The following is a 57339-nucleotide window of genomic DNA, read 5'->3' as shown; positions in this document are numbered from 1 at the left end:
CGGCACGCGGCCCGTGCCGGAGGTCGCGGCGGAGGTCACCCAGTGGCATGCCAACCTCGGGTCACGGCTGACAGGCATCTATCTCGACGAGGGACCGGTGTCCTGCAGTTCGGCAGTAGCTGCCAACTACCACGCCTACGCCCACCACGTGCGCAGCTTGGGCCTGCGCGTCTATCCGCTCGCCCCGCAATGGCCCGACGACGCCGTCGATGCTGCCGGAACGCCCGACCCGTGGATGCGCCGGCTCGATCCCGACTTGCTGCAGTTGTGGGAGGAAGGCGTGGACGCCTACCTCAACCGGTACGGCGCCCTGGACTTCTGCGACACCCAGAATCTGCTGCCTCCGCCACCGTGGTGGACCGCATTGTGGGGCTGGCAGCCGGGTGTACGCGTGTTCGCCCATAGCGCGCGGCGGGTGCACACCATCAATGACTGCGTCGATGCCCCGACGATGCGTCAGGTCATCGGGCTGGCGATGCAACGAGGAGCGCGCACCGTGTGGGTCACCCGCGCCCGTCAGGACCCGGTGCTCGGCTCGGTCTACGACGAACTTCCGCCGTACTGGGATGAGATGGTGGCCTTCATTCAGACGCAGTAGCCGACGGTGGCCCCCAGCTGGTCTCAACGGTGTCGCGCCCTGGTCCGCGGCGGTTTCGACGTTGGCCTGTGGGTTGGAGGCCGAGTAGGTATCAAGGCACGGTGTCGGACCGCGCCGGGGTAGCAGCAGGGTGCCTTGCCGCTGGGGTAGGTGGTTGCGCGACGGGGGGCCCAGTCTCGTGCACCTTCGACCGAGGTATGCGGACGCGTCCCTGGTCGCCGTCCAGATCGGCGCCGGCCGTGTTCGGTGACTGCGCCGGTCGCTGACGCCGGTGGATGCCCCCCCTCCCGCGTCAGCGGCCGGGATGGTCGCAACACATCCGACCAGTGACGAGGCCGGTCAGGACGGCGGGGCGGAGACTCCGCGGGCGTAGCCGGGCTCGCTGCGCGGCCAGCGGCCAAAGGCCAGCGGCCAGCGGCCAGCGGCCAGCGGCCAGCGGAAGGTGCCACGTCAATCGACGGACGTCACACCGAGTGGACTCCGTCTCGTCATCTGCGGTCCTGACGAACACCGAGCATGGGGTCCCGCGGCCGAGCCGCCGTAGCACCCCCGGCGCTTCGTGCCTAGCGGTCCGGTTTGGTCCAGACGACTGAGTAGCGCCACAGGAGGTGCCGCCGAAAGCGGCGACCGGGCAGGAGTGCCGCGGTCAGGCGCCGCATTCCCGCGTAGGTCTCAGGTGGCGGCCAGACGGTCGGCGACGGATGCTCCCAGGTCGGTCGGAGGAGGCCGTGCACCTTGTGCACGATGGCGGCAGCTAAGTCATGCGGCAGATCAACAGGATAACGACTGCGGGCTAGACCGACGACGGCCAGCACTCCCCCGGGTCGAAGCAGATCGGACAAACGAGCGAGACCAACGCCCGCATCCACGTGGTGGAGCGCCGCCACACTCGCTACGAAGTCGAACGTTTCAGGGCGAAAGGGTAGAGCCCGGAGGTCCCCTACGAGATAGCTGATTCCCGGTTCCTGGGCGCGCGCCAGATGAACGCTCGCTGCGTCCGAGTCGACACCGACGACGTGTTCGACCACATTGCGCATCTCGCGTGTAAGCAAACCCTCACCACAGCCCACATCTATCGCGCGCGCGCATCCGTCAGGAACAGCCGTGAGGACGACGGGGTGGTAGGCGATGTTGTGGTTCCAACGCCGACTGCTGCTGAACATGCGATGCACTGCCGCCTTCATCAGGAGACCGGACTGTCGGACGCCCACGCACAGGCGGTCCGGAGTGAGCACCGACCGCATCAGGAACGTCCGCCGGGCGCTCCCAGCAGTCGGAGTGGGAGCACCCCGGTCAGGCGGACGCCGCCTTCCGCGTCACCTCGCGCAAGCGCTATGCGTACGCCGCCCGGCCGGGCCTGGCGAAGCCGGCTGTGCCGGCGCCGCGGGCTGTGCCGGCGCCCCTCATGCAACCACGGGCGCTCCGGCGGAAGGCCGCGCACGCCGATCCGGCCCCCGTGGCGCCGATGTGCAGCGTCGCGTCGTGGTCCGGTGCTGCGTCTGGGCCCGCGGGGAGCCGCCGACGTCGGCCCGTCCCGTCATCGGCATCCCCGTCGCTAGGTCGCCTGCACCACCAGGCCGTTCAATCCCACCCGATCGGGCCGATGGCGCTCCCGCGCAAGCCGATCCGGGCACCATGCCGTCCCGGGCACCAGCACGCTGCTGCATCACGCGGTAGTCACTCCCGAGCGAGGATGACGGCCTGCTCCGGTGCCATCGCCAGCCAACCGGCCAGCGCGCCGGTCGAGTGCCGCGTCGAGGTGTCGAACTCCAACCGCCAGCGGGATCCGTCCGGCAGGGGAAGGTCTGCGGTTTCCGGCCCGAGGTTCGCGGCCACGAGGCAATCCCCACGCCGGTAGGCGAGGACACAGCCAGGCGTTTCCAACCAGGTGACCCGGCCGTGCCGCAGGGAAGTGCAGCGGTGGCGCACCGCCAGGAGCGTTCGGTAGCGCGCCAGCATGGAATGCGGGTCGGTGAGCTGCACCTGCACGGTGTCCGCGGTCGATCGCTCGCCCAACGGCAGCCAGGGCGTCGACGCATGCGTGAAGCCCAGGCCCGGCCGTGGAGCCCACGGCATCGGGCTGCGCGCCGCATCGCGGGTGTAGGTCTCGCCGGTGCCGTTGAGTGCCGCCGGATCCCGGACCTGATCCGCCGGAATGGTCACGTCCTCCAGCCCGAGTTCGTCTCCTTGGTACAGGAAGGGCAGCGCGGACAGACCGATGGTGAGCGTGGCCAGGACGAGGGCCCGGCGTCGACCGGCGGCGCCCCCTCCGTATCGAGTGACCGCACGGGGACGATCGTGGCTGCTGAGCACCCATGCCAGGTCCGGCAGGCTTGCAGCGGCTTCGCGGATGAGCTCGTCGAAGTCGTCCGGAGCCCACTCTCGCCGAATCAGTCCGAACCAGAAGGCAAGGTGCAGCCGCTCCTGGGTGGTGTGACGGGCCAATCGGGTGGGGTCGACGATGTTGATCTCCCCGAGCAGGAGGCCACCGTGCTGGTCGACGCGCCGACGCCAGTGCTCGTAGATCCCCTCGAGGGCGGGCTGGTCGAGGTCGAAGCGATGCTCGAAGCGATCCCAGTCGCGGATCCCTCGGACGTCGCCCTGCACCTCTTCCTCAGGCAGCCGCGGGTTGTCCGGCAGGTCTGGATGTTTGGCCATCACATGCGGAACATCAACTCGGAAGCCCGCGAATCCGCGGTCGAGCCAGAAGTCCATGATGGTGTCGAACTCGGCGGCCACCTGAGCATTGGACCAGTTCAGATCGGGCTGGGACTCGTCGAAGAGGTGCAAGTAGTACTGACCCGTCGATTCATCGAGAGTCCATGCTGGGCCTCCTAAGGCGCTGACCCAGTTGTTCGGCGGACCGCCGTTGGGGCTGGGATCCCGCCACCAGTAGTAGTCCCGATGGCGACTTCCTCTGGCGGTGCGGGCATCGCGGAACCATCGGTGCGCGACGGACGTGTGGTTGGGCACCAGGTCGAGCAGGATCCGGAGCCCGCGGTCGTCCGCCGCTGCGATGAGGCGATCGACGTCCTTCAGGTGGCCGAAGCGTGGATTGACGGACAAGTAGTCGGCGACGTCGTAGCCGCCGTCCGCGAACGGTGAGGGATGGATGGGCGACAGCCAGAGGAGGTCAACACCCAAGTCGACGAGGTAGTCGAGCCGGGAGAGGATACCGGGCAGATCACCCCACCCGTCATCGTTGCTGTCCTGAAAGGACGGGACGTAGATCTCGTAGCCGACACTGTCCCTCCACCACTGGTCGGAAGCGGGGCGCACTGGTCGATTCTAGGGTGGCCGGTCCCTTCGATGCCACGGTGCGGCAGCGCTCAGCCGGCCGCGGCGAACGCCGCTCATGCCGGCGGGTCCGGGATGAGCAAAGGCCCGGGTGCACGTGGCGATCGCCCGGCGCCGGCCGGTCCGTGCGGCGCTGCTCACGGGCGAAGACGGTGTGCCGGTGGCTGCGCCCGTCCTCACGACGCCGCAGGGCCGGGCCACAGGCTGCGGCCGGGTTACCCGGGCGCTGGCGGCGGCTGGCGTCCTGGCCACCACCGGCTCGCACCCGACCAGCCGAGAGCCTGAGTCCGCACGCCCCGCGCTTGCTGCGCCACGGGCACGAGGGCCGAGGGACGGGTAGGGACGGGATGACTGCGGGCACGCAATGTCGGTCGGGCGTGCTGGCTAACGTGGAGCGGTGCGGGTCTTCATCTCCTCGGTCACCTATGCCCTCGGCGATGAGCGGGGGGCGTTGGCGGCGTTGCTGAGAGTGGTTCCGCCGTACGAGCCGAGTCGCTTCGAGGACTTCACCGCTCTGGGGCGGACGCCGCGGGAGGCCTGCCTGGCCGGCGTCGAGGCCTGCGACGTGTACGTCCTGCTCCTCGGGCCGCGTTACGGGCAACCGTTTCCCGACAGTGGTGTGGCACCGACGGAGGAGGAGTTCATCCTGGCCCGCCGGCTGGGCAAGGAGGTCTTGGTCTTCGTGAAGGAGACCAACGAACCGGACGAACCGCGGCAGGCGGCGTTCAAGGAGCAGGTGCAGCACTACGTCGGTGGTCGCTTTCGTGCCTCGTTCACCGACCCGTTGTCGTTGAACGAGGCGGTGATGGCTGCGCTGGCCGAGGTACGCGCCCGTCCTCGCTCGCTGACCTGGAGGCCGATCGCGACGGCACCAGCTCTGGCCCGGCGGGGGGACCAGCCTGCGTTGCAGGACAGGGGGCTGTCTGCTCCGGTGCTGGATGTGTATCTCGTCCCGGTCGCGACGCCGTCGTTGCTGGCCTCGCGCCTGCAGGCGCTACCCACTGCGCTGGCGCGTCGGAGCCGCGAGCAGGGATTCTTCCGCGAAGAGGATGCTCTGCACGTTGGAGCGAGCGGAGAGCTGGCATGGGCGTGGGCGCCGGACAGCCGACGCCCCGGCACCGATCTGTTCGACCGGCAGGAGCACACCTACCGCGGCGTGGCGGTGTACCGCACGGGGCAGGTCGACGCCTTCGAGGCACTGCCGACCGACTTCATGGGCGCACTGGTCGATGATGACGACCTCCGCCGCCGCAGCGCCGGCCTGCTGCGCCTGGCCGGAGCGTTCCTGAGTGACCAGGTGGAGACGGTGGCCGTGGCCGCCTCCTTGGGGCCGTTGGACCGAGTGTTCGAGGGCGATCCGCGCAACGTGACCGGGCGTCAGCGCGGGCAGGGGATGCGCTCCCGGCAGGGGGCGCGGGCGGTCATGGAGCCGCAGCAGGGCGTGCAAGCGGCTGCGATTGGGCAGCATGCGGACGAGATCGCAGCAGAGATCGCCGCAGAACTGATGGCGATGGTGCGGACGGCACCGCGCTGACACCGGCGTCCTCCGCCGCGCTGCTGCGGACGGCGCATCGAGGATCTCGCCGGCCTGGGAGGCCGGCGTTGCCTGCGTTCTGCGCCCCCGACGTCCGCAGCCGCGGACCGCAGACAAGCGTGAGATGTCCCGGTCGCGCCGGGCCCGTGCCGCGCACGAATCCCGTGCTCGCCGGACGACGAGGACGTCTCCGACTCGCGGCGCTTCCGCTTCCTGCTGGGGCCCGTCCCTGCTGGGGCCCGTCCCTGGCTCACGTCCCAACCTGCCGGAGCACCGCGGCACGGAGCGGCCGTCGCAGCCGTACGGCGGGATCTGTCGGTAGGTCGGATTAGGAAGCGCCCATGACCAGTCTTGCCGCATTTCTCCTGGCGCGCATCGACGAGCTCGAGGAGCTCGCCAGCGAGCGAGACACCGTGTACGAGCGGAAGGCCTTTCCGTTCTACGAGTGGATCACCAGCGGCCAGCGGCACGACCAGCTGTACGGCCGCACTCAGCAGCACCGCTTCGAGCCGCACGAGGAGCAGCTGATCCGACAGTTCAACCCTGCCGCGGTGCGTGAGGAATGTGCGCGTCGGCGCCGCATCGTTCACGACTGCGAGGCCGCGTTGACCTTCGGGACTGCGCCGGGCATGGAGGGGGCGCGAGTGCTGGCGCAGCGGGTTCTCGAGCAGTTGGCCCTGGCCTACGCCGACCATGCGGACATGCCGGGCACGGGGGACGCGACGCGACCTTGAGGATGGACGCCGGGGTTGCACGAAGCAGCACACCGCCCGTGCCGGGCGGGGTGGTTCGCTCGTGCTGCCGGCACACCGTCACCTCTTGATGGGTCCGACCACGCCGCCCTCCCCCGCGACCGCGCCCACCGGCGGGCTTCTTCGATCATCAGCGTGGCCGTTTCCGGCAACGCCTGCTGCCCGACCACGGTCATCGCCGGCGGTGCTCGAGCGCCGGCGATGATCGGCTGGATCGCCGCGGCGCGGCACGGTGACGGTCAGCGACTGGTCGCGGTCGAGGACGCCCGCTCGCGGGCGACCCCGCGGGCGGGTGACACCCGATGTCGGCGGGTAGGCCTCACCCGGCCGGAGGAGGGCCCACCAGCGCTCCGCCGCCGCAGCGGCCGGATCACCGACCATGATCGCCGTGGTGACCTACCAGGCCCGGACCGCGTTGCCCTACGCCCACCACGAGCGCGCGGCGGCTGGGCTGCGGGCGCAGCTGAGGCTGCGGCTACCACCGGCCGGGACGGCCGACTGGTCCACCTTCACTGTCACCGGTCCCGTCGAGACCAGCGACGCGCGCGGCAATGTCTGGCACGAGTACACCGCCGAGGTCACTGCCTGCTGAGCCCGACAGCGCGGGCTCATCGCGATGTGCGCGAGTCCGCACCAACTCCACAGGCGCAACGCGAGCGGGCACTTGCGAGCTCACGGGAGCCGGCACCGGCCCACGGGCGCCGAGGCGCCGAGACGCCGAGGCGCCGAGGCGCCGAGGCGAGTCGTCACCACACGACCAGGCATCCGCCGAGTTTTCGTCGAGGAACCATTGCGTCTTCGGCAGCCGGGCCGCCTCGAGCGCCCGGCGGATCCTGTCCTGGATGGCGCGGTGGCATCGCGGCAGGCGACCAACCGGGCGACTTCCGGCATGACTGCGCTGCGGGCGCAGCGCGAGGTCCGCCGGAGGTCCGACCCGAGAAGGTGAGCGGAGTCGCCGGCGCCGTGGCCGAGGCCGTGCGGAGGGCGGGCCGGTCTACGGGTGGTCCTCGGTGTCGGTCTGCGCGTGCCGCCACCGTCCGGGGCGCCCACGGCGTCGTCCGGGTCGTCGCGGCCACCCGCATGCCTCCCCCGGTGGCAGCGCCACCGGCGCCGTGGCCACCCATGGGCGGTCCGGCCGCGGGACGGGGCGTCCTCTTCCGGTGGCGGTCCGGGACGGGAGGGACGGGACTCACCGGTCGGAGCACGCGCTGCAGCGCACGGGCAGCGGTCACCCCGGGTCCTGCACACACCGCCACGCTCCCCCGTCAACCCGGTATGCGCGCTTGCTCTGCACCGTCGTGCGGTGTGCCCGCCCCGGCACCGAGCCGACCCGTCAACCTCGGCTGCGCGGGAGCGCCGCGGCCGGTGGATCGTCCGTCCTCGAGGGCCGAGCGGGCTGCACCCCATCCCCGGGCTCCGTGGCGCGGACGAAGGCCACCCGGTGTCGGCGAGGTCCGCTGCTGCGGCAGGACGGGGTGGCGCCCTCCACCGAGGTCACCGTCCCACACCACGGTCGGCGTGCCGGTGGCTCTGGCGTGACGGGCGACCGCGGCGTGGCCCGTCTGAGGACCGGCGGGGCGGGGTCAAGCGGCGGAGAGCCGGCGGCCGAGTCGGGCACAGCTTGCGCGCTCCGGTCGCTGCCACCGCTGGTCGGCCGGAATGCTGAGCGGATGGAGTCGCACGTCTCGCTCGCGCTCGCCCTCGACGCGGGCCCGGGCACGTTGGCCGCGCTCATCGGTGCGGGCGCCTCTGCGTCGGCCGGACTGGCGACCGCCTGGGACGTGCGCCAGGAACTGATTCGCCGAGTGGCGCGGGCCAGCGGTGCGCCGACGCCGCCGGACCCCGAGGCGTGGTGGAGGCAGCGCAGCGGCAGCGCCGGCTATGACGACCTGCTCGCCGAGCTCGCACCGACACCGGCGGGGCGCCGTGACCTGCTGCGGGGGTTCTTCGAGCCCACCGCCGAGGAGCGCGAGCGCGGGGAGAAGCAGCCTGGTGCGGCCCACCACGCCCTGGCGCGGCTGGTGGTCGCCGGTGCGGTGCGCGTGGTGCTCACCACCAACTTCGACCCGCTGCTGGAGACCGCGATCCGGCAGGCCGGGATCGAACCCGTCGTCGTCGACTCCCCGGCCGCGGTGGCCGGGATGGAGCCGCTGCAGCACCAGCGCGCCGTCGTGGTGCATCTGCACGGGCACTACCTGTCTCCGGAGACGCTCAACACCCCGGAGGAGCTCGGTGCCTATCCGCCGCAGGTGACCGAGCTGCTGGACGAGGTGTTCGACCGCTACGGGCTGCTGGTGGTCGGCTGGTCGGCGGCGTGGGACGTCGCGCTGCGCCAGCGGTTGCAGGCCGCCCGCAGTCCCCGCTACGGCACCTGGTGGATCGACCGGTCCCCGTTGCGCGAGCACGCCCTCGCCCTGGCCGCCGGCCGTGGTGCGCGCGTGGTCGTCGACGATGCCGGGGCGTTCCTGTCCCGCGCCGGCGACGCCGTCGACGCCGTCCGTGAGGCGCGACTGCAGGACCCGGTGGGTGCGGCGGCCGCGGTGGCCTACGCCAAGCGGGTTCTGTCGGGGCGCACGGTGGCGATCGGCCTGCACGACACGTTGCGCCGTGAGGCCGACCGCGTCGCCGCCCTGCAGCCGCTCGGCAGCCGACAGCTCGACGGCCTGCCCGCGCACGTCGCAGCCGAGCATGCGGGCCGGCTCGAGCAGCTGCTCGTCGGCACCGAGGTCTTCGCCGCGCTGGTGGCCACCTGCGCCTACTGGGGCAGCGCACGCACCGACAGTTGGTGGCTGCCGAGCATCGCCCGCCTGGTGCCGCGCCGGATCGTCGGCGGCAGCCTGGACCTGATCAATCTGCGGCTGGGTCCGGCGGCGCTGCTGACCCATGCGGCCGGCATCGCGGCGGCCGCGGCGGGTCGCGACGAGCTCATCGCCCGCCTCCTCACCGGGCAGGCCATCCAGTGGCAGGGCGAGGTCCGCACCGCCGGGGCGGTGCTCACCCCCGCCGTGTTGTGGGCCCATGACCGAGATCCCGACCTGCGGCTGCGCGAGCACCTGCGCCCGCTGCTGCAAGACCACCTGGCTGTAGGCGCCGCCACGTATGCCGACGCCTGGGACCGCTGGGCGCTGCTGTGCTACCTCGAGCGCCGCCGCACCCGGGTGAACCACCCCCGCGCCCCGCTGTTGCTCGTGGACGGCCATGCGCCGGCCTACGCGCCTGCGGTCGTCGCGCTCCGTGAGCACCTGAGCAACGCGGACGCCGCCGAAGGATTGCTGGCGCACGGCCACCTCGGCGGCACGCCCGACGCCGCCGAGCAGGCTCTGCATGACTTCGAGCGGTGGCTGGCCGCGTGGGCGGACCGCGAGGACTGGAACGCTCTGCCACCCGGGGGCGGTGTCCTGGACACCGGTCCCCGTTTTCCCGGTCGACCGCAGCTCACCGACCGCTGAGTACGCCCTCCGCCGGTCAGCCGGCTCTCGTCGGAGGGGCACCACCGGGGAGGGCCTGCATCCGTGCCGCCGTGCGCGTGGCCGCACGGCGGGCCGCCCGGGGTGGTCAGCCGGGCGGTCGGCGTGGCGGCGCAGCGCGGCGGCGGTCGTCGGCTCCGGTGGCGTCCGCGGCTGGGGTGCTGGCACCGTGTGCGTGCTCGTGGAGGAAGGCGACGCCGTCGGCCCCGTCGCGCACGAGACGCCACCACGCCGGGGCGCCGGTGTCGGCGAGGCCGCGACCAGCCGCCGGAGGACTCCGCCGCAGCGCGTCCTCGACCTCGCGCCGGCACCGCCAGCACACCGCAGCAAAAGGCGACGTCGCCACCGCGAAGGGCACGGCGTTGCCTCGGTCGTGGTCGGCCACCCGCACGATCCAGTGCCGACCGCCGTCGGAGGTGAACTCGCCGGCCAGCGCGAGCAGCAGATCGAGGATGTCCGGCTCCGGAATCATCACCGGCCCCGGCAGTCCCGCGGTCCCGGCAGTCCCGCGGTCACGCCAGTCCCGCGGTCACGGCACTTCCGTGGTCACGTCGCCGAGGCGGTCGCGGGCGATCGTGCGCCGGCAGACGGTCACCGCCGACCACGGGGCGGGGAGCCGGTGAGTGTGCGCACCCGGCCCGCCGGTCAGCGGCGGGATCTCCCCGTCCCGGACGAGCACGGTCACGCTGCGGGCGCGGTTGCGGAGCCGGGTGCTGCAGCGCGCAGCGTTCCGGGTGACGACGTGCAGGTCGCCGAGGGCGGCGATCGGCGTGAAGTCGTGATCGCCGCTGACCAGCAGGAACCGGGTCACGCCGCGCCGGCGGCGCAGCGCCCTGGCCTGGCGGAGGAGCACCTCGTCGGTGCCCCGCGGCAGCCGGCTGCCGCACAGCACCCGCCAGCCGCATCCGGCCAGCCCGTCCCGGTGGTTCCGGTAGGCGCGCCAGTGTGCCGCGGCGATCCGCGGGGCGTCGGACGGCACCAGCGCGGTCAGCGCCTGCGCCAGCGACGGCAGCCGGCCCACCGCCGCAGTGACGTTGTCGAGGTCCCACAGCAGCGCGACCGCCGTCCGCCCGCCGGCGCGCGGGTCACCGAGGCACCTGTCGCCGGGGCACCTGTCACCGCCCGGCGGGTCACCGACGGACGTGTCACCGACGCCTGGGGCAGCGGTGCTCGCGTTCCCGGTGCTCGCGTTCCCGGTGCTCGCGTTCCCGGTGCTCGCCCTCCCGGTGCTCGCCCTCCGATCTTCTGCTGTCACGACTCCTCCTGTCCGCTCTCTCCACGGCCGCCGGTCCGAACCGCGGCACCACCGGTGCGGCCGTCTGCGCACTTGCCGCACGGACCGACAGCCAGCATACTTCGCTGACAGCGAAGTAGGAGGAGGCATGACGACGGTGGCCGACCTGATGCCGCGCGCCCTGGCGGCGATCTCTGACAAGAGTCGTCCGACCTACGCCACCGGCCTGCGCCTGCTCGAGCAACGGCTCGGCGGCTACGACCTGCACGCGGTGACCCTCGCCGACCTCGAACTGCTGCGCGACGACGTGCGGACCACGGTGGGACGCCGCACGGTGCAGCGGGCCCGGTCCACCGGCCGCCGGTTGCGCTCCTACGACCCCGACGTCCACGGTCGCGGTGCGGCGGAGAACTTCGTCCGCGCGGTGCGGTTCTTCTTCGGCTACGCGACCAAGGCCGGACTGCTGGCCACCTCGCCGGCCGCCGGGCTGCGACCGCCGCGCCGGCCGCGGGCGCCCGAGCGGCCACTGCTGCCGGAGGAACTGGCCGACATCTGGCAGGTGGCCACCACCACCGGTGCTGATCCGCTGCTCGACGAGCTGCTGTTGACGTTCCTGCGGCACACCGCGGCCCGCCGCGAGGGCTGCCTGAACCTCACCCTCGACCACCTCGACGCCGAGCACGGCCGGGTCACACTCTCGGAGAAGGGAGGCGAGGTCCGCGTGCTGCCGCTGTCGTGCGCGCTGCTCACCGCCCTGTCCGAGTTCGCGGTCTCCCGCGGCGCCCGCGGCCCGGGCGATCCGGTCTTCCGCTACCGCAGCGGTCGTCCGATCACCCGGCGGCACTTCAATGCACTCTTCGACCGGATCGACCGTCACCTGCCCTGGACGGAGGCACTGGACGTGGCCACCCACTGGATCCGGCACACCACCCTGGCCGACGTCGCCGCCGTCTCCGACGTGCGGGTCGCCACGGCCTACGCCGGCCACCGCGCTGAGGCGATCGGCGTGATCGGCCGCTACACCCAGGTCACCTTCGACGACCTGGTCAGCGCCTACGAGCAGCTGTTCGGTCCCCGTGGCTGAGCCCGGGTCGCTGCACGCGGCGGTGACCGCCTGGCTGGCCGAACCCGATGTCCTCGCCGATCCCGAGCAGCGCGACGGAGAACGGGTCTGGACCCGCGCCGAGGACATCCTGCCCGGTGCGACCATCCGTGACGGGCAGCCCGCGGTCGCCGCCTGGGGCGAGGTCACCTGGCGGGCCCGCCCCCGCTGGGATCCCGATGAGCTGACAACCCTGTGGCTGACTCCGGTGGGCAGCCCGGCTACACCACCCCAGCTCGACGTGGCCGACACTGCCCGCCAGCTGACCCAGCTGCTCATGGCGCTGCTGGCCCCGCACACCGACGGCGCCGGCCCGGTTGCCCCCGCACCGACGACCACCGGACCCACGCTCACCGCCCCCGACGGCGCGCCGCCCTCGGCCAGGCCCGGGCACCTGCACGCGGTCGGCCGCCACGAGCGGACCATGCTCGACGACCGCCTCCACCACGCGCTGACCATCCACCTGCTCGACGACCACGCCGCCGCACTGGCCGCCCTGGTCAGCGAGATCAGCCAGACACGCGCCCTGGCCCGCGACGCGCTCAGCGCCCTGGCCCGGCTCTCGCCGGCTGCCGCCCGGGCGCTGGCGCACACGCCCGCCGGACGCGACCTGCACCGGTGGGCGCGCCTGCCGCCCACGGTCACCTGAGGCGGCCGGGCGGGCCGTAGCCTCAGCGGGTGCCCGCAGCCGACGACGAGCGCCTGGAGATGGCGCGGGCCGTGCTCGGTGCCCGGCTGCGGCAGCTGCGCCTGCAACAGGGACGGCACCTGGCCGAGGTCGCCGCCGCCGCCGGCCTGGCCACCAGCTACCTGTCGGAACTCGAGCGCGGCCACAAGGTCCCCACCCTGCCGGTGCTGCTGGCCCTCGCCGACGCCTACGACGTGCTCGTCACCGAGGTGCTCACCGACCTCTATCCCTTCGGCAGCCGTCACCGGCCACGGCGGCCGCCCACTATTTCCGACGGGCGACGCGCACGCTGACCTGGGCCGACGTCGGTACTTGACAAGAGGTCTGCGACTGTGGTATAGCGCTGCGCCGGTCCGGGGGGCAGGATCGGACACCATGTCCGGTACGCCCGTCCCGCCGCTGCCCCCCGAGCTGCGTCCGGAGCTGCCACCTGAGCTGCCACTCGAGCCGCCACCCGAGCCGCCACCTGAGCCGCCACCGCTCGGCCTGACCGCCGAGGAGGTGGCGCCCCTCGGACGGGCGGCTGAGGCCCCCGACGCCGGTGACCAGGCGCCGCATGATCAGGTGCACGGCGTCGTCGTCGACGGACTGCGGTTCCGGTTGCCGCGGGCCTTCACCGACGTCCACCGGCTGCACGTGGTGAGCATCGGCGACGGCTGGTGCGCGCTCAGCGAGCTGACGCCCGCCCGGCCGCTGCCGTTCGGCACGGTCGAGGTCGGTGCGCGGCGCCGCTTCCGGCTGCCCGACCAGCCCGCCTACCGCCACCGCTGGGGCTGCACCGAGGACGAGCCGGTGCTGGTGCTGGGCCGCCGGGATCCGCGCACCAGCGCCCACCACGTACTGCTGCTGGCGGTGCGGCGCCTGGTGCACCAGCTCGGCGCGCTGCGCCCCGACCGGCTGTATCCGGGTCCCGAGGCGACCGGCACCCGCCCCGAGGACGACACCTCACCGCCCGGTGGCGGCCCCAGCGACGGTGAAGCCCACCGTGAAGTCCACCGTGGAGCCGACCGTGGAGCTTGACCGCATCGCTGTCGCCCTGGACCTGGCGACGTCGCTGGGGCTGACCCCCGAGGACCTCCGGCAGCTCGCCGTGCTGCGCGAGGCCGGCCTGCCCACGCTGCGCCAGGCGCTGCACCAGCTGGAGGACCGCGGCTTCGCCCCGGCCGCCGCCCGCTATCCCGACGGCCGGCGCCGGGTGCTCGACGGCGACGCCGGTCTCGGCGGCGGCACCGCGCTGACCGCCTACGGCGACCTGCCCTACACCGAGCTGACCCAGGCGCGGCTGGAGAAGGACACCGCGATCCTGCACCGGCTGGTCGGCGACCACGAGGTGGCCCGCGCCGCCGCCCGCGGTCGGCCGCTGGCGGTGGGCGACCCCCGACTCGCCGGCCACGGCGCGGCCGAGCAGTACGTGCGGGCCGCCCGGGCGATCGACCGCGACCTGGTGCGCGGCAACTTCCGCAGCGGCCCGCAGCTGGACCGGCTGCGCGCACCGGACCGTCCCGGCCCCGGCCGCGAGAAGGCTCTGGAGGACGACGAGCTGCGCCAGTACCTGCACGTGGTGCTGACCGCCAGCCGCGATCCGGAGCTGGACGCGCTGCTGTGGGTGGTCGCCCGGGTGGCCGCGTTGCGCCTCACCGAGCTGCTCGTGCTGTCCCGGACCGGGACCAAGCTGGCCCGGCCGTCGGTGACCGTCGCCGGCAAGGGCAGCAGGGCGCGGGAGATGCCGGTGCACACCCCGGTGCTGCGTGCGGTCCTGGCGCTGTCCGATGCCCGACCCGGCGGACAACGACCCAGTGGACATCGATCCGGCGGAGAACGACCCGGCCGATCCGGTGATGCGCTGTTTCGCACCGTGGCCGGCGTGCCCGTCACCACCGGGCGCTTCGAGGACTGGTCGGCCCGGCTGCACCGCGCGTGTGAGTGGGCCCGCGGGCACGAGATCCGGGTGCACGCCCTGCGGCACAGCACCGCCGTCGCCGTCGCCGCGCGCGGTGGCGCCCACAGCGACGGCGCCGCCCTCTACCTGGGCCATGCACCGGGCACGCACCTGGGCACGGTGGCCCACTACCTCGGGCTGGACACACCGCACCTGTGGCTGATCCGCACCACGCTGGCCGCCCGCACCTTCGGCCCGCTCGACCGCTGGCCCGACCTGCCGGAGAACGACGTGCTCACCGACTTCCTGGAGATGACCTGAGATGCGCTCCTGGCTCCGCCGACGCCTGCGGCGGCGAACGACGTGGCAGGCGATCGCCCAGGACCGCGACTGGCGCCGGGGCCAGTGCCTGTCGGCGGCCACCGCGGTGCTCGACCAGCTGGCGGTGGTGCAGCGACACCTGGAGCACGCCGCGGGCCGACTGGGCGACCGGCCCCTCAGCGATCATCCCGCCTGGACCCACGAGCTGGTCAGCGTCAGTCCGACCGAGGGTGTCGAGGAGGTGATCGACCCGATGACGCGGCACCTGCTGCTGGACGCCCTGGACGGAGTGAACGAGGCGTATCCGGAGTTGGAGCGCCGCGCCGCGGTCCTCCCGATGATCGGGTCGGACGCGGTCAACCACTTCTGCGACGGGCTGCTCGACGCCGTCGTCGAGGTCTGGATGCAGGCCGACCGGGGCGCAGCCCGCGCGGCGGTCGACGCGGAGCTGGACTGGCTGCGCTTTCAGCGGGAGTCCTTCGTCCGCGCTGTCCGCGCCGACCTGGGCCTGCCGGCGTTGTCGGAGCCGGACCGCCGCTGCCCGCACGCCCCCACGCACCCGCACCCGCACCCGCACCCGCACCCGCACCCGCAGGAGGACGACCATGGCTGACCGTGTCCACCGCACCCCCACCGCGCCGGGGCAGCTGCCCCACCACCGGGGTTCAAGTCCCCCCTCGGACACAACACCGCCCCGGTGTCTCTGCAGGTCAGAGGCCCGGGGCGCTTCCCTGCCCGGCCCCGATGACCCCCGGAGTACTGCTGTGGTAGCGCGCGGTCAAGGTGCGCCGCGAGTAGCGCGGCGAAGCGGTCGGCGGCTTGCCTGCCCATGTCGGGGTGCACGTGCTGGTGGACGATCAGCGTGATGGTGGCGCTCGTGTGCTTCAGGGCGCTCGGAGACGACCTTCACCGGTTCCTGCCCCGAGGCCGGGGACTCCGGCGAACGCGGGAGCCAGCTGGTCGACCCAGGATCCGCCCCCACCTCTGCGGTGATGCCGGTGAGTCGCTGGCCGGTACCTGGACCCTAACGAGCCTCCTCCCCGTCCGCGCCATCGAGGACTGACGTGCTCGACGTGGCGACGCGGCCGACGAAGGACTGCGAGCCCATGGGACGACTCCTCCGGAGCGGCGGCGGACCCGAACAGGGAGCCGTTCGCGCTGGCGGCCACGGGGTCGGCCACCTCGCACACATCGAACGACGTCACCCACAGCGATCGGCCAGCCGCTGCTCTCCGATCGTGGAGGCCGCTGACGCCTCGCAGCGGGCGGTGCTGCGTCGCCTACACCATCCGTGACGAGGCGACCTTCGTCGAGCTCGTGCTATCTCCCAGAGCGCTGGCATCTACGGGTGGCCATCCCCTCGGGACCGGAGGGCTGCCGGGATCGTCCCGAGCTCAGGCGAGTTCAGGATCCGGCCTCGGCGACGTTGTGGTTGTACCGCAGCATGTTGTCCGGGTCATAGCGCGCCTTGAGTTCGCGCAGGCGCGCGAAACCGGAGCCGTAGGCCTCCCGGATGCGGTTCTCCTCCCCTCGGTCGACGACGTTGGAGTAGACGCGACCGCTGCCGAAGGGGGCCAGGCCATCCCAGACCTGCCGCACCCAGGCGGTGTGCATGTCGTCCTCGCTGGGGTCCATCCACATCGCACTGACGATGAGGTCGAACTGCGGCTCACGATGGGGGAAAGCAGTCGCTCCTTCCGGGACGCGATTGGGCGCGCCGCCGTACCACTCCAGGACGATGGCGGAGAACGGCGAGGTTCGTGACGCCGCGGCCTCGACCATTTCCTCGACCACACCGTCCGACACCTCCTGCAGGAACGAAGATCTCCAGCGGTACCGAGCTCCTGCCGGGAACGCTGCGTCGAGCAGGGATTGCATCTCGACGTAGGGGCGCTGCTGGAACATGTCCGCGATGGGCCTCCCGAAGGAGCGCACCGGCGCGAGGACCGCCTCGGCTTCCTCGAGCGCTCCGTGGTAACAGCCGATGAGTGCGACGACTGGCGTGCCGTCAGGGGCGGAGAGGAGCCCGCAGTAGAGGCCCAACTCTTCAGGAGCAGTGGGGATGAATTCGCGGTAGAAGCGCAGCACGTCCGTCGCGTACTCGGCCGCATGCAGGATCATGCCGCCGACGATCGTGGGGCCGACGGGATGCAGCCGGAACTCCAGGGACGTCGCGATCCCCAGGTTCGCGCCGCCTCCGCGCATACCCCAGAACAGCTCCGGATGGTCATCCGCGCTGGCCGTGCGCAGCACGCCGTCCGGGGTGACCACGTCAACCGACACGAGGTTGTCACAGGAATGGCCGTACTTGCGTGCCAGCCAGCCGACGCCGCCACCGAGGGTGAGCCCGGCAATTCCGGTCGTACTGACGATTCCACCCGTGGTGGCCAAGCCGAAGGTTTGCGTCTCCCGGTCCAGGTCTCCCCAGAGCACTCCGCCCTCCGCGCGAGCGGTCCTGTTCTGCGGGTCCACCCGGATGGCCCTCATCGCCGAGAGATCCGCGACGACTCCGCCGTCACACATGGCCAGCCCGGCAACGTTGTGCCCACCCCCGCGGACAGCGAGCGGTAGCCCGGCGTCACGTGCCAGTGCAACGGTTCGCAGCACATCCGCCACGCCTGCGCACCGTGCGATGAGCGCAGGCCGCTTGTCCACCATCCCGTTCCACAAGGCCCGTCGCGCATCGAACCCGTCGTCGGATGGCGTGAAACACTCACCGCGATGCTCTGCCCGGAAGACTTCGAGCATGTCCCCCGACAGGCCACTAGCCAGCATCGACCCGGTCATGTGAGCACCTCCAGAGCTGGAGATCGGGTAGGGCCTCCAATGGCTCATGGCCCAGAGATCCCGCCCCCGGCGGACGCGCCCGGACGAGAGCGCCCGTACGGATTCTGGCGAGAGGCGTAGCACGCAGCCACCGTCGGCCGACCCTGTCTGCAGCGGGCGAGGACGTGGTAGGCATCCGGGCCGTCGGAGCACCGTGCCATTGGCTCGGGATGGCGCGATGTGTGCTGGCATCCGTCCCGGAACGAGGGCCCGCTCGGGGCGGGGGCCAAGCTTCACGCGCCGAGGGCTCCACCGCGGCGTTCGGGCCCTCACGACTACGAGTTCCTCGTCAGTGCGGACGTATTCTCGCCGCGCTGCGTCTACGGTCGATTTCCGCTTGTCCGGTAGAATCATGGACCGGTCAGAGCCGTGTGCGTATGTAGCGTGTCGCCCCTCGGACACAGCATCGCCCCGGTGTTACTGCAGGTCAGGAGCTCGGGGCGCTTCCGTGTCCGGGCCTCGAGGGTCCTCGTGATACCGCTTTGATACTTCACGGCTGGATCAGCCGTCGAGCAACGCGGCGAAGCGCTCGGCGGCTTCGCGACCCATGCCGGGGTGGACGTGCTGGTACACGGTGAGCGTGGTGGTCGCGTTGGCGTGGCCGAGCCGCTCCGAGACCACCTTCACCGGCTCGCCGACGGCCAGCAGCAGGGTGGCGTGGGTGTGCCGTAGGTCGTGCAGCCGGATCTCCGGCAGCCGGTCCTCCCCCAGCCCCCTACGCGCCTGCACGACCTGCTCGACGAACCGGCGGGAGTACCGCTCGGGGTGGCGATGCGCGCCGTCGAGGGTGCCCAGCACGAGCGCGGCGTCCCGCACAGGCTCGGGTGCGAGCGGGGCGCGGGTGGCCCGGTAGGCGCGCAGGGCGGCGACCGTGTCGTCATCAATGTCCACGACCCGCGCCTGGCCGGTCTTCGTGGGTCCCTCGACGAGCTGCTGGCCGTCCCCCTTGGCCTTGACGACGCCCACGCTGCGCCGCAGCTGGAGGCAGCCGGCCTCGAGGTCCACGTCCCGCCAGCGGAGGGCCAGCGCCTCGCCCCGGCGCACCCTGGTCGCGGCCAGCAGCCGCCAGCCCATCGTCAGGTCGGGATCGCGCCTCTCGGCCCAGGCCAGGAAACGTCCGAGCTCACGAGCGGTCCAGGCCTGCATCTCCGGCGGCCTGGCCTCCGACGGGCTCGGCGGCGTGGAGCGGTCGGTGGGGTTCACGGCCAGCCGGCCGTGCTTGACGGCGTCCCCCAGCGCAGACCGCAGGATCGTGTAGACGTGGCGCACCGTGCGGGCCGACAGCCCTCCTCGGCCGTCCGCACGTCCCGAGGTCTCCAGTGTGCGCATCCACGCGTCCACCGCCGTCCCGGTGAGCCGGGACAGCGGCGTTCCACCGAGGTAGGGGTCGATGTGCAGCCGGACCTCGAGTCGCTCGAGGAGACCATCGAGATCCTCGCCGATACCGACGCCATGCGGCCTGCACGCCTCCGAGGCCGAGGGCCGCGACGACCTGAGGGCGACGATGGCCCGCCGGCGCCGTCAGCCGCGGTGACCGACCAGGACGCCTACCTCCTGGCCACCACCCCCACCGCCCGCCGCCAGCTCACCGACCACCTGCCCGAGCCCGTCGCCGCGGCCGCCTACGAGTTCGTCGTCGGCCCGCTGCTGGACAATCCCCACCCCGTCGGCAAGCGGCTCCGCCCACCCCTCGACGACCGGCACGGCGCCCGCCGCGGCACCTGCCGGGTCGGCCACCGCATCGACGGCGACACGCGCACCGTCACCGTTCTCGACCTCGCCCACCGCCGCGACGCCTACCGAACCGTCCGCTGAGCACGCCGTCCGGGGCGGGCGGTCAGGCCTCCGGCGCACCGATCGTGGTGCTCAGCTGTGTGGGCGGGCGAGGGCATTCGTCGCCTCATCGCCGAACGCCGCATCGACTGGCGTCGAGCTCGGCGAGCGACTGCGCGTGCAGCGGTCGGTCCCGGACGCTGTCCTCGAAGCCGGCCGGGTCGCCCGGGTGCCGGGTCACCCGCTGACCGGCTCAGGGCTACGCCGCTGCGCGGCCCTCCTCGTGGGCACGCGTCCGGCGACGATGCCTGAGGGGCGTCGGCTCGACGAGCCCCTGCGCTGCCGATGCGTCGTCCTCTGCCGATGCGTCGTCCACTGCCGATGCGTCGTCCACTGCCGATGCGTCGTCCTGCCCACGCCGGAGGTCGAGGCTCACCGCGACCGCGCCGGCGACGAGGAGCCCGGCAAGGGCGACCACGGTGAGCCAGAACAAGCCCGGCACCGCAGTCCCGACGACCGCGGCGCACAGACAGCCGACCAGGACCACGGACACGAGTCGCAACATGAGGCACTCCGGATGGATTCGCAGGCGACGGCACCCGATCAGGGCGTGGGCCACCTGAGGGCAGAGTCGAGCCGGATCACCGCCGGGCTCCGGTGCGGTGCAGCAGGTCCCCGGCGCGAGGTCGGCGCTGGGTGACAGAACTGCCCCGACCCTGGCTCGACGGACGTGACGTGCCCGCGGTCATCGCTCACCCCTCCATCGGCGGCTGATCGCTCGGGCGGACACCTACGAGGGTCCTCGCCGGAGATGACGTTCCACCGGCCTGCGACCTTGCGATCTCATGACAACGGCCGAGACGGGACGCTCGGTCCTTGCCTCGACGAGCGGTCGCCCGGGCGTCTGCGATCCGCCTCCCCAGCCGGGCAGGGACGCCTCACACGACCGGTCGCCCGCGCTGCCCGCCACCCGGCCGACCGAGACGGTCCTGGCACGACCGACCCTCGCCCGGGCGGAGGTGTCCCACGTGGCGGCTCCTCCCGCACGGTGACTCCACCCGCGGGGGTCGAAGTGACGTTCAGCGACCTCTCAGCGACCGTCCAGTGAGGGACCAGTTCTCCGGCGCACCGTGGAATCGTCGCGGCGGACGGCCGCGTACACAGAGGACGCGTCGATCGAGGACTGGAGAGCAGTGACTTCCCACCGACCCCCGAACGCCACCGGTGGCCACCCGGGGCCGGCCGCATCCGACCTCCGCTGGGGGACTCCGCCCCACCCGCTCTGGCACCCCGCACCCGGACTCCCCGCGGCGAACACCCCGCCTGCGGCATGGGTTGCGGCGCCGGCCGGAGCGTCCCCCTACCCCACATCCGCCCGGTCGGCCGGACGCGTGCGGGCCGGCATCGCCGGCCTGCTCGCCGGCGCGCTCATCGGCGCGGGCACCGGTGCCGGGGTGGCCGTCCTCGCGGATGGTGCGAACGGGTCGCCACCGGCCGCGAACAGCGCGCAGAGCGTGGCGATCGACCCCCAGGCCGCCGGCGCGGTGAGTGCGGCTGCCGCCACGGCCACACCGAGCGTGGTCACCGTCTACGTCACCACGCCGGCGGGTGCCGGCAGCGGCTCGGGCGTCGTCCTCACCGAGGACGGCTACGTGCTGACCAACAACCACGTGGTCAGCCTCGACGGCAGCGGCTCCGCCGACGTCCAGGTGCGCACCGCGGACGGGACGCTGTACGACGCCACCGTCGTCGGCACCGAGGCGTCCATGGATCTCGCCGTCCTGCGGCTGTCCGGAGCGAGTGACCTGACCCCGGCCACGTTCGCCGACTCCACGGAGGTGCAGGTGGGCGACCTCGCCGTGGCCATCGGCGCACCGCTGGGACTGTCCGACACGGTCACCAACGGGATCATCAGCGCCACCCACCGGCCGGTGACCGCCGGGGAGGGCGGGAGCGAGGCGACCGTGATCGACGCCCTGCAGACCGACGCCGCGATCAACCCCGGCAACTCCGGTGGCGCTCTGGTCGACGCCGCCGGCGCGGTGATCGGCATCAACACCGCCATCGCGACCGTGCCCACCGGCCCGGGCGGACAGGTCTCCGGCGGCAACATCGGCGTGGGCTTCGCCATCCCGGGCAGCACCGCCCAGCGCATCGCCGAGGAGATCATCGCCACCGGCTCGGCCAGCACGGCGCTGCTCGGAGTCGACGTCCAGACGGCGCCCGCGGAGGACAACCCGGCGATCGGCACCGGCGCTCAGGTGGTGCAGGTCCAGCCGGGCAGCGCCGGTGCCGCGGCCGGGCTGCGGACGGGGGACGTGATCACCGCCATCGAGGACCGCCCCGTCACCACCTCCACCGAGCTGACCGCCGCGGTGCGCGGCAGGGCCCCGGGCAGCGAGGTCACCCTCTCCGTCCAGCGCGGCGGCGAGACCGAGGAGGTCGCGGTGACCCTCGGCAGCACGGCGACCTGACCCACTCGACTCCTCGACAGCGGGGCCGGTGCTCGATGCACCGGCCCCGCACTCACGTCTTCCACATCGCCGCAGCCAGCATTGACGGGTCGACGCGCCATCAGTCGCACGGGTGCCAGCACCCACCCGACGGGGGCGTTGCGCCTACTGGCCCGTGGGCAGAGGGACCCAGCGGCATTCGGATCACCTCGCCTCGTGCCACGGTCCGAGGCGGGCCCAGTCAGTCGACACGGGCCAGTTGCCGGGGACCGGCCACCGCGAGGGCGCGCAGCCGCTCGTCGAGGAGCCGGTCGGCCTGCTGCAGCCGGGCCTCGACGGTGATGACGAGGCGGGCCTCGAGCTCGGCGAGCTCCGCCTGACGGCGCCTGACCTCGGTCAGTTCCAGCACAGCGTCCCGCCGGACGGCGTGACAACGGTGCAGGTCGGCGTCGATCGAGGCGATGGGGCGGGGGCGAGGCTCCGACAGCATGACGCTCTCCGTCTCGTGGTGGCGGCCAGGGGGAGGACGGCGGCGAGGCTGGGACCACGGGTCCGCCGACCGCGCTCTGCCTCGTTCGGTCCCCCGTCCCGGTGCCGTCACTGAGCTCCGCCCACCTCCTGACATGAAGACGCAAAGCCGCTGCAACACGACATCGCGGAGGCGGGCGGATCGCCGGGGCGGCGAGAAGGTGATCACTCCCCCGGGGCATGCTCATCGGGGATGCCTGGTGAGCGGTCGCCTGCCAGCGCTGGCCGGCCGTGCAGGTCGGGCCGCCTGAGGGCCGGAGACCGAGCCGATGTGCGCACGGCCGGCGAGACCGCCCCGGCGGCGGCACATCCGGATCCCGACCGCCGCTGCACGAGCGTCCCACCCCTGCGCGGCAGGTCACTCGAACACCATCCGGACCGGGGCTGCGTGACGAGTCCGTAGCTCTCCCTCCGCTGACCGGTCGGTGCACCGGAAGCCGGACATGGCGTGGGGACGGTGACGCAGCCTCTCGAGGTCCAGCCGGTCGGCTGGATCCTGTCCGCGCCTTCTCGGCCGAGGTCCTCGCCGAGCGACCACGCCGAGGAGTATCGACGGCGGCGCGCGGTCGACCACGTCCAACCGGCGCCGCCGGGGCGCCGCCCCGCACATCTCCCGCACCGGCACCAGCGGAGAGGACGTGAGGATGCCACCGGCGACGCACCGGGTCCTGGCGGTGGCCGCCGACCTGGCGGGCCGGCCGCTGCACGGCTGGTCCGGCGCCGACCTGACGGGACGGCGCCCGGGTCGGTGACCAGCGCCCGACCACGGACGGTGCGACCAGAGACCGCGGGCTCCGCTGTCACATGAGCGTCACAGCTCCCGGCCGGGGATGACGATCCGCCGTCGACCGCGAACCCGGCGGTGGTCACCCGCCCCGTGCCGGGCACGGGCCCCGGCACAGCCCGGTGCCGCCCCGGTGCCCCGTGTCGGCTCGGACGGCACCGGACCCGCACCCGTCCGCCCGTCGGAGGTGCCCGACCGACCTGGAGACGACGATGAGCTGCGCCGCCGCTCCCATCTGTCCACTGCCCCGCTCTGGCGGCGTCAGGCCGGTCGAGGCACCCGGGCGACTGCGATGACCCACGCACCCGCGGACCCGCCCGCTGCCCAGCGCGACACCGAACACCCGGACCCGGGGACCGCCCGCCACACGGCAGGACGCGCCACCGCAGCAGGCGCCGACACGACAGCGCCCCCGCGAGTACGGACGGCCGTGCCCTCGTGGACGCTCGGGATCCTGGCCCGCAGCGGCGCGGTGCTCGCCCTCGCCGCCACCGGCTGGCTGGCCTTCTGGTTCCTGCTCCTGGTCCCGCTGGTGACCGTGTCCATCGCAGTGGCGCTGCTCCTGACCGCGCTGTTGCAGCCGACCGCACGGTGGCTGCGCCGGGCACTACCGCCAGGGCTCGCGGCACTGGTCTCACTCCTGCTGTTCCTCGCCGTCCTCACCGGCGTGGGCGCCCTCGTCGGGTTCCGCGCGGCCGCCCGACTGCGCGACCTCACCCGGCCGTTGACAGCCGGGATCGACCGGATCCGGGTGTGGCTGGTGGAGGGCCCGCTCGGCCTGGATCCGCAGCAGGCCGCCGGCATCCGCAACACGCTGGTGACCCGGCTCTACGAGCTGGCACCCGAGCCCACGGCCGCAGCCCGGATGGCCCTCTACCTCCTGGCAGCGGCGGTCCTCGTGGCCTTCCTCGTGTTCTTCCTCCTCAAGGACGGTCCTCGGATGTGGGGATGGGTGCTGGAGAGGACGCCGCATCGGCGACGTGCACAGGTCGACGGGGCCGGGCGCTGCGCCTGGAGCGTCCTGTCCTCCTACGTCCGGGGCGTGGTCCTGGTGGCCCTCATCGACGCCGTCGGCATGGGCGCGGCACTGCTCGTCCTCGGCGTGCCCCTCTGGCTGTCGCTGACCCTGCTGACCTTCCTCGGCGCGTTCGTCCCCCTCTTCGGCGCCACCGTCAGCGGCGCGGTCGCCGTCCTCGTCACCCTGGTCACCAACGGCGTCACCGACGCGGTGATCGTCCTGGTCGTCGTCCTGGTGGTGCAGCAGGTCGAGGGGAACCTGCTGCACCCGCTCATCGTCGGGCGCTCCCTGCGCCTGCACCCAGCGGCAATCCTCGTCACCGTCACCCTCGGCACGCTCCTGTGGGGGCTCGCCGGTGCCCTGTTGGCCGTGCCGCTCATGGCCGTCACCTACCGGGTCGCCGACCACCTGCGGCAGCACGGGTCCGCACCCGCCACGGGCTCTGGTCTGCGGCCCCCGTCGCCCGGAGGGCCGGTCCCGGCATCCGCTCCCCGTGTCGGGGCCGGGAGCTCCGGCTCGCCCGCCGGGGACGGCGTGGGCCCACGAGGCCCCTCTGTCGCGCCCGACGGGCGGGGCCGCAGCCGGGGCTGAGCGGCACGCCTCCCCGGGAACCGGCCTGCGGTCACACCCTCCACCCGGGACCGACACCGCCGGCATCGCCGCCGACCGGTGCGGACCCGGGAGACGAGCGACGCCGGCTCGCACACGCCGGCGCCCCGCGGCCACGGACAGGACCGGAGTCCGGTGTCCGGGCCGGGGGGGCGCCCGCGGACGGGGCTGATCAGCCGCTCTGCTCCTGGAGGACCTCGATGCGGTCGGCGGCCAGGGCGACCTCACCGTCGAAGGTGTCGAAGAAGACGTCGGGGTCGTCGAAGACCTCGTCGGCGGTGATGCCGAAGTCCTGCTCGAAGGTGTCGCGCTGCACCCGCACCACCGTGCCGGAGACCCGGACGACGTCGCCAACGTCCAACTGCGCAGGCGGGTTGGCCGAGACGACCGCGATCGGCTCGCCGCTCTCGTTGCCGATGCGGAACGCGCTGCCCACGTCCGTGGTGGTGATCACCTCGGACACTCCGGCGCTGACGGTCACGTCCTGCCCGATGAGCGGCTCCGGGTCCTCGAAGACGCCGGCCTCGTCCTCGACCAGCGGGTCCACCGGCGCGTCGGTGTCGCCTGCAGCGTCCACCGGCTGGTCCTCCAGTACGCCGACCCGCTCCTCGAGGGCCCCGAGGTCGTCCTGGATGTCCTGCAGGTCCTCGGTGCTGACGCCTCCGGCCTCGGGGCCAGCCGAGTCGCCGCAGGCGGCCAGCCCCCCGATGCCGATGGCGGCCGCGATCAGCGCGGCGGCGGCGCGTCCGGCACGCCGCCTGCGGATGGGGCCCAGGCGTCCACTCGTGCTCATGGCTGCTCCTCTGTCGATCACGGGCCGCACGACGCAGCCCGTTGTGGGTCTCGGACGGGGGCTGCGTGCCCGCCGCCCCCGGACGGACGCGGGCTGCGGGTCTTCTGACATCGATCCGCAAGCCGTCCGCAACACAGCGGAGCACCCGTCACACGACGACCGGGAGCTCGCCGGTCGCCCCGCGGTGCCCGGTGGCCGCCTCGACCGGCGTGCGATCGCGGGGCCGGCGACCGGCAGCGTGACAGTTCCGTGACGAAGGCCCCCCGGGAGCCGGGCCCGGCTGGCCGGGCACCGCGGCCGCGGTGACCGTGGAGGACCAGGGCCGCTCGAGGTGCGGCCCGCTGGGTGTCGCGGCCGAGGCGGGAGGAACGCCGGTGATGTTCTGTGGGGGGCCCCGGGAGTCCGGTGGCCGTCGGGTCGGTGAACCGGGCGGTCCGGTCGGGGGCACGACGTCGACCGACGTCCGGTCCTTCGACGGCACCCGGCTGGCGCTCGAGGTGGCCGGGCCGCAGGATGCGCCGGTCGTCGTCCTCGTCCACGGGCTGGGTCTGTCAACCGAGTCCTGGGGGAAGGTCCCCGAGTTGCTGGCCGACCGGTACCGCGTCGTCGGCTACGACCTGCGCGGGCACGCGCAGAGCGGGGATGCCCGCTGCGGCGGTTACGGTCTGGAGGCCCACGCCCGTGATCTCCTCGGCGTCCTCACCGCGTGCCTGCCCGAGGGGCGCCGGGCGGTGGTGGTGGGGCACAGCCTGGGCGGGGGGATCATCCTGGCGGCGGCCCGCCTGGCCGGCACCTCCCGCATGGCCGGGGTGGTCTTCGCCGGCTCGGGCGGGTCGGGTATCACGGTGCCCGGCCTGCCGGCCCGCCCGCTGCCGCCCCGCGCCCGGGCCGCGCTGCAGGGCGGGTGGTTCCGCCTGCTGCGGGTGAGCGCGCTGGTCGCCCGCAGGCTGCGCCCGGTGCAGGCAGTCTCCGATCGGCTGGTGCGCCGCGCCGCCTTCGCCGGTGGGGCCCCGCAGGGGGCCGTCGACCGGGTGCGGGACAGCTTCCTGTCCACCCGGCCGCCGGCGCTGGCCGGCACGACCCTGGCCAGCGTCAGCCACGACGGCACCGAGCTGGCCCCGGCGCTCCGCGTCCCCACGCTGGTACTGCACGGCGAGAAGGACCCGGAAGTACCGCCCGACGAGTTGCGCGAGCTGATGGCCGCGCTTCCCGACGGCGAGGTCGTGGATGTGCCCGGTGCCGGTCACATGCTGCCGCTGCTGCACCCGGACGTCGTCGCCGGGCACGTCGCCCGCTGGGTGACCCGGACCGCCGCGTGATGGAGCTGCAGACCCACTTCGAGCCGTTCGTCCACCTCGTCGACGTCGGGCCGGACCGGGCGCTGATCGCCTGGGGCGGGTTCTGGTTCGCCTGCGACGACGCGGTCGGCCGCTGGCGGGTCCTCGGCGACGGTCACCTCGACGAGGTCGACCCCGGCCGTACGGCGAGCATCGGCGCCGACTCCGAGCCCTACGGCGACGCCGTGGTCGAGGTGCTCGACGACGCCGGGACCGTCGTCGCCCGGGCGGTGACCGCCGAGGGCAACCACGTCTGGGTCGAGGGCCTGGCCCCGGACACCCGCTACCGGTACCGGATCGTCGTCGACGGACGGCCGTGGGCCGACGGGAAGCGCTGGGACTGGGGCCCGGTGCCACGCGGCGGGCTGGACCTGCGCCCGGGCGGACGCTGCTACTCCTTCACCTTCCGCACCCACACCGCCCCCGACCGGTCCGCGCCGCTGGACTTCGCGGTCCTGGGCGACTTCGGCATCGGCATCGTGGCCGACACCGAAGCCGGCCGCCGCCAACGACGAGTGGCCGAGGTGCTCGACCGGGTTGCCGACTCCCCCGGCGTCCGGCTCGTCCTCACCACCGGGGACAACGTCTACGCCACCCCCGGTCGGCGGGGGGCGCAGGGCAGCGGCGGCACCGACGACGCCTGGTACGGCAGCTTCTACCAGCCCTACCGCTACCTGCTGGCCCGCGTGCCGGTCTACCCGACGGTGGGCAACCACGACACCGCCGACGAGGAGTCCAGCGACGACCGCGCCCAGGTCCGCGCCAACTTCCACACCGACGCCCGGTTCACCCCGGAAGTCGCCGGGCCGCGAGCCTCGGTGGACCCGGGCATGTTCTACCGCCTGACCTTCGGCGCCGACGTGGAGTTCGTCTGCATCGACACCTCGCTGTCGCGGGAGCTGCCCACCACCCACTTCTTCGAGCACCCACGTCACCGGCGCTTCCTGGACGGGGCCTTCCCCGCGACTGCCGGCGGGCCGCGCTGGCGCATCCCGTTCTCCCACCACCCTGCCTACTGCGCCGGCCCGCACCATCCGAACACCGCGGCGATGATCGACCACCTCGTACCGCTGTTCCGCCGGGCCGGCGTCCGGGTGGCCTTCGCCGGCCACGAGCACAACTTCCAGCTCTCCGAGGTGAACGGCACTGCCTTCGTCCTGTCGGGCGCGGGCGGCCAGGTGCGGGAGGAGAGGCCGACGGGGTTCACCGAGGCGGGCACCGTGGCGTGGGCCGCGCAGGCGCACCTCCTGCTCGGCCGGATCGACGGGGACGAACTGGTGTTCACGCCGGTCTCCGGCGTCGGCCGGGACGGCGCCCTGGAACACATGACGCCGCGGACGCCGGACGGCCGCGTCGTCGAGGTGCCGTTCACCGTCCGGGCGCCCTGACGGCGGCGGTGGCCGTGGCGCCCACCCAGGCCGATCGCACCGCGCTCCCCGGCAGCCCTGGCGGCGGGATCGGCCGTGTCACCCCCGGCAGGGTCCTGACCGGCACGCGCGTCGGGCCGTTTCACCGCCGGAGTCGCGGGGCCGGGTCAGGGGATCGTCACACCGGCCGGGCGAGCGTCCGGTGTGACGATCCCCTGACGGGCACCGGTGGTGGTCGACAGCCCGCCGCCCCGGGGACCGTGGGAGGTGCGCCTCGGAGCCGGGCCAGAGGCGCCGCCCGTGGCCGGAGACGTCGGGGGCGCCCGTCGGCGCCGCGGTCCCGTGGCGAACCCGGCGCCGGGAGGCGCCCGTGGGCCACCGCCGGTCACGCCGCTGTCGAGGAGGGCGCCGTGTCGAGCACCTCCCCGTCCCGTTCGGAGCCGCCCAGCCGGACGGCGGGATGGCGATCCGATGACGGTTTCGGATCGAACCGGCCCGGTGGCTCGCTGGCGCGCTTCCCGCGGGCACCGGGCGGCAACCTCGGCCGGGTGGATCCCGACACCTCGGCGAACCGATCCGGCACCGTCGGTGCTGCCCACCGCCCGCCGGTCCTGCGCCTGGACGATCCTGCCGCGGTCGACGCGGCGTGGACCGGGGCCAAGGCTGCGACCCTGGCGGCGGCGGCCCGGGCCGGTCTGCCGGTGCTGCCCGGCATCGTGGTGACCACCGCGGCGGTGGAGGGCCTCGCCGCCGGGGCGCCGTGGCCGCAGGAGGTGCTCGACGCCTGGCGCGCGGTCTCCCACGACGACGCGCTGCCGCTCGTGGTGCGCAGCAGCTCCACCGTCGAGGACCTCGGGGAGTCCTCGATGGCCGGTCGGTTCGAATCGGTCCTGGGAGTCCGCGGGCTGGACGGCTTCCGCCGCGCCGTGGGACTGGTGATCTCCTCCCGACAACGGGCGGCGGACGGCTCCGGCGTGCTCACCGGGCAGGAGCCGCTGGCCGTGCTGGTCCAACCGTTGCTGTCGGCCCGGTGCGGCGGAGTACTCTTCGGCATCGACCCGGTGTCCGGACGGGAGGACCGGCTGGTCGTCGCGGCCGTGACGGGCGGGCCGGATCGGCTGGTCGGTGGTGAGGTCGACGGGAGCCGGTACGCACTCGATCGCCACGGCCGGCAGGTCGAGGTCACCCACGGGGACGGCGGCGCGCGGCTGCGTCGCCGCCGGCTGCGGGAGCTGGCAGGGCTGGCAGCGCGAGCCACGGCCGTCTTCGACGGCCCCCAGGACATCGAGTGGGCCTACGGGGACGACGGCCGGCTGCGGCTGTTGCAGAGCCGGCCGGTCACCGCCGAGCCCCGCGGCCGGCCACGAGGACCGGTGCTCGGCCCCGGCCCGGTCGCGGAGACCTTCCCGCAGCCGCTGCAGCCGCTCGAGGTCGGGCTGTGGGTGTCACCCCTGCGTGAGGCCCTGGCCCACGCCCTGCTCCTGACCGGCACCGCCACCGAGTCCGACGTGGCCGCGTCGCCCCTCGTGGCCGTGGTCGACGGCTGGGTGGCCGTCGACCTGGACCTGCTCGAGCCCGGCAGCGGCACACCGGGCATCCGGGAGTGGCTGGACCCCCGGCCCCGGCTGCGGCGGCTGCACGCGTCGTGGCGGGTGGGCCGGCTGCGGTCGGCGCTGCCGGCGCTGGCGCGAGACGTCGTCGAGGCCGCCGACGCCGCCCTGGCCGGCATCCCGACGCTGCGGGACCTCGACGACCGTCAACTGGTGGCGTTGCTGCACCGACTGCGGCCTGCGCTGAGGGCCGCGCACGCCCACGAACTGCTGATGGGGTTGCTCGTCGACCCGGACGCGCCACGGACCACCGGGGCCGCCGCGGCGATGAGGGTGCTCGCCCGCGCCCGTCAGGCCGGGCTGGCCGATCCGGAGATCCTCGCCGCTTCCCCGGTGGTGCTCGCGCTGGCCGCCCCGCAGGTGAGGTCCTCCCCCGACCTGCCGGACGACGTGCAGGCCCCCGAGACCACGCCGCCCGGTGATCCCGACGACCCCGGCGTGCTGCGGGAGGCGCTGCGGTTGCGGGTGCGCTGGTTGCAGGAGGCCGGTGCGCGGACCGCCTGGACCCTCGGGGAACGGCTCGCCGCCGCCGGGCGGCTGGCGCGCGCCGACGACGTCCGCGGCCTGGGCCTGGCCCGGCTCACCGCCGCCGTCGAGGACCCGGAGACGGCCCTCTCCCCCCGGATGGCGATGCCCGGCGACCCGCTGCCCGCGCGGTTCCGGCTCAGCGACACCGGCCGACCGGTCCCGGTGTCCGGCGGCGCGGGAGCCACCGGCGCCGGTGGGGGCACGGGACGAGGGCCGGTGCACCACGGCGCCGATCCCCCGGAGGGCGTGGTGCTCGTCGTGCGGACGCTGGATCCCGGTCTGGCCCCCGTGCTGCCGCGGCTGGCCGGCCTGGTGGCCGAGACCGGGAGCGTGCTGGCGCACCTGGCGATCCTCGCCCGCGAGTCCGGCGTGCCCACGGTCGTGGGTGTGGCCGGCGCTCTCGAGCGGTTCCCACCCGGCACGGTGATCCGTGTGGACGGCGCCACCGGTGAGGTCGAACGGCAGGAGACACCGTGAAGAAGCTGAGCTGGATCCTCGCCGCCGCCGTGCTGGTGGCCTCCGGCGGCTACGTGCTCGTCTACGTCTACCGGTGGGAGTGGCACCGCGCCCTGCTCGTCGGCGTCCTGTTCCTCGCCGCGCTCGTCGGCTTCACCGCCGCACTGGTGCTGCGCCGCATCGGCCGGGTGGAGCGCGCCCTGTCGGCCTCCGCCGGCGGGCATCCGCCGGACCCGCTGCGGCGGCTGCGTGCCGCACCGGTGGAGCCGCGGCCCTTCCGATGGCTGCGTCCGGAAGACCTGCAGCGCACGCACGTCTTCATCCCGATCCTGCTCGGTGGTGGCGTGCTCGTCTCCGGCCTCGCCTGGCTGCTCGAGCGGCTGGCCGGCGCGTCGGCGCGGGCCGGGGTGGAGGAGGACCTGGCCGTCTCCCTGCAGCAGGTCAGCTTTCCCCAGGGCCCGCTGGTGCCCACGCGAGCCGAAGCGCTCGCCGGGGCCGCGCCGACCGGTGACCCGGCCCTGCGGCTGCTGCTCGGCCCGGCGGCGACCGAGGTGCCGCGGTGAGGCGGATCCTGGCCTGGTCGGCGCCTGCCGTCGCGGCCGCCATCGGCGTGCTGCTGCTGCGCGCGGAGTTGATGACCGTGGAGGTCGAGGCACCGGAGGGGTCGTTCACCGACGTGGTGGTCGCCGCGCGGGTGCACCAGGAGGACCCGGCGACGGTCCGGGAGGAGATGACCCGCGGCCTGGTGAGCACCTGCCGCCTGCTGGTCAACGCCGACGTGGTGGCCGAGTCCTTCCGCACCGTGGACACCGGCGTGTTCAGCTTCCGCCTGCGCCCCGGCCTGGACGAGTTCGACCGGCGGGAGCTGCGCGGTTGCCTGTCCGACAGCCGGGTCCAGCACCTCCTGCTCGACGTGCTGCACCTGCAGACGGTGACGCCGGCCGACGGTGCGGATCCGCGCGACCGCTGACCCGCGCACACCACACGCCCCGGAGCCGGAACACCCCGACGGCGACAGGCCGTTGCCCTTGGTACCGCTCTCGACTCTCCGGAGGTCCCGCCGGCCGTGCCCCAGCTCAGCCGCAGACAGCTGCTCGCCGCCGGTCTGGGAGCCGCCGGGACGCTCGCCGGCGGCACGTTGAGCGCCTCGCTGTGGTCGGTGCTCGGCCGGGAGGACCTCGTGCCCGGCGCGGTCCCCCGGTCGTCCCTGCCGGCGCGGGCGTGGCCGGAGACCGCCGACCGGCTGACCTTCGCCGCGGTCGGCGACACCGGCAGCGGCGGCCGGCAGGCGATGGCGGTCGCCGAGCGCATGGCCCGCGGCTACCAGGAGGCCCCCTACGGGTTGGTCACGCACCTGGGTGACCTGTGCTACTACGGCCGTGTCGAGGACCGCTTCGACGACGTCTTCACCCGGCCGATGCGCCCCCTCATCGACGCAGGTGTCCGCTTCGAGCTGGCCATCGGCAACCACGACGGCGCGGTGCACCACAGCGACGCCAGCCTGGCCGAGATCGACGCGGAACTGCGCCTGCTGGGCACTCCGGCCCGCAACTACACGACCAGCCACGGGCCGGTCGACTTCTTCTACCTCGACTCCAGCACTCCCGGGCTGTTCGGCGACGACGCCCCCGCCCAGCTGGAGTGGCTGGACGACGCGCTGGCCGGCTCCACCAACCAGTGGAAGGTCGTGTGCATGCACCACCCGGTGTACTCCGCCGGTGCGCACGGGCCCACCTCGGGCGCGCAGGAGTTCCTCGAGCCGATCCTCGCGCGCCGGGCTGTCGACCTGGTGCTCACCGGCCACGACCACCACTACGAGCGCAGCCGCCCGGTCCACGGGATCACACACGTGGTCAGCGGCGGCGGCTGCAAGACCACACCCGTCGGCCGCAGCGCCACCACCGTGGCCGCCGCCTCCGCCCTGCAGTACCTGCACGTCGACGTCACCGGTGATCGGCTGACCGGGCGGGCGGTGCGAGCCGACGGTCACGTCCTCGACCGGTTCGAGCTGCGCGCCCGGGAGGGCCGGTGACCCTGGCCCGGGCCGCCAGCGCCGGATACACGGCCCTGGTCCTGGGCGCGGTCCTCGTGCCGGCCCTCGCCGTCCGGGCCGCCGGCGGGCGGGGCGGATCCGGGACAGCCGGCAGCGAGGACCTCCTCGCGGTCAGCGTCGTGGTCGGTGTGGCAGCGGCCGTGCTGGCCCGGCGCCGGCTGCTCGGTGGCCGGCCGTCCACCTCGCCGCCGACCGGCCGATGGCCGGCGGCGCTGTGCGCACTCGGGGTGCTCGGCGTGGGCGCGGCCGGCCTGCCCGCCCTCGCGCTGTACGCCACCGCGCGCCTGCCCCCCGACCTGACCGGACAGCCCTGGGTCGCCCCGGCGCTGTGGGCGGCGGGGCTCCTGATGGCCGTCCTGGTCTCCGCCGGCACCGACCGTGCGCTCTCCGGCTGGCTGGACGACGGGCGGTCCTCCGGCCGGTCCGGGTGCGGCTCGGCCGGAGGATCCCGGCGGGAGGAGCCGACCGCTCAGCAGCGTCGCCCGTCGGGCTGCGGTGACCTGACCGGTCCGGCCTCGCGGGGCGCCCGTCGGCACGGCTGACCGCGGAGGACCACGCGGTCTTCCGGTGACCGCCCTCCCGAGCCCGGCGGGGGGAGTTCGAGGGGGTCGGCTGCAGCAGCCGTTCGCGCGCCGAGGCGGTGTCGTCCGCGCACCGGGCCTGCAGACGCCGACTCACCCCGAGTGCTCCCGCGGCGAGGATCCCAGCGAGGGGAGCCACCGTGAGCTCGAACAGGCCTGGAGCGGCCGTGCCGACCGGCGACTACTCGGCGGCCGGATCGGTCGTGACGGTGCTCGCGCTCAGGTAGGGCTCGCCCTCCCACTCCTCGTAGGGTTCGCCCGGCAGCGACGCATCCAGGTCGTCCTCCACGACCGACAGGTCGAACTCGTCGTGCGGAACCGCGGCGACGACGACGTCCTGGCCTGCCTGCAGCTCCGGCAGCGGGTCGTCGGCCACCACCAGCAGCGGCTCGACGTCCTCGCCGTCGGGGCCGGTGATGGTGAACGCGACGGACGAGACCGTGCGGTCCACCGAGGCCTCCAGGGTGACCTCCTGGTCGACGTACGCCTCGACGTCGTCGTGGAAGTCCGGCGTGTAGGGACCGTCGTAGGGGTCCTCCAGGTCCTCGGCCCCGCGGATGTCCGGCGCATCACTGCCTGTCTCGGGCTGCCGCGGGTTCTCCCCACACGCCGACGACGCCGCCGTCCCGGTCATGACGAGGGCCGTCGCCAGGGCCCGTGCGAGACGGCCGTGGGACGGGTGCGCACTCATGGTCTCCTCCTGCAGTTGGGCGGCCGTGCGTCAGCTGGGTCGCGGTCGTGCGGCGGTGAGGAACGGCAGCCGGTCCGGATCCGCGGACACCTGCGGGCCGTACGTGGACAGGTCCAGGTCGTCGACGCGGTAGTGGATCGTCTGCGCGGTGATCCACCCGTCCTCGATGAGGTAGGAGTCGACACCGCACCGCACCTCGACGTGGTCGTCACCTCCGCGCCACTCCAGCAGGCACATCCGGTCGTCGGCCAGGACCTGGCTGTACGCGTAGGCCCCTCCGTGTCCGATGGCCGCCCAGAGCCGGTGCGCCGACCTCCGGACGCCCTCGTGGCCGCGGAAGACCTGTCGGGCGGTGAGGACGACGACGCGTGGGGAGTAGTTCTCCCGCAGGTCGCGCTCGAGGTCCCCGGCCTTGCGCAGGTCCAGGTGTGCGGTGAGGACGTCCCGGCTGCTCCGACCCCGCAGCGCAGACGCCGATCCCTCGTGCTCCGATCCCTCGTGCTCCACGGTGCTCCTCCTCCGTCCGGCGGGTCAGGGTCGACCGGCGTACGGGGTCTCCGGACCTCTCGGCCGGGCATCCGGGCTGGGCTTGCGTCCGGGCTGGACGGTCACCCCGTCGAAGACGACGTCCACGGGCGTCGCGAAGCGCCTGCCGTTGACCGGGTCGTGGCGCAGCCAGGTCGGCGGATCGATCTCCACGAGGACCGTGTACGGCCCCTCTCCCGGAAGGCACGCGTTGAACCCGTAGTGGTACAGGAACGGGTGCCAGAGGAAGTCGGCCGGCTGGGTGAACAGCCGTCGCTGTCCGTTCAGCACCGTCACCCGCACGTCAAGTCCGGGCACGAAGCGGCCATCCGCTCCGTCGGCGACGGCGACCTCGAGGTGCGCGTTGGCCTCCTCCGGGGCCTCTCGCCACACCAGGCGTCCGGAGTCGTCGGGGGCGTACACGCCCTCGGCCTGCTCGGTCACCAGGGCGACCAGGTAGTGGCCGGCGCGCGTCACGGCCGCGCCGTCCTCCTCGGCCATGCTCTGCAGGGCTGCGCCGTAGGCGTCACCCTGCTGTTCGGCGGTGGCCAGCTGTCCCGGCCCGGCCTCGTTGCTGCGTTCCCTGGGCGGCACGATCGCCGGGGTCGACTGCTGTTCGACCACGTGGCCTGCTGACACGGCACGCCTCCTCGGCCCGGTGGTGTGGTGTCCTCGGGCTGCCCGCGCCACGGACGGGATAACGACGGCCGCTCCCTCTGTCACACAACCGACACGGGGTACGGCGACGGCGGCGCACCGGGCGACGGACACGAGGAGACGCGATGCCCACGTGGCTGGTGGGGCAGGTCGACACGTTGGTCGGTGTCGCGGCGAAGGCCATGCTGATGTACCTGACGGCGGTGGTGGGCCTGCGCATCGCGCACCGCCGCACGCTGTCCCAGTAGACGGCGATCGACTTCGCCGCCGCGGTCGCGATCGGCGCGGTGATGGGGCGGACGGCGGTCGCCGAGGGACAGTCGTTCCTCGTCGGAGCGGTGGCCCTGGGGACGCTGCTGGCCGCGCACGCCGCGGTCACCCTCGCGCGCGGCAACCGGTGGATCGCCAAGGCGGTCGACCACCGCGTGCGCGTGCTCGTCGACCACGGGCGGCTGCGGCGGAGCCAGTTGCGCGCGTGTGGGCTCACCGAGAACGACGTGCTGGCCAAGCTCCGTGAGCTCGGCATCCACGAGGTCGGCGAGCTGCGCTACGTGCTGTACGAGACCAAGGGCGAGCTGACCGTCGTCCGCGAGACGGGCGAGCCGGACGGCGCGCTGGTGCGAGCCGGCCTGGCCGACGCGGCCGGATTCGACCCCGGGCCCCGGCCCTCCGAGGCCGCCGGACCACGCTCATGACGACGGCCACGGCCAGGCGGCCTCGTGCACCAGCCGCCGGAGCCGGGCCCGGCGCTCGGTATCGGCACGCAGTCGCTCCTGCAGGGCGGCCGGCGGCTGCAGGGGGATGCCGGCACGGAGGAGGGGAGCCATGGACGGTGGCGGCGGCGCGCCTCCCGAGCCGGTGGCCGACAGGGCGCCCACGGTCCGGATGTACTGGTCGATGACGTGCCGCACGGGGGCGAGAGCGGCGCGGTCCGGAGCCGCTGCCGGTGCGACCGCAGCGAGCATCAGGAGCAGCGCGTCGTCGAGGACGGCGATCGCCACCGGGGCCGACTCCTCGGGTGACCGGCTGCGGAAGAAGTGCAGCACCGGGTAGGCGAAGTGCTGCTGCACCACCGTGGCGAGGGGAGCCGCGAGGCCGATCAGGTACTGGGTGAAGGCCGGGCTGAACGACCGTCCGGTCCACCCCGCGAGCACCATCTCCGCCGCCGTCGGGCCGAGCGCCCTGATCTGGGTGGCGAGTGCGCGCCGGGTGACCACGGCCGAGATCACCGACAGCAGGTAGGTGATCGCCAAGGTGACCAGCGCGAGGCCGCCGAAGCTGGCCACGTTCGTCAGGACCCGCCACCCAGGGGAGCCGGCCACGACGTCCCCGACGCCGAGGGTGAAGACGGCGAACCCCGCGTAGTAGGCGACGTCCCAGCCACCGGCAGGTGACCCGCTGTCCGCCTTCTCGATCGACCCGCTGCCGAGGAAGACCAGCCACCAGCCCACCCACGTCAGCAGGACCCAGATCCCGACGGTCAGCACCAGCAGCGCCGGGCCGGCGTTCGCCAGGAGTCTCGACCGGCTCGTCGTCGGCCGCAGCTGCAGCACGCTCCGCCACAGCCACCTCAGGAGACGCCGGGTCACCGGGCCGGCACCCCGTCCGAGCGTGAGCGTGGTCGACAGGACGTCCAGGAGGACGATGAGGACCAGCACCGCGCCCCCCACGATGGCGGCCGCGTGCATCACCGCACGATCCCGTCCGGTGCGTCGGACCCGGGTCCCGGTGCGCGCCCGGCCGGCTGTTCCGTCACTCGTCGTCCCCTCTCCGCGCGACTGGGGACGGGGCTGCCCACGGACCCGCCCCCCGAGCGGTCCGCGCACGTGACGAACTCATGACGTTGCGAGCCGGCGGAGGGGCGGGCGTCGTGCGGAGGTATGCACCAGGTGTGCGACCTCCCCGCGGCCGGCGACTGCTCAGCCGCGCCGGGGCCTGGCTCCTGTCCCGGGTACGCGGGTCGCTGTGGCCGCTGCCGGTGCTGGCGATCGTGGTGGCGGTGGTGCTCGGGATCGGTCTGCCCGCGCTGGACGAGGTCCTCGAGGAGCCCGGGGGCCGGCATCCGCTGACGCTGGCGTTCGGCGGCGGGCCGTCGGCGGCCCGGGACGTCCTGGCCGCCATCGCCGGTTCGCTGATCTCGGTGACCGGGCTGACGTTCTCGTTCACCGTGGTGGCGCTGCAGCTGGCCAGCAGCCAGCACTCGCCGCGGTTCCTGCAGACCTTCGTCACCGACCGGGTGGTGCAGACGACCTTGGCCCTGCTGGTCGGGACGTTCGTCTACGCCCTGACGGTGCTGCGCACGGTGCGCACCGAGGAGTCCGCCGGACCGGCGTTCGTGCCGCGGCTCTCGGTGACCGTCGGGTTCGCCCTCACCCTGGCCAGCGTGGTGGGCCTGGTGCTGTTCCTCGGCCACCTCGCACGGTCCCTGCGGGTCGAGACGATGCTCCGTGACGTCTCCGACGAGGCGCAGCACACCTACGCCCGGGAGCTGCCCCGTGACGAGGACCGCCCCGTCGGCGCGCCGCCGTCCGGCCCGGCCGTCGTCGTCGACGCCGACCGGAGTGGCTTCCTCACGGACGTCGACGGCGCGCGGATCGCGGCCGCGGCGGCCGCCGCCGGCGCCACCGTCGTCCTGGAGCCGCGGATCGGCGACTCGGTCGTCGCCGGTACGCCGCTGGCCCACGTCAGACCTCCGGCGGTGGCAGGCACCGCAGGGCTCGAAGGCGTGGAACGCGCGCTGCATCGCAGCGTGTCCCTGGGCTTCGAACGACGTCCCGAACGGGACGTCGCCTACAGCCTCCGCAAGGTCGTCGACATCGCCGTCCGCGCACTCTCCCCGGGCACGAACGACCCCACGACCGCGGTGCACGCCCTGTCCCACGTCTCCGCTCTCCTCGGTCACCTCGTGACCCACCCGCCCGGGACGAGGGCGTTCCGGGACGAGGCCGGTGTGGTCCGCGTGCTCCTGCCGCAGTGGGACGTGCACGCACTGGTGCGGCTGGGCCTGGAAGAACCACTGCACTTCGCCGAGGGGCAGCCCGCGGTGCTGCGCCGCATCGCCGGACTGCTGCGAGAGCTGGCCTGGCGGGCACCGCGGGATGCCCTCGACCGCGACCTGCGGCGATACCACGACCGCGTCGTCCGGCTCGCCGCCGAGTCGACCGACGTGGACGAGGCCGAAACCGCACGCTGGCGGGAGGAGTTCACCGACGCGCTGGGCGGCCGCTGGGCGCCACGCCCGTGACGCTGCGCTGCGGCCGGCCGTGGTCTCACTCGCCGGCGCCGCGGACGCCGCGCAGGCTCGACCCGTCCCCGAGCTGGGCGACCGGGACGACGCTCAGCGACCCGTCGCTCTCCAGGACCACCGCCGCGATCGACGACAGGTCACCCGCGCCCGAGGCACGAACCGCCTGCCGGACCTCGTCCTCGGTCATCCGCGTCTCCCGCAACGCCGCTGGGAGAACGCAGCCGGATCGGAGGAGCAGGGTGGGTCGGGCCGTCACCAGCCCTCGCCACCGAGGACGGCGCACCGTCGTCCACGCGACGACCGTCTGCAGCAGCGCCAGCAGCACCAGGGCGATGGCTCCCTCGGCCCATGAGACGTCGCTGCTGAGGAGGATGGTGGCGAGGGTCGAGCCCAGGGCCACGGTGACGACCAGGTCGAAGGCGTTGAGCTTGGCGAGGGTCCGCTTCCCCGACAGGCGCAGCACCAGCACCACCGTCAGGTAGGCGCTGGTGCCGACCGCCACGATGCGTCCCAGGTCGGACCACGAGTCGAACCACACGTGCGCGCCCTCCCCTCAGCGCCCGGGCCCGTCGGCCCCGCCCGCCCGGGCGCGCCGGTACAGCACCCGGCCGGGCGCGGAGGTGACCCCGTGGACGACGGTGCTCGACGCCACGACGAGGCCACCCACGGCCAGCACGACCGGGTCCACGGCGAGCCGCTCGGCCTCCAGCGCCAAGTAGAACAGCGCCGACACCCCGATGGGGCCGAACCAGCCAAGGAACACCGCGTCCGCCCGCCTCAGCCCCAGCGGGCGGCGCAGCAGCCACACGACCGGCAGCCGCCGCAGCAGCAGGACACCCAGGACGAGGACCGGACCGCGCCATCCCAGGTCGGCCCACGCGGACCACGGCAGGACGACGCCGAAGGCGACGAACAGCGGGAGCACCAGGAACCGGTTGACCGCCTCGTCGATGGGGACGTCGTCGGTCCGGTCCGGGCCGGTGGCCACGGCGTTGAAGGCGAGCCCGGCGACGAACACCGCGAGGATCCCGTCGACGTGGAGCAGACCGGCCGCGCCCAGGACGGCGTAGGCGAGGACTGCTGTGAACAGCAACCGGGGACCGGCGTCGGTGGAGCCGTGTTCCTCCCCCGCCCGCAGCGCCCGGGCACCGAGCCAGCCGAGGAGGACCCCGAGGACGACCGCGCCGGCGACCTGCCACAGCGACTCGGCGAGCGCCGCCCCGACACCTCCGGCACCGGCGACGGCGACGGCGATCAGGACCACGGGCAGCGCGAGCCCGTCGTTGGCGCCGGACTCCAGGGACAGCACCTGCCGATCGCGGGCCGGGAGGTCCTGCTCGGCCGGACCGCCGGTGACGACGCTGGAGGCCAGGACGGGGTCGGTCGGGCACAGGGCGGCACCGATCAGCGCCGCGGTGCCCAGCCCCACGCCCAGCACGGCCGCCGCCAGCCCCGCGGTCACGACCGCCATCACCGGCATGGCGACGGCCAGGAGCAGGAGCACGGGACGCAGGTTCGCCCGCGCGTTCCGCACGGGGTAGCGCAGGGCCACCGCCATCACCGAGATGGCCAGGAGCAGCCGGGTCGCCGTGTGCAGCCAGGTCGTGTCCTCCGTCAGCGGCGGGGCGTCGACGATCCCGAGCACGGCCGGGCCGAGCACGACCCCCAGCACCAGAGCCAGGACGGGCTCGGACACCGGCCACCGGCGCAGGCGTCCCGACAGGGCGGCGACGGCCAGCCCGAGGGCGCCGGCGGCGAGCAGGACGACGTCGGTGGTCACGGAGCCGCCGCCTCCCGTCGCCCGATCACAGCTGGGGCCGGACGCCGGCCTCCGCGGCCAGTTCCTCCGCGCTGAGCGTCCCCTGCCCGTGGACGGCGGAGCGTCCGGCGCCGTGCCGGCCCAGCGGGAGGACCGTGCGCCGTTCGCTGCCCTCGAGCTCGAGGGCCAGGGCCGCGTACAGCGCGAGCGCGCCCAGCGCCAGCCCCACCCAGCCCGCGGCTGTCTTCCAGACCGTCGAGCCGGTGAGCTCGTAGGCGCCGGTGACGGCGAACCGGATCCCGGCCAGGCCCATGACGGCAGCGGGGACCAGCTTGCTGGCCGCGGCCGAGGCGGCGGGCACCTGCATGGCCACTGCGGCGGTGAGCAGCAGGACGCCCAGCCCCGCGCTCGTCGCCCCCGGCTCGCTGCCGTCGGGGTGCTCCTCGTTGCAGGGCCACTGGATGCCGCTGCCCCCGCGCAGCTTGTCGTAGGACAGGCCCGTGTAGTCGCAGGGACGTCCGCGGCTGCACTCCTTCCAGCCCTCGAACGCGCCCTCCGGGTCCGACCACTTGACCAGCGGGGCCCCGTCCTTGTCCCGCAGGTCCAGTCGCCGCGCGAAGTCGACGAGGATGTCGAGGTCCGGTCGCGCCTCCCCCGGCGGATCCACGGCCTTCTCCGACAGGTGCACGGTCCGGTCGACGTTGGTGAAGGTGCCGGTCTTCTCCCCCCAGGTGGCCGCCGGCAGGACGACGTCGGCCAGCTGTGCCGTCTCGGACAGGAAGATGTCCTGCACGACCAGGAACAGCCGCTCCTGGGACAGGACCGACCGGATACGGGCCAGCTCGGGCAGGGACACCGCCGGGTTGGTGGCGGTGACGTAGAGGAACCGGATCGAGCCCTCCTCGGCGTAGCGGAACATCTGCATCGCGTGGGTGGGAGGCGAGTAGTGCGGGATGTCCAGCGGATCGACGTTCCACACCCGCGCCAGGTCAGCGATGTGGCTGTCGTTGGACCAGTTGCGGAAGGCCGGCAGGTCGCCATCGGCACCCGCCTCACGGGTGTTCTGCGCGGTGGGCTGGCCGTTCATCTGCAGGATCCCGCAGCCCGGCCGTCCGAGCATGCCGCGGATCACGTTGATGTTGTTGACCTGCACGGCCGCGGCGGTGGCCTGGTGTGACTGGTAGAAACCCTGCAGCACCGTCGACATGAGTCGCTCGGCATTGCCGATGAGCCGGGCGGCCTCGCGGATCTGCGCCGCCGGGACGTCGCACACCTCGGCGGCGACCTCCGGCGGGTAGTCGGCCACCCGCTCCGCCAGCTCCTCGAAGCCGACGGAATGCGCCTCGACGTACGCGGAGTCGACCCAGCCGTTCGCGACGATCTCGTGGAGCAGCGCGTTCACCAGCATCACGTTGGTGCCCGGCCGCGGGGCCAGGTGCACGGTGGCCGCCCGCGCCACCGGGGTCTCGCGCGGGTCCACGCAGATCACCGCCGGCGGGTTCGGGCCGGCCAGCCGGTCCAGCACCCGGGTCCACAGCACCGTCTGGGTCTCGGCCATGTTGTGGCCGTACAGGCAGATGACGTCGCAGTGGTCGATGTCGGTGTAACTGCCCGGCTGTCCGTCGGAGGCGAAGGTCTCCTTCAGCGCCGCCGCGGCGGTGGCGGTGCACAGCCGGGTGTTGCCGTCGACGTGGTTGGTGCCGATGCCGCCGTGGGCGATCAGCCCGAGGGTGTAGTACTCCTCGAGGAAGAGCTGCCCGGTCGTGTAGAAGGCGATCGAGCTCGGCCCGCGCTCGTCCAGCAGCTCGCGGCAGCGGCCGGCGACGGCGTCCATCGCGGTGTCCCAGTCCGTCTCCACCAGCTCGCCGCTCCGCCGGATGAGCGGCCGGGTCAACCGGTCCGGGGAGTTGTTGGCCTGCCAGCCGAACAGGTCCTTGGGTCCCAGCCGGCCGTGGTTGACCCGGTCGTCGGCGCGGCCCCGGACACCGACGATGCGGCCGTCCTTGACCGCGATGTCCAGGCCGTCGCCGTTGCTGTGCAGGATCGTCGCCGACTGCACCCACCGGTCGACGTCGTCCTCGGTGAGCCCGTCGGCCAGGTACTGGTCGACCCGCACCGGCCAGGTCTCCCCCGGCCCGTACGGCGTCCGTGTCCCCCACGGCTCGGCGATGCGGTCGATCCGTGGCATCGCGCCTCCTTCCCCGACGTGTCCGGCGGCCCCTCGTGCGGGGCCTCGTCCCGCCTACCCGCGCAGGCCCGACGGGCGCGGCCAGGCTCATGACGGTTCTGTGACATCGCGGCGCTGACCGGCCGGCGCGGGTAGGGCGCACTGGGTCGGTGTCCCGCGGACGTGCACCGGACGTCCGCCACCGACACGAGGAGGAACCCGTGACCGTTGCCGGGCAGATGCTGGAGACGTATCCGGAGGACCTGGGCGGGGTCGACCGCCAGGCGCTGCTGGAGTGCATCGAGGCCTGCGTCGAGTGTGCGCAGGCCTGCACCGCGTGCGCCGACGCCTGCCTGTCGGAGGACATGGTCGCCGACCTCACGACGTGCATCCGCACCGATCTGGACTGCGCCGACGTCTGCGAGGCCACGGGCCGGGTGCTCTCCCGGCACACCGGCTACGACGCGAACCTCACCCGGACCGTCATCGAGGCCTGCGCCGCCGCCTGCAGGGCCGGCCTGCGGCGACGAGTGCGGGTCGCACGCGGAGATGCACGAGCACTGCCGGGTGTGCGCGGAGGCCTGCCGGCGCTGCGAGGAGGCCTGCCGGGCGCTCCTCGCCGGACCGCGCTGACGAGGGCCGGGCGGCGGGCCGCGGGGAACCTCAGCCGCGCCAGTTCACCAGCGCCACGTGACCGCCCTCCGCGGCCACGTGCTCCTCCAGGGAACGCACGGCGTCCACGGCGACGGCGTCCGCGGGCACGCCGCCGAGATCGAGGACGACCCCGGCGCAGCCGCCCTGCCGCAGTGCGTCCACCGTGCCGCGGAGCATGTCCGCGGCACGGCCGTCGAGACGACCGTGGGCACGGATGCGACCGGTTCGGCGGTCGATCGCCTCGGTGAAGGAGGCCGCGCCGGGTGTCGGCGCGACGGTGGCGGCCCCGCGGGACCCGCGGGTGTCCCGACCGTCAGAACGGGTGGCGCTCATCGCGTCGAGCCCTCCTCTCCGCGACCCGGCAGGCACCTCCCGGCCGGTGGAGCTCAGCCTGCTCCGCCCCTCCGGCCGGCCCAACGGGTCGGCGGCGTTCGTCACGAGGTCGTCGCATCGGAGGCCAGACCGGACCGGACCGGATGGGCGCCCGCGTCACCGGTTCGTCACACCCGGCGCCCGCCCGGGCCGGCGTCGATGACGGTCCCGTGACATCCCGGCGCCGTCACGTTTCCTCTGCGCAGACCCGGTCACCGTGCCGGGCGGATCCGTGAACCGGACCAGAGCGTTCCAGGAAGGCTGGTGGAGGGGGAGCCGGGTGAGCAGACTCTCCGACGTGCCCAGATCCGTGCTCATCGTCGAGGACGACCCGAGGGTCCGCCGCATCGTGCAGATGACCCTGCAGCGCGAGGGACTCGACGTCGTCGAGGCCGACAGCGGTGAGACCGGGCTGGAGCGCCTCGGCGAGCGGGACTTCGACGTCGTCCTGCTCGACCTCATGCTCCCGGGCAAGGACGGCTTCGAGGTGTGCCGGGAGATCCGCCGCACCTCCAACGTCCCCATCATCATGGTCACCGCCCGCGGCGACAGCCACGACGTCGTCGCCGGGCTGGAGGCCGGCGCCGACGACTACGTGTCCAAGCCGTTCGTCGCCAAGGAGCTCTCCGCACGGATCCGTGCCCTCGCCCGCCGGACCCGCGTCCCCGAACCACGGGTGCGCATCACCGTCGGGGACCTGGAGATCGCCCCCCAGGAGGGCACCGTGGTCCGCGACGGGCAGCCGGTCGACCTGACGCGCACCGAGTTCCGCCTGCTGTGCGAGCTGGCCGCAGATCCGGGACGGGTCCTCAGCCGGGAGGAGCTCCTCGAACGGGTGTGGGGATACGACTACTTCGGTGACTCCCGGCTGGTGGACGTCCACGTCCGGCGGCTGCGCAAGAAGGTCGAGGAGGACCCCAGCAACCCCAGCGTGGTGACCACCGTGCGGGGCATGGGGTACCGCGTCCCGGGATGACCGCGATCCGGTCCCACCCGGACCTGTCGCTCCCGGCCGACGCCGGCGCCCCCGCGACGCAGGCACCTGCAGCGACCCGGCGCCGGACGGGCCGCTGGCGCACCCTCCGGGGGAGGGCCACCCTCGCCTTCACCGCGGTCACCGTCGTGCTCTCCGCCGTGCTGGCGGTGGCCGTGTGGACCGCGGTCTCCCAGTACCTGCTCGTGCAGCGCGAGAGGAGCACGTTGATCCAGACGGCGGACAACGCCGCACAGGTGCAACGGGCTCTCGGCACCGAGGGTCTCAGCGTGCCGCAGCTGCTGGCCGCGCTCCCCCGGGAGACGGGCTCGGTGTCCCTGTACGTCGACGACGGCGAGTGGGTGACGACGTCGCTGCTCGTCGGACGCGACGACGTCCCCGCCGTGCTCGCCGAGACGGTCGTGGACGGCACCCCGGCCCGGCAGCGGATCGAGGTGCACGGCAGCACGGTGATGGTGGTCGGCATCCCGCTCGCCGGGCTGGACGAGGCCTACTTCGAGGTGTTCCCCCTCGACGAGCTCGACCGGACCTACCGCGTCCTCGGCGTGGTGCTCACCGTGGCGGTCATCGGCCTCCTGCCGCCGCTGTTCCTGGTGGGCTGGTGGATCACCGGCCCGGCACTCCGGCCGCTGCAGCGCATCGCCTCGGCCGCGGGGGCGATCGCCGGAGGCGACCTGTCGGCCCGCATCGATCCCCGTGGGGACCCCTCCCTGACGCCCATCGCCTCGTCGTTCAACCGGACCGCCGCGGCCCTGGAGGCGCGGGTCCGGGCCGACGCCCGGTTCGCCGCCGACGTCAGTCACGAGCTGCGCACGCCACTGACGGCGATGCTGGGTGCGCTCGACCTGGTCGAGGGCAGTGGTGTCCACCTGCCCCCCGACGGCCGGGAGGGACTGTCCCTGCTGCGCGCGGAGGTGGTGCGCTTCGAGCGACTGGTGGCCGACCTGCTGGAGATCTCCCGCGCCGACGCGGGCAACGCCGACCTCGCCGTGGAGGAGGTCCGCCTGGCCGCCCTGGTGGAGGAGACCCTCGCCCGGCGCAGGCTCGCCGGCCGGACGACCCCCCGGCTCGACATCGGCGAGGATGCTGCACGGGCGGTCATCCACGCCGACAAACGCCGGCTCGAGCGGGTCCTGGGCAACCTGATGGACAACGCCGACAAGCACGGTGGCGGCCTGACCGGCGTCACCGTCAGCTGTGGGGACGCCGTCGTCCGCGTCCTGGTCGACGACGACGGCCCGGGGGTCCCGGAGGAGGAGCGCAGCCGCATCTTCGAGCGGTTCGCCCGGGGCAGCGGCAGCATCCGCACCCGGACGGAGGGGGCGGGCCTGGGCCTGGCGCTCGTGGCGCGGCACGTGCAGGCGATGGGCGGCACCGTGACCGTGGACGAGAGCCCGTCCGGTGGCGCCCGGTTCGCGGTCGAGCTCCCGGTACGACTGGTCCGATGAGGAGCCCGAGCGGTGCCGTACGGGCGCTCACGTTGCTCGTCGCTGCCCTATTGCTCGCGGGGTGCGGGGTCCGCCCGCAGGACGACCCCGAACCGGTCACGCCCGTGGCCGCGCCGGCGCCGCAGGCCGGGGACGGCTCCGATGCCGCGGGGCCGCGGCTGATCGTCTACTTCGTGCGCGGCGCCGAGCTCACGCCCGTCGAGCGGCGCACCGACGCGGCCACGACCGCGTCAGCCCTCGACGAGCTCGTGGAGGGGCCGTCCCGGGCCGAGGTGGGCAGCGGGATCCGGACCGCCCTGGCGCCCGAGGTGGTCGGCGTGGAGGACGTCGGCCCCGAGGGCTCTGCGACGGTGGCGGTGACCCGCGGGTTCGCCGGGATCACCGGCGGCAACCAGCTGCTCGCGGTGGCACAGGTCGTGTGGACGCTCACCGACCTGCCCACCGTCACCGGCGTCCGCTTCGTCGTGGACGGCGTGCCCGTCGAGGTCCCGACCGACGCCGGGCTCAGCGACCGGCCGGTGGACCGTGACGACTACCGGTCGGTCGCGCCCGCCGAACCGAGCCCGCCCTCCTCCCCCGCGACCTCCCCCGCGACGGACGACGGCACCCCCACGCCCCGCTGACCCGAGCGACGACCGCGTCACGCCGCCAGCGGTGCGGGCGCCTGCATGACGAGGTGATGACATCTCGCCCGGGCAGGTGAGGACGGGCAGCCCGCGGAGCACGTCCCCGGTCGACGGCGCACTCCCCACCCCGGACGGAGGACCCCCATGGCGGCCAGCGGAGTCCGGGTGTCGTCGGGGACCCACGGCCTCGGGTCCGCTCTCCTGCGCGCCCTGCGGCCGGTCGCGGTGGTCGTCCTCGCACCGCTGGTCGTACTCGGTGCACTGCTGTCGCCCGGACCGTCCCTGGCCGTCGGGGCGGCCTTCGCCGCGCTCGCGGGTGGCTCGGTCCGGCTGCTGCACCGGGCGTCGATCCCCGACCTGCCGCCCCTGCCGCACCCGGCCCTGGTCGCCGCGCACGCGGCGCTCCTCCCGGCGGCCGTCGCGGGAACCGCGGCCCTCGGCCTGCTCCCCTTCGGCCTGCTCGCCGGCGTCCTGGCACCGGCGATCGCCATCGGCTGGTGGGGCGGGTCGGTGTGTGAGCCGGGTCCGCACGCGTCCGTGCCGGCCGTCACCCCGCAGCCGGACGCGGAGTCGGTGCACGACTTCCTCCGCTCGCTACCGGTCGACGTCCTGCTCGCCGAGTGGCGCGACCTGACCGGCATGGGCCCGTCCCGCGACGAGGACAGCGGCGTCCGGCACGCGTGGCGGTGCATGCTCGTCGCCGAGCTGCGCCGGCGCGACCCGGCCGGGACGAGCCGGTGGCTGTCCGAAGCCCCAGGCGTTCCGCCCGACGGATACGTGCAGGACACCACGGACGGGCCCCGGTGAGAGCGCCGTCGGCCACCTCGTCCTCCGCGTCCCGGCCGACGTTCCCCTCCCGGTCGGCGGCCGCAGGCTCTCCGCCTCCCCACCGGGCGCCGACCGCGAGGCCGATCGCCGCAGCCGGCACCGCCGGGCCGTTCGGTGACGGGAACGGCGGTCTCTTGCTGATGTCCGGGCGCCGACCGGACCCCCGGCCGCGCAACCGGACCGGAGTCACTCCCCCAGCGCGGTGACCACCGTGAGCAGAGCGGCGTAGAGCACGAGTCCGGTGAGGAACCAGGGGTAGCTGGATCGCCCGGTGGCCGGCAGCTCCTCCTTGAAGACGTTGAGCAGGATGGAGCCGCCGAGCAGCGCGGTCAGCACCGCGACGAGCAGGGCGCTCGTCGGCGCGAAGAAGGCGTCCAGCAGCCACCCCACGACGAGGGCGGCGGCGAGGACCAGCCGGCCGGAGCGGGCGAAGCGCTGGGGATAGTGCTCCTCCAAGGACCGGTCGGTCAGCACGAAGTGCAGTCCCATCGCGACGGTGAAGAGCAGGGCGAACGCCAGGCCCGTGCGTAGCCGCAGGGCCATCGTGTAAGTGATCAGGACGTTGTAGACGGTGAACGCCCCGAGGTGCAGCCAGTAGACGCCGGCCGGCTCGTCCGCCCGCAGCGGTTGGCCCTGAGGCGTGCGCGAGGGGGCAGGTGCCCGCCGGTCGGCCAGCCGCTGGAGGCCGTAGAACGCCGCGAAGCCACCGAGAGCCACCAGGAAGACGCCCAGGTCGACCAGCGGCGTCGGCGTCACCACGTCACCGAGAGCCTCCCCGACCGCCTCGTTGCCCTCCGCGATCTCCGGCAACAGGTGCAGGAAGACGTAGGCGACGGCGAGCCCGCCGGCGAAGGATGCGGTCGCCCGCTCGGGCACCAGCGGCAGCCACCGGATGCGCGGCGCGGCCAGGTGGAGTCCGGCCAGCAGCACCGCCAGCACGAGCGCACCGACGACGCTCTGGGTGGTCGTCAGCACACCGTCCACGGCGCGCTCCGACCGCCCTCAGTCCTCGTCGAGCAGGTTGACGTCGACCGCGGCGATGTAGGGGCCGTCCTCGAAGACCGCGAAGCCCTCGTCGACCAGGTCGACCCCGAGGTCCTCCTCGACCTCCGGCAGGATGAACGTCCCGACGTCGCCGGTGACCTGCGCGGTGTAGCCCGGCAGCAGCGTCACGCCGTTCATCGTCGGTCGGGTGACCAGGGTCGCCATGTCGCCCTGGCCGATCACGAAGGCCTGCGGGTCGAGCACCTCGACGATCTCGCCCCGGACCGTCACCGGTTCGTCGGTGAACGCCCCGGGGTCGTCGAAGAAGGCGACGGTGTCGTCCTCGTTGGGTGCCTCGGCGATGTCCTGCTCGGAGGCGTCGTCCTGCAGGTCGTCGAGGTCACCGAGGTCTTCGGCGCCTTCTTCGTTGATGTCCTCGAGCGTCGTCCCCCGGTCCTGCTGGTCGTCGCCACAAGCGGTCAGGCCCAGGCCGGTCGACACAGCGATGGCCGCGGCGGTGAGCACTCGGCCGGTCCGGGATCGGATCGTGGCCATGGGTCCTCCTCGGTCGGTGTGGGAAGCGGTCGGCGAGCGACGCACCTGGGGTGGTCATCGGCTCGGCAGGGGGCTGCCCAGCGCACGGGCCACGTCGCGTTCCCGGCCGGCTTCGTCACACGCTCGCAACGACGGGGATGGGCTGGGTGACGGGGCTGTGACCACAGCGGGACCGACGCGTCGCCCTCACCTGGTCATCGACCGCCGAGACGACGGCTACCGACCCCTCGGCCGGCCCGCGTGCGGGGAGGGGCACCGCATCGCATCGACGGCGGTCGCACCGGCCGCGCTCCACCCGGGCGTGCCCGGAGCGCGGGAGGAGGGCCCCGCCGTCACCGTCCTCGACCCGGACAGCGCAGGACATGCGGACTCCCCCGGCGGTCACACAGCCGTCACATCCCCCCTCCTGATCCCGCCGTGGTGTGACAGGCCGCTGACGACTGCGGCGACCAGAGGTTGCGGTGCCCGTCGAGGGGTGACGGTGGAAGCGCCGGTCCGGCGCCTCTCCCTTCGCCGGACCGGCCCCGACAGGACGACGACCAGAGGTGAACGCGGTGCTCCCCGTCGACAACACCCGCCCGGCCCGGACGGCCGGGGCCGGTCCCCGTGCTCCAGCTGCCTGCCGGCGTGCCGGCAGCCTCCTCGCCGGCGTCCTGGTCGCGGCGACGCTCGTCGCCTGCGGCGATGAGGGTGGCGGCGACGGTGCCCCGACGCTCACCTGGTACACCAACCCCGACTCGGGCGGGCAGGCCGAGATCGCGCGCCGGTGCACCGAGGCCGCCGACGGCGCCTACGAGATCCGCACCTCCCGGCTCCCCCGCGACGCGAACGCCCAGCGCGAGCAGCTGGTCCGCCGGCTGGCGGCCGAGGACGACTCCATCGACCTGATGAGCCTCGATCCGCCGTACATCCCGGAGTTCGCCCAGGCCGGCTTCCTCGCCGACGTGCCCGAGGACGTCGAGGACCGCGTCACCGACGGCGTCGTCGAGAGCGCCGTCGAGGCCTCGACCTGGGACGGGGAGGTGGTCGCCGTGCCGTTCTGGGCCAACACCCAGCTGCTCTGGTACCGCACATCCGTCGCCGAGGCCGCCGGCCTCGACATGTCCCAGCCGGTGACCTGGGACCAGATCGTCGACGCCGCCCAGCGGACCGGCACCGACATCGGCGCCCAGGGCGCCCGGGCGGAGTCGCTGACCGTGTGGCTCAACGCGCTCATCGAGTCTGCCGGCGGCTCGATCATCACCGAGCACGCCGAGGACCCCGGGCGGATCGAGCTGGGCCTGACCTCGGACGCCGGGGTGCGCGCAGCCGAGGTGATGAACGCGGTCGCGACCTCGGGCGTCGCCGGGCCGGCGTTCTCCGGCGAGAACGAGGACGCCTCGGCCAACGCGTTCGAGGGACCCGACGGCGGGTTCATGGTCAACTGGCCGTTCGTCTGGCCGCGCGCCCTGACCGCCGTGGAGGCCGGCACGCTCGGCCCGTCGGTCCCGGCCGACTACGGGTGGGCGATGTACCCGCGGGTGAACGCCGACGACCCCGCGCGCCCGCCCTACGGCGGCATCAACCTGGGCGTGAGCGCGTTCAGCCGCCATCCCGACCTGGCGTTCGACGCGGCCGAGTGCATCGTCTCCGACCAGAACCAGGCCTACTACTTCATCACCAACGGCAACCCCGCCTCCTCCGCCGCGGTCTACGACGACCCGGAGGTGATCGAGGCGTTCCCGCAGGCGCCGCTGATCCGGGAATCCCTCGAGCAGGCCGCTCCGCGACCTCAGACCGCCTACTACAACGAGGTCTCCTTCGGCATCCAGCGCACCTACCACCCGCCGGAGGCTGTCGTGCCCGGGGTGACCGGCGAGCAGGCGACCGCGCTCATCGAGGCGGTGCTCGCCGGGGAGCAGTTGCTGTGATCGCGTGAGAGGCCTCCGGTCGTCCTCGCGATCGGCGCCGACCCGCACCCAGCCAGCGACCTCCGGGCCCGTCGGAGCTCGACCCGCGTCCGCGACTGCCGAATCCGGTCCGATCCCGGACGATGTCCTGCTACCCCCGGCCCTCGGTTGTCTGCGGCACCGACCGCACGATCGCGACGGGAACCTCGCCGAGGCGTACCCCGGCGAGGAGCCCTCGTCTCGGTCACGAGTCGTCGAGCAGGGTCCCGATGACGCCGGAGGGCAGCGTGCTGTTCCGCCGTCTCGTCGTCCATCTCGTCCGCTGCCGCACGCGCGACGGGCGGGCACCGATACCCCCGGCCACACTCACCTGGGCGGGGTCCGCGGCGAGCCGCCGCCGGGTGGAGTGGGCCGGTGCACCCGACGCCGGCGTGTTCGGCAGCAGCCGGGGCACTGGCACGAGCGACCGCGGCTGGGCCGGACGGGCTGATGACTCCGTGAGTGCCGCTCGCTGGCACCCGGAGACGCTGCGTCCGGACCCGGAGGCCGCGGACCGGTCATCGTCCTGGCGGACCGTCCGTCGGCCCCGTGTCCACGTCGAGCCTCCGCCGGCCATCTCCACCCAGGTCTCGCGGACAGGCCGACCAGTGGTCGGTCGGCAGGGCTCCAGCCACGAGATCCGAGACAGCCCTGGCCACGACGGGACATGCGCGCAGTCCGCGGTGAGGATCCGACCGCCGGCACCGGCGAACAGCGGACGCTCACCAGCGCCGCCCTGGCTCCCGTCGCGCGAAGCGTGAGGCCACGTCGCGTCGTCCGCTCCACGGCCACCGTCCGCGCCGCGGGTCTGCCGGCCGGACGGGTCCTGTGCTGCGGGGCCATTACAGCTCCGCGACAACGGCGCGACATCCCCTGTCCGCCTCGCCGTCCGGGGCATCCGTGGACCGCGGCCGCCGTCGGACACACCGCGACCCGCCACTCTGGAGGAGCGACCATGGCTGTGACCACCGTCCCGGGAACCGTGGACGCCCGTCCGCCGGCCCGCGCCATCGGCGGGGCCGACCGCCTCGGAGTCGGACAGGACGCCTGGCGACGGGGGCACTCCCCGAAGGCCGCGCCGGCCGGTGTGTCGGAGTCGCCGGGGGATGCATCCGGTGACCTCCTCCGGGAGGCGTGGCGGCCGGGGACGGCAGAGCCGGTCGCCATCCACGTCCGGCCCGAGCTGTGCGCTCGACTCCTCGAGGACCGCCGCACTCCCCCACGGCGTGCTCCTGCGCCGGCTCCGGTGCGGCCACGCAGGCCGGTTCCTCTCGTCGTCGACGACCGGATCCCCACCACGCCCGGCTTCGAGGTGCACCGAGCGGCTCCCGATGCCAGGACCGGCACCTCCTGGACGGGCACCGTCTCGGCGATCCTGCTCGTGCTCGACCCGTCCGGGGAGTGCCGGTCCCTCCCCCATCCGGCGGGGGGCGCCCCTGCGGCCGCCGCCGCGGCAGACGTGACGCCGGGCTGCCCCGTCCCCGCCGGACCAGGACCCGAGCACCGAGGGCACCGGTGATGGACGGGGACCGTGGCGCACCGAACCACCACCACGAGGACCCGCGGAGCACGGGCCGATGGCTCCGGGTGGGGCTCCTGGTCCTGGGCCTGGCCCTCGGTGGGCTGCTCGGCGCGGGCATCACCACCCTCGCCGGGGACGACACAGCCGGCGACGACACAGCCGGGACGGTCGCCGCGCCCACCGCCACGGCGGACGTCCCCGGGCAGGACTCCTCGCCGGGCCCCGAGGGGCAGGTGAGCATCTCCGTGGCCTGCCTGCGCGCCGTGGAGGCCGCCGAACGGGCCTACGTCGCCATCGAGGACCTGGGCAGCGCCCTGCTCGCCCTCGATGCGGGGCGACTCGACGCGGTCGTCCACGAGCTCCAGCCACTCCGGGACCAACTGGAGCGGGATCTGGCCGCCTGCCGGGTCGACATCCCGCGTGGCGAGAGCGCCACCGACCCGACCCGCCTGCCGTCGACCCCACCGGCGCCATCGGCACCACCCGAGCCGTCCTCCGCGGGCGCCTCGCCCACCGGGTGACCTCCTCGTCGGGGCGATGACCCGGCCGACCGGCCCCCAGGCCGACGTCGTGCCCGGAGTGTGCCGTTCCCCACCCGACCATCCCGGGCCGTCCGGGGCTCTCCCCTGGGGGTCGTGATGTCCCAGCAGCACGGTGCCGCGCCGTCCCCGAGCCGGCTGCGCCGGTTGGTGCACCTGCCCGGTCGGGCCCTGCGGGTCGCCGTCGTGTGGGCGCGCTGGCTGGTGATCGGCGCCTGGGTCGCGGCCGCGGTGGTCGCCACCGCTGTCCTCCCCGGGGACGGCGACGGCGGCGGCGGTGACATCGGCAGCCTCCTGCCGGCCGACAGCCCGGCGGTCGCCGTCCTGGAGCGCTCCCTGGCCGAGTTCCGCGTCCCTGCCCTCTCCGAGACCTCGGTGGTCGTGCACGACCCGGACGGCCTGGACGTCCTCACCCGTGCCGACGTCGCTGTGCACGCCCTGGCCACGACCCAGGCCTCGATGCGGGACCCGGCAGGACCCGGCCGCACCCGCGTCGAGGCAGCGGTGCCGGTTCCCACGGCCACCCCCGAGACCGCGGTCACCTACCTCTACACCACCGAGGGCATCGCGCTCGAGGACAGGGTCGAGCTGGCCGAGCAGTACGCCGCGCACTTCGCCCGGGACCCGTCCGTGCAGACCTACGTCACCGGTGTCGTCCCGGCGCAGGTCCGCCAGGTGCACCACCTCGAGTCACGACTGCACCTGTTCGAGATCGCGACCCTCGTGCTCATCGCCGTCGTGGTGGCCCTGACCTTCCGGTCCGTCGTCGCCCCCGTGGTGGTCCTCCTCGTCGCCGGCATCGGGTACCTGGTGACGGTCCGGCTGCTGGAGTTCCTCGCCGGGGTCCTCGGGTTCGCGCTCCCCGACCAGCTGCGCCCGCTGACTGCGGCGCTGCTGATCGGCGTGGTGACCGACTACTGCGTGCTGTTCTTCACCGGGTTCCGGTCACACCTCGAGCGCGGCCTGCACCGCATCGAGGCCGCCCGGTGCACCCTGGCCACCGAGGGCCCGATCGTCACCGTCGCCGGCATCACCGTCGCCGGCGGGACGGCCGCCCTGCTGGTGGCGGACTTCCAGCTGTTCCAGGCCTTCGGACCGGCCCTCTCGCTCACCGTCGTCGTCGGCCTGCTGGTCTCCCTGACCCTGGTGCCGGCGCTGCTCGCCGTGCTCGGCAGGACCCTGTTCGCCCCTCGTCGGATGGCGACGGCCCGCGGCTCCGCCCCCGGCACGTCCTCGCGCCGAGCCAGTTGGCTGGTCCGTCTCGTCGTCGACCGGCGGGGTGCGGCCGTGGCGACCCTGCTCGGCGGGACGCTGCTGGCCCTGGCCGCGCTGCCGGTCCTGCACATGCGCCTCGACGTCTCCTTCGCCTCCGGTCTGCCCTCCGGCGATCCCGTGCAGCTGGGGGCCGAGGTGCTCCAGGAGGCCGGCATCCGCGGGGTGGTCGCGCCGACCGAGGTCCTCCTCGAGGGAGTGGACGTCACCAGCCAGCGGACCGCCCTGGATGCGCTGCAGGCGGCCATCGCCGAGCAGCCCGGAGTGGCCCAGGTGCTGGGCCCGGCACAGAACCCGGTCGACGACGAGTTCGGCATCTTCCTCGCCGAGGACGGGGACGCGGCACGGTTCGTCGTCATCCTCGACAGCGATCCCCTGGCCGCTGATGCCCTCGCGGACCTGCGGGAGCTGCGGGACCGGCTCCCCGACCTGCTGCTCGAGGCCGGGGTCGACGACGCGACCGTGGCCGTGACCGGTCAGACGGTGATCGCCGCGGAGCTCGTCGAGCTGACGCGCGAGAACCTGTGGCTCATCCTGGCCGCGGCGCTGGTCGTGGAGCTGGTGATCCTCACGGTCTACCTGCGCGCCCTGGTGGCACCGGTGGCGTTGCTGACGTGCAGCGCGCTGGGCGTCGCGGCCGCGGTGGGTCTCACGGTGCTCGTCTTCCAGGACCTCCGGAACGATCCGGGGCTGACCTTCTACGTCCCCTTCACCACGGCGGTCCTGCTCCTGGCCCTCGGTTCGGACTACAACGTCTTCGCGGTCGGGGCGATCTGGGAGCGGGCCGCCCGCCATCGCCTGGCGCGGGCCATCGCCTTGGCCCTTCCGGCCACCGGCCGGGCGATCAGCGCCGCCGGGCTCATCCTCGCCGCCACGTTCGCGATGGTGGCGATCATCCCGCTCGCCTCCTTCCGCCAGGTGGCCTTCACGATGGCCGTCGGCCTCCTCATCGACACCTTCCTCATCCGGCCCGTTCTCACGCCCGCGATCCTCACGCTGCTGGGATCGACCGCCGGCTGGCCCGGTCGGCGCATCCGCACCGCGCACCCAGCAGGGGAGCCCCCGCCGGGGGCCGTGGCGGGAGCGGTGACGCCTGAGCCGGTGCCCGGCGCCCGGTGACCGATCCGATCGCCGGGTGCGGACCTGAGAGCACGACCCCGGCGACGCGATCGCTGAGGGTCCGCCGTCGGTTCCACGACCGTTCCGGGCGGGGACGGCGGCAACGGACCGCCAGGTGCCGACGGCGCCGTCCGCACCGGGAGGAGCGACCCCCGCTGGCCCCGGTCGCGCCATCGGCGGGCTCGAGACGTCGCCGAGGGCCCGCGGCGGTGACTGCCGATCACCTCCAGCCGCGGCGCCGTCACCTCGGTGTCACACCGCCGCGGATCCCGGCGGGGGCCGCTTGTCAGCTCGATGACGACCCGTCGTGGTCCGAGTCGGGGCCGTCGGGCCGTGGGCACGGTGGACGTGCAGTCGTCGATGCCGGATCCGAGCCGGCAGGAGGAGCAACCATGCGCACGACCCCGACCACGCCCAAGAGCGTCCGCGTCGCCGTCGCGGCGTTCGCCGCCGTCTCGACCGTGGGACTGTCCGCGTGCAGTGACACGGCCGGATCGGAGACCGGCACCGACGTCGAGGACGTCGTCGAGGAGGAGTCCGCCGTCGCGGAAGCCTACGAGGGCCCCTACGACACCGACTTCCACGAGGGTCTCGGCGAGTACACCAGCGAGCAGGTCACGCTGTCGGCCGACGTCGACGAGGTCATCACCCCCGAGGCGTTCACCATCGCCGGCGCCGACGACACCACCGTGGACTCGCTGCTCGTCGTCGGCGCCGCCGGAGACGCCCAGCTGTCGCCGGAGACCACCGTCGAGGTGACGGGCACGGTGCAGGAGAGGTTCGTGATCGCTGAGGCCGAGGAGGACCTGGGGGTCGACCTCGACGACGCGCTCTTCGCCGAGTGGGAGCAGGAGCCCTACGTCGTCGCCGACGACGTGGAGGTCCTCGAGAACGTCGACTGACGAGCCCCTCACCACGCAGGCGCGCCGCCGGGCCGGGCGGCGCGCCTGCGGTCGCACGGAGGAACACCGACCGGAACCCGTGGAGGACCGACGATGCGACACGACCTCGCCCCGCGCACCACCTCGGCGGACACCGCCGGGATCGGCCGCTTCGGCGTGCGCGCCGTGCTCGGCTGGGCCGCCGTCGCCGTCGGTCTGGTCCCGTTCCTGCTGCTGTGGCTGCTGGTGCAGCGCTCGTGGGCGCCACTGACCGCCCTCGATGGCGAGGTCGTCCGCGCGCTCAACGAGGAGGTGAGCCGATCCCCGGCGCTCGTGACGACGCTCTCCGCCGTGACCGACCTGGGTGGCACCGGGACCGCGGTGCTGCTGCTGGTGCTCGCCACCGTCTTCCTCCTGATCCGCCGGCGACGGCGGCTGGCGGCGTTCGTGGCGACGACGGGGCTGGGGCTCGGGGTGCTCGGCCCGGTGACCAAGGCCGTCGTCGACCGGGCCCGGCCGGTGGTCGAGTCGCCGGTCGTGCAGACGCCGTCCAACGCCAGCTTCCCCAGCGGGCACGCCATGACCGCCCTGGTGACGTGGGGAGTGCTCCTCCTCGTCGCCCTGCCGGCGGTCCGGCGCCGGACGCGGCCGTGGCTGGTCACCGCCACGGCGCTCCTCGTTGTGGGAGTCGGGTTCACCCGCCTGGCCCTGGGGGTGCACTTCGTCTCCGACGTGCTCGCCGGCTGGGCGCTGGGTGCCGGCTGGCTGGCCGTCACCGCCGCGGCCTTCCGGGCCTGGCAGCACGACACCGGGCGGTACCCCCACCAGCCCCTCGATCCGCTCGAGGTCCCTCCCGAGGAGGCGGCCCACCTCACCCTCGCCGGCCGGCCGGGGGGGGGGGGGGGGGGGGGGGGGGGGGGGGGGGGGGGGGGGGGGGGGGGGGGGGGGGGGGGGGGGGGGGGGGGGGGGGGGGGGGGGGGGGG

At 73.9% G+C, this 57339-nt stretch carries 53 protein-coding genes and 1 pseudogene (1 of these 54 only partly in view); 35 read left to right on the top strand and 19 right to left on the bottom strand.

Annotation, left to right across the window (positions count from 1 at the left end; genetic code table 11):
• Positions 1-598: the 3' portion of a spherulation-specific family 4 protein gene (locus tag ACI79V_RS15000; protein ID WP_456890458.1), read on the top strand. The gene continues 359 nt to the left of window position 1, outside the view; 598 of the gene's 957 nt are visible here — the last part of the coding sequence; its start codon lies beyond the left edge, outside the window; its stop codon occupies positions 596-598.
• Positions 599-1161: 563 nt separating this feature from the next.
• On the opposite strand, the gene ACI79V_RS14995 is transcribed toward ACI79V_RS15000, so the two are convergent.
• Both ACI79V_RS14995 and ACI79V_RS14990 read right to left on the bottom strand, forming a co-directional pair.
• Positions 1162-1782 carry a class I SAM-dependent methyltransferase gene (locus ACI79V_RS14995; RefSeq protein WP_456890457.1) on the bottom strand — a complete coding sequence of 207 codons (621 nt, stop codon included), beginning with the start codon at positions 1780-1782 and terminating at the stop codon, positions 1162-1164.
• A 493-nt stretch (positions 1783-2275) separates the two neighbouring features.
• Positions 2276-3877 (bottom strand): alpha-amylase family glycosyl hydrolase, encoded by a 1602-nt coding sequence (locus tag ACI79V_RS14990; protein WP_456890456.1) that lies wholly within the window; start codon positions 3875-3877, stop codon positions 2276-2278.
• A gap of 415 nt (positions 3878-4292) precedes the next feature.
• On the opposite strand from ACI79V_RS14990, the gene ACI79V_RS14985 reads away from it, so the two are divergent.
• From ACI79V_RS14985 to ACI79V_RS14970, 4 genes are all read left to right on the top strand, one after another.
• Positions 4293-5429, top strand: coding sequence for a DUF4062 domain-containing protein (locus ACI79V_RS14985; RefSeq protein WP_456890455.1), 1137 nt, complete (start codon positions 4293-4295; stop codon positions 5427-5429).
• Between the two features lie 341 nt (positions 5430-5770).
• Complete coding sequence (locus ACI79V_RS14980; protein ID WP_456890454.1) at positions 5771-6163, top strand: DUF6221 family protein; 393 nt, start codon at positions 5771-5773, stop codon at positions 6161-6163.
• Positions 6164-6560: 397 nt separating this feature from the next.
• Positions 6561-6773, top strand: a complete 213-nt coding sequence (locus ACI79V_RS14975; protein WP_456890453.1) for a hypothetical protein — start codon at positions 6561-6563, stop codon at positions 6771-6773.
• Between the two features lie 1078 nt (positions 6774-7851).
• Positions 7852-9630 carry an SIR2 family protein gene (locus ACI79V_RS14970; RefSeq protein WP_456890452.1) on the top strand — a complete coding sequence of 593 codons (1779 nt, stop codon included), beginning with the start codon at positions 7852-7854 and terminating at the stop codon, positions 9628-9630.
• A 106-nt stretch (positions 9631-9736) separates the two neighbouring features.
• Here ACI79V_RS14970 and ACI79V_RS14965 read toward each other — a convergent pair whose 3' ends face one another.
• Together ACI79V_RS14965 and ACI79V_RS14960 are read right to left on the bottom strand one after the other, a co-directional pair.
• On the bottom strand, positions 9737-10123 hold the full coding sequence (locus ACI79V_RS14965) for a hypothetical protein (protein WP_456890451.1): 387 nt from the start codon (positions 10121-10123) through the stop codon (positions 9737-9739).
• Positions 10124-10177: 54 nt separating this feature from the next.
• Positions 10178-10669: a hypothetical protein gene (locus tag ACI79V_RS14960; RefSeq protein ID WP_456890450.1), complete on the bottom strand. Its 492-nt coding sequence runs from the start codon at positions 10667-10669 to the stop codon at positions 10178-10180.
• 361 nt (positions 10670-11030) lie between these two features.
• Between ACI79V_RS14960 and ACI79V_RS14955 the strand changes: the two genes are divergently transcribed.
• The 6 genes from ACI79V_RS14955 to ACI79V_RS14930 all read left to right on the top strand — a co-directional run bounded on the left by ACI79V_RS14955 (position 11031) and on the right by ACI79V_RS14930 (position 15485).
• On the top strand, positions 11031-11966 hold the full coding sequence (locus ACI79V_RS14955) for a tyrosine-type recombinase/integrase (protein ID WP_456890449.1): 936 nt from the start codon (positions 11031-11033) through the stop codon (positions 11964-11966).
• On the top strand, positions 11959-12633 hold the full coding sequence (locus ACI79V_RS14950) for a hypothetical protein (RefSeq protein WP_456890448.1): 675 nt from the start codon (positions 11959-11961) through the stop codon (positions 12631-12633). Before ACI79V_RS14955 ends, ACI79V_RS14950 begins: the two co-directional genes overlap by 8 nt.
• Before the next feature lie 29 nt (positions 12634-12662).
• Entirely contained in the window at positions 12663-12965 is a 303-nt protein-coding gene (locus tag ACI79V_RS14945) for a helix-turn-helix domain-containing protein (RefSeq protein ID WP_456890447.1), read from the top strand.
• An 82-nt stretch (positions 12966-13047) separates the two neighbouring features.
• Complete coding sequence (locus ACI79V_RS14940) at positions 13048-13692, top strand: hypothetical protein (protein ID WP_456890446.1); 645 nt, start codon at positions 13048-13050, stop codon at positions 13690-13692.
• On the top strand, positions 13682-14872 hold the full coding sequence (locus ACI79V_RS14935; RefSeq protein WP_456890445.1) for a tyrosine-type recombinase/integrase: 1191 nt from the start codon (positions 13682-13684) through the stop codon (positions 14870-14872). The genes ACI79V_RS14940 and ACI79V_RS14935 overlap by 11 nt, the downstream gene beginning before the upstream one ends.
• A 1-nt stretch (position 14873) precedes the next feature.
• Positions 14874-15485, top strand: coding sequence for a hypothetical protein (locus tag ACI79V_RS14930; protein ID WP_456890444.1), 612 nt, complete (start codon positions 14874-14876; stop codon positions 15483-15485).
• A 791-nt stretch (positions 15486-16276) separates the two neighbouring features.
• Here ACI79V_RS14930 and ACI79V_RS14925 read toward each other — a convergent pair.
• Together ACI79V_RS14925 and ACI79V_RS14920 are read right to left on the bottom strand one after the other, a co-directional pair.
• Positions 16277-17659, bottom strand: a complete 1383-nt coding sequence (locus ACI79V_RS14925; protein WP_456890443.1) for an FAD-binding oxidoreductase — start codon at positions 17657-17659, stop codon at positions 16277-16279.
• A gap of 540 nt (positions 17660-18199) precedes the next feature.
• Entirely contained in the window at positions 18200-19027 is an 828-nt protein-coding gene (locus ACI79V_RS14920) for a tyrosine-type recombinase/integrase (RefSeq protein WP_456890442.1), read from the bottom strand.
• Positions 19028-19228: 201 nt separating this feature from the next.
• Here ACI79V_RS14920 and ACI79V_RS14915 point away from each other — a divergent pair, with 201 nt between their 5' ends.
• Positions 19229-19513 carry a type II toxin-antitoxin system RelE family toxin gene (locus ACI79V_RS14915; protein WP_456890441.1) on the top strand — a complete coding sequence of 95 codons (285 nt, stop codon included), beginning with the start codon at positions 19229-19231 and terminating at the stop codon, positions 19511-19513.
• Between the two features lie 217 nt (positions 19514-19730).
• On the opposite strand, the gene ACI79V_RS14910 is transcribed toward ACI79V_RS14915, so the two are convergent.
• The gene (locus ACI79V_RS14910; protein ID WP_456890440.1) at positions 19731-20024 is read right to left on the bottom strand and encodes a hypothetical protein; all 294 of its coding nucleotides are present in this window, start codon (positions 20022-20024) and stop codon (positions 19731-19733) included.
• An 838-nt stretch (positions 20025-20862) separates the two neighbouring features.
• Between ACI79V_RS14910 and ACI79V_RS14905 the strand changes: the two genes are divergently transcribed.
• On the top strand, positions 20863-21945 hold the full coding sequence (locus ACI79V_RS14905; RefSeq protein ID WP_456890439.1) for a S1C family serine protease: 1083 nt from the start codon (positions 20863-20865) through the stop codon (positions 21943-21945).
• 220 nt (positions 21946-22165) lie between these two features.
• Here ACI79V_RS14905 and ACI79V_RS14900 read toward each other — a convergent pair whose 3' ends face one another.
• A complete protein-coding gene (locus ACI79V_RS14900; RefSeq protein WP_456890438.1) occupies positions 22166-22414 on the bottom strand; it encodes a hypothetical protein in 249 nt (82 codons plus the stop codon).
• A 1252-nt stretch (positions 22415-23666) separates the two neighbouring features.
• On the opposite strand from ACI79V_RS14900, the gene ACI79V_RS14895 reads away from it, so the two are divergent.
• Positions 23667-24845, top strand: a complete 1179-nt coding sequence (locus tag ACI79V_RS14895) for an AI-2E family transporter (RefSeq protein WP_456890437.1) — start codon at positions 23667-23669, stop codon at positions 24843-24845.
• Between the two features lie 190 nt (positions 24846-25035).
• Here ACI79V_RS14895 and ACI79V_RS14890 read toward each other — a convergent pair whose 3' ends face one another.
• Positions 25036-25656 carry a hypothetical protein gene (locus tag ACI79V_RS14890; RefSeq protein ID WP_456890436.1) on the bottom strand — a complete coding sequence of 207 codons (621 nt, stop codon included), beginning with the start codon at positions 25654-25656 and terminating at the stop codon, positions 25036-25038.
• A gap of 377 nt (positions 25657-26033) precedes the next feature.
• Here ACI79V_RS14890 and ACI79V_RS14885 point away from each other — a divergent pair, with 377 nt between their 5' ends.
• The 7 genes from ACI79V_RS14885 (at position 26034) to ACI79V_RS14855 (ending at position 33549) form a co-directional block, all read left to right on the top strand.
• Entirely contained in the window at positions 26034-26975 is a 942-nt protein-coding gene (locus ACI79V_RS14885; RefSeq protein ID WP_456890480.1) for an alpha/beta fold hydrolase, read from the top strand.
• Entirely contained in the window at positions 26975-28381 is a 1407-nt protein-coding gene (locus ACI79V_RS14880; RefSeq protein ID WP_456890479.1) for a metallophosphoesterase, read from the top strand. The genes ACI79V_RS14885 and ACI79V_RS14880 overlap by 1 nt, the downstream gene beginning before the upstream one ends.
• Before the next feature lie 527 nt (positions 28382-28908).
• Positions 28909-30975, top strand: coding sequence for a PEP/pyruvate-binding domain-containing protein (locus tag ACI79V_RS14875; RefSeq protein ID WP_456890435.1), 2067 nt, complete (start codon positions 28909-28911; stop codon positions 30973-30975).
• Positions 30972-31517 (top strand): hypothetical protein, encoded by a 546-nt coding sequence (locus ACI79V_RS14870; RefSeq protein WP_456890434.1) that lies wholly within the window; start codon positions 30972-30974, stop codon positions 31515-31517. The genes ACI79V_RS14875 and ACI79V_RS14870 overlap by 4 nt, the downstream gene beginning before the upstream one ends.
• A complete protein-coding gene (locus ACI79V_RS14865; protein WP_456890433.1) occupies positions 31514-31924 on the top strand; it encodes a hypothetical protein in 411 nt (136 codons plus the stop codon). Before ACI79V_RS14870 ends, ACI79V_RS14865 begins: the two co-directional genes overlap by 4 nt.
• A gap of 96 nt (positions 31925-32020) precedes the next feature.
• On the top strand, positions 32021-32986 hold the full coding sequence (locus tag ACI79V_RS14860) for a metallophosphoesterase family protein (RefSeq protein ID WP_456890432.1): 966 nt from the start codon (positions 32021-32023) through the stop codon (positions 32984-32986).
• Positions 32983-33549: a hypothetical protein gene (locus ACI79V_RS14855; protein ID WP_456890431.1), complete on the top strand. Its 567-nt coding sequence runs from the start codon at positions 32983-32985 to the stop codon at positions 33547-33549. The genes ACI79V_RS14860 and ACI79V_RS14855 overlap by 4 nt, the downstream gene beginning before the upstream one ends.
• A gap of 220 nt (positions 33550-33769) precedes the next feature.
• On the opposite strand, the gene ACI79V_RS14850 is transcribed toward ACI79V_RS14855, so the two are convergent.
• From ACI79V_RS14850 to ACI79V_RS14840, 3 genes are read right to left on the bottom strand one after another with little or no spacing between them, the layout of a single operon-like run.
• Positions 33770-34279 carry a hypothetical protein gene (locus ACI79V_RS14850; RefSeq protein ID WP_456890430.1) on the bottom strand — a complete coding sequence of 170 codons (510 nt, stop codon included), beginning with the start codon at positions 34277-34279 and terminating at the stop codon, positions 33770-33772.
• Between the two features lie 30 nt (positions 34280-34309).
• Entirely contained in the window at positions 34310-34786 is a 477-nt protein-coding gene (locus ACI79V_RS14845) for a nuclear transport factor 2 family protein (protein ID WP_456890429.1), read from the bottom strand.
• A gap of 24 nt (positions 34787-34810) precedes the next feature.
• Positions 34811-35443, bottom strand: a complete 633-nt coding sequence (locus ACI79V_RS14840) for an iron transporter (protein WP_456890428.1) — start codon at positions 35441-35443, stop codon at positions 34811-34813.
• 143 nt (positions 35444-35586) lie between these two features.
• Here ACI79V_RS14840 and ACI79V_RS14835 point away from each other — a divergent pair, with 143 nt between their 5' ends.
• Both ACI79V_RS14835 and ACI79V_RS14830 read left to right on the top strand, forming a co-directional pair.
• Positions 35587-35709 carry a hypothetical protein gene (locus tag ACI79V_RS14835; protein WP_456890427.1) on the top strand — a complete coding sequence of 41 codons (123 nt, stop codon included), beginning with the start codon at positions 35587-35589 and terminating at the stop codon, positions 35707-35709.
• Between the two features lie 42 nt (positions 35710-35751).
• On the top strand, positions 35752-36156 hold the full coding sequence (locus ACI79V_RS14830) for a YetF domain-containing protein (RefSeq protein WP_456890478.1): 405 nt from the start codon (positions 35752-35754) through the stop codon (positions 36154-36156).
• Here ACI79V_RS14830 and ACI79V_RS14825 read toward each other — a convergent pair.
• Positions 36151-37149, bottom strand: coding sequence for an ion channel (locus tag ACI79V_RS14825; protein ID WP_456890426.1), 999 nt, complete (start codon positions 37147-37149; stop codon positions 36151-36153). The genes ACI79V_RS14830 and ACI79V_RS14825 overlap by 6 nt on opposite strands.
• Before the next feature lie 203 nt (positions 37150-37352).
• Between ACI79V_RS14825 and ACI79V_RS14820 the strand changes: the two genes are divergently transcribed.
• Positions 37353-38705, top strand: coding sequence for a DUF2254 domain-containing protein (locus ACI79V_RS14820; RefSeq protein ID WP_456890425.1), 1353 nt, complete (start codon positions 37353-37355; stop codon positions 38703-38705).
• A gap of 25 nt (positions 38706-38730) precedes the next feature.
• On the opposite strand, the gene ACI79V_RS14815 is transcribed toward ACI79V_RS14820, so the two are convergent.
• From ACI79V_RS14815 to ACI79V_RS14805, 3 genes are read right to left on the bottom strand one after another with little or no spacing between them, the layout of a single operon-like run.
• Entirely contained in the window at positions 38731-39246 is a 516-nt protein-coding gene (locus tag ACI79V_RS14815) for a DUF421 domain-containing protein (protein ID WP_456890424.1), read from the bottom strand.
• A gap of 15 nt (positions 39247-39261) precedes the next feature.
• Positions 39262-40488 carry a cation:proton antiporter domain-containing protein gene (locus ACI79V_RS14810; RefSeq protein ID WP_456890423.1) on the bottom strand — a complete coding sequence of 409 codons (1227 nt, stop codon included), beginning with the start codon at positions 40486-40488 and terminating at the stop codon, positions 39262-39264.
• Between the two features lie 25 nt (positions 40489-40513).
• A complete protein-coding gene (locus ACI79V_RS14805) occupies positions 40514-42655 on the bottom strand; it encodes a molybdopterin-dependent oxidoreductase (RefSeq protein WP_456890422.1) in 2142 nt (713 codons plus the stop codon).
• Positions 42656-42873: 218 nt separating this feature from the next.
• On the opposite strand from ACI79V_RS14805, the pseudogene ACI79V_RS14800 reads away from it, so the two are divergent.
• A pseudogene (locus ACI79V_RS14800) lies at positions 42874-43035 on the top strand (four-helix bundle copper-binding protein); the annotation flags it as partial.
• Between the two features lie 148 nt (positions 43036-43183).
• Positions 43184-43267: a four-helix bundle copper-binding protein gene (locus tag ACI79V_RS14795; RefSeq protein WP_456890477.1), complete on the top strand. Its 84-nt coding sequence runs from the start codon at positions 43184-43186 to the stop codon at positions 43265-43267.
• Between the two features lie 30 nt (positions 43268-43297).
• On the opposite strand, the gene ACI79V_RS14790 is transcribed toward ACI79V_RS14795, so the two are convergent.
• Positions 43298-43621: a hypothetical protein gene (locus ACI79V_RS14790; RefSeq protein ID WP_456890483.1), complete on the bottom strand. Its 324-nt coding sequence runs from the start codon at positions 43619-43621 to the stop codon at positions 43298-43300.
• A 337-nt stretch (positions 43622-43958) separates the two neighbouring features.
• On the opposite strand from ACI79V_RS14790, the gene ACI79V_RS14785 reads away from it, so the two are divergent.
• The 4 genes from ACI79V_RS14785 (at position 43959) to ACI79V_RS14770 (ending at position 47535) form a co-directional block, all read left to right on the top strand.
• Positions 43959-44636, top strand: coding sequence for a response regulator (locus tag ACI79V_RS14785; RefSeq protein WP_456890421.1), 678 nt, complete (start codon positions 43959-43961; stop codon positions 44634-44636).
• Positions 44633-46102 (top strand): sensor histidine kinase, encoded by a 1470-nt coding sequence (locus ACI79V_RS14780; protein WP_456890420.1) that lies wholly within the window; start codon positions 44633-44635, stop codon positions 46100-46102. The genes ACI79V_RS14785 and ACI79V_RS14780 overlap by 4 nt, the downstream gene beginning before the upstream one ends.
• A gap of 104 nt (positions 46103-46206) precedes the next feature.
• The gene (locus ACI79V_RS14775) at positions 46207-46725 is read left to right on the top strand and encodes a GerMN domain-containing protein (RefSeq protein WP_456890419.1); all 519 of its coding nucleotides are present in this window, start codon (positions 46207-46209) and stop codon (positions 46723-46725) included.
• Positions 46726-46872: 147 nt separating this feature from the next.
• Complete coding sequence (locus ACI79V_RS14770) at positions 46873-47535, top strand: hypothetical protein (RefSeq protein ID WP_456890418.1); 663 nt, start codon at positions 46873-46875, stop codon at positions 47533-47535.
• Between the two features lie 207 nt (positions 47536-47742).
• Here the strand turns inward: ACI79V_RS14770 and ACI79V_RS14765 are convergent, their stop codons facing one another.
• Both ACI79V_RS14765 and ACI79V_RS14760 read right to left on the bottom strand, forming a co-directional pair.
• Complete coding sequence (locus tag ACI79V_RS14765; protein WP_456890417.1) at positions 47743-48540, bottom strand: hypothetical protein; 798 nt, start codon at positions 48538-48540, stop codon at positions 47743-47745.
• 18 nt (positions 48541-48558) lie between these two features.
• Positions 48559-49095: a hypothetical protein gene (locus ACI79V_RS14760; RefSeq protein WP_456890416.1), complete on the bottom strand. Its 537-nt coding sequence runs from the start codon at positions 49093-49095 to the stop codon at positions 48559-48561.
• A gap of 554 nt (positions 49096-49649) precedes the next feature.
• Here ACI79V_RS14760 and ACI79V_RS14755 point away from each other — a divergent pair.
• The 5 genes from ACI79V_RS14755 to ACI79V_RS14735 all read left to right on the top strand — a co-directional run.
• Positions 49650-51005, top strand: coding sequence for an extracellular solute-binding protein (locus tag ACI79V_RS14755; protein ID WP_456890415.1), 1356 nt, complete (start codon positions 49650-49652; stop codon positions 51003-51005).
• 1605 nt (positions 51006-52610) lie between these two features.
• The gene (locus tag ACI79V_RS14750) at positions 52611-53066 is read left to right on the top strand and encodes a hypothetical protein (RefSeq protein WP_456890414.1); all 456 of its coding nucleotides are present in this window, start codon (positions 52611-52613) and stop codon (positions 53064-53066) included.
• A 117-nt stretch (positions 53067-53183) separates the two neighbouring features.
• Entirely contained in the window at positions 53184-55475 is a 2292-nt protein-coding gene (locus ACI79V_RS14745; protein ID WP_456890476.1) for an MMPL family transporter, read from the top strand.
• A 392-nt stretch (positions 55476-55867) separates the two neighbouring features.
• Positions 55868-56377 (top strand): hypothetical protein, encoded by a 510-nt coding sequence (locus tag ACI79V_RS14740; RefSeq protein ID WP_456890413.1) that lies wholly within the window; start codon positions 55868-55870, stop codon positions 56375-56377.
• 93 nt (positions 56378-56470) lie between these two features.
• A partial coding sequence (locus ACI79V_RS14735) for a phosphatase PAP2 family protein (RefSeq protein WP_456890412.1) occupies positions 56471-57339 on the top strand: 869 nt, incomplete at its 3' end.

This window comes from Geodermatophilus sp. SYSU D00700 (genome assembly GCF_054050255.1).
The sequence above is the reverse complement of the archived record's forward strand: the minus strand, read 5'-3'. Positions and strand labels throughout refer to the sequence as shown.

Bases quoted from the DNA above. Each gene is read 5' to 3' on its own strand.
- ACI79V_RS14995 (WP_456890457.1), bottom strand. From the start codon at position 1,782: ATGAAGGCGGCAGTGCATCGCATGTTCAGCAGCAGTCGGCGTTGGAAC.
- ACI79V_RS14980 (WP_456890454.1), top strand. From the start codon at position 5,771: ATGACCAGTCTTGCCGCATTTCTCCTGGCGCGCATCGACGAGCTCGAG.
- ACI79V_RS14975 (WP_456890453.1), top strand. From the start codon at position 6,561: ATGATCGCCGTGGTGACCTACCAGGCCCGGACCGCGTTGCCCTACGCC.
- ACI79V_RS14970 (WP_456890452.1), top strand. From the start codon at position 7,852: ATGGAGTCGCACGTCTCGCTCGCGCTCGCCCTCGACGCGGGCCCGGGC.
- ACI79V_RS14955 (WP_456890449.1), top strand. From the start codon at position 11,031: ATGACGACGGTGGCCGACCTGATGCCGCGCGCCCTGGCGGCGATCTCT.
- ACI79V_RS14940 (WP_456890446.1), top strand. From the start codon at position 13,048: ATGTCCGGTACGCCCGTCCCGCCGCTGCCCCCCGAGCTGCGTCCGGAG.
- ACI79V_RS14930 (WP_456890444.1), top strand. From the start codon at position 14,874: ATGCGCTCCTGGCTCCGCCGACGCCTGCGGCGGCGAACGACGTGGCAG.
- ACI79V_RS14925 (WP_456890443.1), bottom strand. From the start codon at position 17,659: ATGACCGGGTCGATGCTGGCTAGTGGCCTGTCGGGGGACATGCTCGAA.
- ACI79V_RS14920 (WP_456890442.1), bottom strand. From the start codon at position 19,027: ATGCGCACACTGGAGACCTCGGGACGTGCGGACGGCCGAGGAGGGCTG.
- ACI79V_RS14900 (WP_456890438.1), bottom strand. From the start codon at position 22,414: ATGCTGTCGGAGCCTCGCCCCCGCCCCATCGCCTCGATCGACGCCGAC.
- ACI79V_RS14890 (WP_456890436.1), bottom strand. From the start codon at position 25,656: ATGAGCACGAGTGGACGCCTGGGCCCCATCCGCAGGCGGCGTGCCGGA.
- ACI79V_RS14885 (WP_456890480.1), top strand. From the start codon at position 26,034: ATGTTCTGTGGGGGGCCCCGGGAGTCCGGTGGCCGTCGGGTCGGTGAA.
- ACI79V_RS14880 (WP_456890479.1), top strand. From the start codon at position 26,975: ATGGAGCTGCAGACCCACTTCGAGCCGTTCGTCCACCTCGTCGACGTC.
- ACI79V_RS14850 (WP_456890430.1), bottom strand. From the start codon at position 34,279: ATGAGTGCGCACCCGTCCCACGGCCGTCTCGCACGGGCCCTGGCGACG.
- ACI79V_RS14835 (WP_456890427.1), top strand. From the start codon at position 35,587: ATGCCCACGTGGCTGGTGGGGCAGGTCGACACGTTGGTCGGTGTCGCG.
- ACI79V_RS14830 (WP_456890478.1), top strand. From the start codon at position 35,752: ATGGGGCGGACGGCGGTCGCCGAGGGACAGTCGTTCCTCGTCGGAGCG.
- ACI79V_RS14825 (WP_456890426.1), bottom strand. From the start codon at position 37,149: ATGCACGCGGCCGCCATCGTGGGGGGCGCGGTGCTGGTCCTCATCGTC.
- ACI79V_RS14805 (WP_456890422.1), bottom strand. From the start codon at position 42,655: ATGCCACGGATCGACCGCATCGCCGAGCCGTGGGGGACACGGACGCCG.
- ACI79V_RS14795 (WP_456890477.1), top strand. From the start codon at position 43,184: ATGCACGAGCACTGCCGGGTGTGCGCGGAGGCCTGCCGGCGCTGCGAG.
- ACI79V_RS14790 (WP_456890483.1), bottom strand. From the start codon at position 43,621: ATGAGCGCCACCCGTTCTGACGGTCGGGACACCCGCGGGTCCCGCGGG.
- ACI79V_RS14780 (WP_456890420.1), top strand. From the start codon at position 44,633: ATGACCGCGATCCGGTCCCACCCGGACCTGTCGCTCCCGGCCGACGCC.
- ACI79V_RS14770 (WP_456890418.1), top strand. From the start codon at position 46,873: ATGGCGGCCAGCGGAGTCCGGGTGTCGTCGGGGACCCACGGCCTCGGG.
- ACI79V_RS14760 (WP_456890416.1), bottom strand. From the start codon at position 49,095: ATGGCCACGATCCGATCCCGGACCGGCCGAGTGCTCACCGCCGCGGCC.
- ACI79V_RS14745 (WP_456890476.1), top strand. From the start codon at position 53,184: ATGTCCCAGCAGCACGGTGCCGCGCCGTCCCCGAGCCGGCTGCGCCGG.
- ACI79V_RS14740 (WP_456890413.1), top strand. From the start codon at position 55,868: ATGCGCACGACCCCGACCACGCCCAAGAGCGTCCGCGTCGCCGTCGCG.